Source organism: Gelidibacter pelagius, from assembly GCF_017581925.1.
In the GTDB taxonomy this organism is placed as follows: domain Bacteria; phylum Bacteroidota; class Bacteroidia; order Flavobacteriales; family Flavobacteriaceae; genus Gelidibacter; species Gelidibacter pelagius.
The window spans coordinates 115,344-173,014 of sequence record NZ_JAGEVG010000003.1 but is presented as its reverse complement, the minus strand read 5'-3'; the positions used below and the strand labels follow the sequence as shown (position 1 = coordinate 173,014).

The window sequence follows — 57,671 nt, the reverse complement described above, 5'->3', positions numbered from 1 at the left end:
GATGTGGCCGTGGATGCCCATAAAAATCAACGCCGGAAATCAGGTGAAGCCTATATCTTTCACCCTATTGCAGTGGCAAAAATTGTGGCTCAGGAAATTGGACTGGACGCGACATGTATTGCTGCGGCGCTATTACATGATGTTGTTGAGGACAATCCAGATTATACGCTCGCAGATATAGAAGAAAAATTCGGCAAGACCGTAGCTCGGATTGTGGACGGATTGACCAAAATTTCATCTTTAAGCAAAGAAGCGGACGTTTCAACCCAGGCCGAAAACTTCAGAAAAATGTTGTTGACGCTCAATGACGATGTTCGGGTGATCATCATCAAAATTGCGGACCGTCTCCACAACATGCAAACCATGGATTCCATGCGTTCAGACAAGCAGGAGAAAATAGCTTCTGAGACCTTGTACATCTACGCTCCTTTGGCGCACAGGATCGGGCTTTATAATATTAAAAGTGATCTCGAAGATTTAGGCCTAAAATATACGGAGCCTGAAGTTTATCATGAGATTCACAATAAAATTAAAGAAAGTAAGGAAGAGCAAGATGCCTATATTAAAGCGTTTACTAAAGTGATTGAAGATTCTTTGGATAAGGAAGGCTTGAGTTATGACATTAAAGGGCGTCCAAAATCCATTTATTCCATCCGAAGAAAAATGCTTAAACAAGGTGTTTCTTTTGATGAAGTCTATGATAAATTTGCAGTAAGGATCATCTATAAATCCGATTTTGCCAATGAAAAATTTCTGGCTTGGAAAATCTATTCTATCGTAACGGATCATTTCATTCCAAATCCCATCCGATTGCGGGATTGGATTTCTTCACCTAAATCGACTGGATATGAAGCCTTGCACATTACTGTGATGGGACCAAAAGGACGTTGGGTGGAAGTACAGATCAGGAGTGAGCGCATGAATGAGATTGCCGAAAAAGGCTACGCCGCACACTACAAATATAAAGAGGGACATGCCGAAGATGCGTTGGATACGTGGATCGATAAACTTCAGGAAGCTTTAGAAAGCAATGAAACCAATGCGGTCGATTTTGTGGAACAGTTTAAGCCGAATTTATATTCCAAAGAAATTTATGTGTTTTCTCCAAAAGGCGATTTGAAATCACTGCCGAAAGGCGCCACACCACTCGATTTCGCATTTAGTATCCATACCGAAATTGGGATGAAAACCAGAGGCGCCAAAGTTAATGGGAAATTGGTGCCGCTGAGTCATGAACTACAAAGTGGTGACCAAGTAGAAATCCTGACTTCTGAAAACATAAGGCCCAATAGTAACTGGTTGGATTATGCCACTACGGCCAGAGCAAGAAGCAAAATCAAATCGTCATTAAAGGATGAAAAGAAAGAAGTTGCAGTAGAGGGCAAGGAAATTCTAAGACGAAAATTAAAGCAACTCAAGATTAATCTAGATGAAAAATCCATCAATGAAATGGTGGTTTTCTTCAAATTAAAAACAAGTCTGGATTTGTTTTACAGAGTGGGCATTGGCTCCATTGACAACCCTATGCTTAAAGACTTTGCTTCTTCGCGAAGCGGTGTCATTATGAGCTATATCAAAAGTAAGATCCGTAAACCAACGGTAGTCCAAAACATTGATAAAGATGAAATTACCGCCAAATATGATAGTTTGGTATTTGGTAAGGAAGAAGAAAAGTTGGATTATAAACTTTCTGCCTGTTGTAACCCAATTCCTGGAGATGATGTCTTTGGATTCCTGACCATCAATGAAGGCATCAAAGTCCATAAAAAGAACTGTCCAAATGCTTTGAGCCTTCAATCCAACTACGCTTACAGAATCATGCAGGCCAAATGGATCGACTCTTCACAACAGGAGTTTGCAGCACAAATAACCTTGTCTGGAATTGACAATTTAGGCTTGGTAAATAACATCACTAAAGTCATTTCTTCCAATATGCATGTCAATATGAAAAGCATTAGTTTTCAAAGTGATGACGGTGTTTTTTCAGGTAAAATCAATGTGGTGGTAAAAAACAACACGATGCTTAAAAAGCTCATGGAGAATCTAAAAAAAATTAACGGGATTGATAAGGTTATAAGAGTTTAAAAGGTGTAAATTTGCCCCCGAAGTTTCGGCATAAATTATGAGTCAAAATACAAAACATAGCAACCAAGAAATAGTCAAAAATGTGTTCACCACATTTCTAGAGGGCAAAGGGCACAGAAAAACACCTGAGCGCTATGCCATTTTACAAGAAATTTATGATAATGAGGAACATTTTGACATAGAATCTCTCTATATCAAAATGAAAAACAAAAATTATCGTGTAAGTCGTGCGACGCTCTACAATACTATCGAATTGTTATTGGAATGTGCTTTGGTGCGCAAACATCAGTTTGGTCAAAATCAGGCACATTATGAAAAGTCATATTTTGATAAGCAACATGATCATGTCATCTTAACCGACACTGGAGAAGTTTACGAATTTTGCGATCCGAGAATCCAGTCCATCAAAAAAACGATTGAAGAGGTTTTTGATATCTCCATCACCAACCATTCACTATACTTTTACGGAACAAAAAACGAACCACCTAAAGAATCTTAAAAATGGCAGTAGATTTACTACTAGGATTACAATGGGGCGACGAAGGCAAAGGAAAAATTGTCGATGTACTCACCTCTAAATACAATATTATTGCGCGCTTTCAAGGAGGCCCAAATGCTGGACACACTTTAGTATTCAACGGAAAAAAACACGTGGTACATACCATTCCATCAGGAATATTTCATAAAGACACTGTCAATTTAGTAGGTAACGGTGTTGTGATTGATCCTGTTATTTTCAACAAAGAGTTGGACAAACTTGCAGAACAGGATGTGGATTACAGAAAATCCTTGTTGATTTCGCGTAAGGCACATATTATTTTACCAACGCACCGTTTGCTTGATGCTGCGAGTGAGGCTTCCAAAGGTAAGGCCAAAATTGGCTCTACACTTAAAGGCATTGGTCCTACTTATATGGACAAAACCGGTAGAAACGGGATTAGAGTTGGCGATATTGAATTGGCTAATTGGAAAGATAAATACCGTGCTTTGGCCGATAAACATGAAGCCATGATTGCGTTTTACAATGTGGATGTACAGTATAACCTAAAGGAAATGGAACAGGAGTTCTTCAAATCCATCGAAGTGTTGAAAACGCTGACCTTTATTGATTCTGAAGAATACTTGCACCAAGCGCATAAGGAAGGAAAAACCATTTTGGCTGAAGGCGCCCAAGGTTCATTATTGGACATTGATTTTGGAACCTATCCCTTTGTAACCTCTTCCAATACAACTGCCGCTGGAGCTTGTACAGGATTAGGGATTGCGCCGAATAAAATTGGTGAGGTCTTTGGTATTTTCAAAGCGTATACCACCAGAGTAGGCTCAGGACCTTTCCCAACCGAATTATTTGATGAAGTTGGCGAAACTATGGGTCGCGTGGGCAATGAATTTGGCGCTACAACAGGACGTTCACGTCGTTGTGGTTGGTTAGATTTAGTAGCCTTGCGTTATGCCTGTCAGGTAAACGGCGTCACCAAATTGATTATGATGAAAGGTGATGTGCTTTCAGGGTTTAAAACCTTAAAAGTTTGTACCGCATATAATTATAAAGGTGACATTATACACCATTTACCATACAATATTGAATCACAAAACGTCACTCCTATCTATACCGATTTTAAGGGATGGAACGAGGATTTGACCGAAATGACAGATGCTTCTGACATGCCACAGGCTTTGTTGGAATATATTGAGTTTTTAGAAAAAGAACTTGAGATTCCGATTACTATCGTTTCTGTTGGCCCAGATAGAAAGCAGACGATTATACGATAAGATTTAGAAACGGACCTGCCTGTACTTTCGGGCAGGTCTCTCTAATTTCACGAGTCAATACCTCATTGAAATAGTTAGAAAGATTTTCAGATTCAGACAACTACATTCGTAAAATTAGCCTCTTAAAATCACTTATCCGTAACATTCATGTCCCTAAATTAATGTTAACGTAAAATAATGCTTAAATTAAAGAGTTACTTTTGAAAATCATCTGTCGCACATTGAAAGCATTATATATTTTTATTGTTTTATTTTTAAGCTTAAGTTTTTCAGCAATATCACAGACTGAAAAACTCAAGAAAATCCGTGTTGAATATTCTGGTTTTGTCGATTCCGACAGCCTTCGCGGTCCAGGCGTTTCCGTTTTCACAAGAGATAATACCCAACAAGTCCACTTCACCCATGAAGGTATTAATTTATGGTGTGACCAAGCTGTGTACTACGAAAAGGAAGATTTTATTGAAGCCTACAGCAATGTTGTCATGATACAGGGCGATACCATAAATATGAGTGCCAAGTATGCAGAATATAGTGGAAAGACCCAATTGGCATTTGCTAGTGGCGACGTGGTACTGACGGAGCCAAAATCGGTTTTGACTACGGACACGCTTCATTTTGACCGTGTCAAACAGCAGGCCTATTACCAAAGCAAAGGCAAGGTTGTTAGGGACACTTCGGGAACAATTACCAGCCAAATCGGTCGCTATTATATGAATAGCAAAAAATATCAATTCGTACAGGATGTTGTATTGGTCAATCCACAATACACCTTAAACACCGATCATCTCGACTTTTATACCGAAACAGGCCATGCGTATCTTTATGGCCCCACAACAATTGTTGGCGAATCCAATACCATTTATGCCGAACGCGGCTTTTATGACACCAATAATGATACTGGCTATTTCGTCAAAAATTCAAAAATCAATTATGAAAATCGGGTATTTGAAGGCGATAGCATGTATTTCGATAGGAAAATAAGCTTTGCATCAGCCACCAACAATATCACAGTCACGGACACCATTAACAACAGTATAGCGCGTGGACATTATGCCGAAATATGGCGCGCCAAGGATTCGGTTTTTATTACCAAACGTGCTCTGGCCATTACGGTTCAAGAAAAAGATTCCATCTATATGCATAGTGATATCTTAATGGTCACTGGAAAACCTGAACATCGGATCACAAGAGCCTATTACAATGCCAAAATATTCAAAAGTGATTTAAGTGGGAAAGCAGATTCCATCCACGCCGATCATAAATCTGGACTGACGCAACTTATTAATTTGGCGCGCTTCTCCTCTACTGAGGCTTTTACCATAAAACGGAGGCCTATTCTTTGGAATCTGGAAAATCAGATGACAGGAGATACCATCCATCTTATTTCAAATCCCAAAACGGAGCAACTGGACTCACTGTTGGTTTTTGAGAATGCCTTTTTGATCAGTAAAGACACACTTGATGCTGGATATAATCAAATAAAGGGGCAGCGGTTGATCGGATTGTTCAAGGACAATGATCTTTATAACGTGGATATCATCAAAAATGCCGAAGTGATCAATTATTCAAGAGATGACAATCAGGAATTGATAGGGATCAACAAATCAAAATCAGGAAAAATAAATCTTAAAATCGAGGAGGACTATAAAATTATCACGCTGATTGATCAGGTAGATGGCGAAATTTGGCCAGAATCCGAATTTCCAGAAAACGCAAGAAAATTACGAGGTTTTGATTGGCGGGAAGAAGAGCGCCCAAGAAGTGTTGAAGATTTGTTTAAAGACGATCCACCGTTGGTATTGCCAGTAATCAAAGGTTTAGGCGATTATATTCCACAAGAAGATTTCTTTGATGACGCTTTATTACAGCGTGTGGAAGATGCAAAACCAAAGGACGCCAAAAAAGATGACGAACAAAAAGCCTCTCGGACCATTCCAAAGGAAGCTATTAAAAAAGCAGATTCATCAAAAGTAAATACACTGCAAAAACCCAGGAAAAAAGACAATTAAAATGACGAGCGATTTTTTAGAATACCAAGCCCAGACAACACCTCATCCTTTAGCTATGGAAGTTTCTCATGCGGAAGGTTGCTATGTTTATGACACCAATAACAAAGCCTATCTCGATTTTGTTGCAGGGGTTTCAGCTTGTAGTTTAGGACATCGTCATCCCAAAGTGGTTAAAGCCATTAAGGATCAATTGGACAAATACATGCACGTGATGGTGTATGGTGAGTATATCCAGGAACCAGCGGTGGAACTTACAAAACTATTGGCGCAGCATTTGCCAAAATCTTTAGACTGTACCTACCTCGTCAATTCAGGCACCGAGGCCATTGAAGGTGCTTTAAAATTGGCGCGACGCGCAACTGGCAGAAGTCAGATTATCGCGGCGCATCATGCCTACCATGGCAATACTATGGGTTCCATGAGTGTCATGGGTTACGAAGAACGCAAACAGGCCTTTAGACCATTAATGCCAGATGTAGACTTCATCACCTTCAACAATAAAGAAGATTTAAATCAGATTACTCCTAAAACAGCTGCAGTGATCTTAGAAACCATTCAAGGTGGCGCAGGTTTTATTGAACCTCATGACAATTACTTGACCAAGGTGAGAACGCGTTGCGACGAAGTAGGCGCCTTGCTGATTTTGGACGAAATTCAACCAGGCATAGGCCGTACCGGAAAATTATTTGGTTTTGAACATTACAACTGTATTCCGGATATTTTAGTCACTGGAAAAGGACTTGGCGGTGGCATGCCAATTGGTGCGTTTACTTCATCAAAAGCCATGATGCATACCTTGCAGGATTTCCCCAAATTGGGACATATTACAACTTTTGGTGGCCATCCGGTTATTGCTGCTGCAGCTTTAGCGACCGTAAAAGAAATTACAGAGAGTAATTTGATGGCAGAAACACTCGAAAAAGAACAGTTATTCAGAAAACATCTGGTACACCCATTAATTACTGAAATTAGAGGTCGTGGGTTAATGTTGGCTGCGTTGACACCATCGGCTGAAATTGCAAATCAACTCATATTGAAAGCGCAAAACAGAGGTTTGATACTGTTTTGGTTGCTTTTTGAATCGAAAGCTATTCGGTTAACACCACCTTTAACCATTACAAATGCTGAAATCATCAAGGGTTGCAAGGTAATCATCGAAATTTTAGACGAAATTTCATTATAATTGCTTAGGTTTGCACCCATCATAACTTACTGTTAACCAATCAACAACCCAAACTAATGAGGATGTAGCGTTGGCAATGTTAACTAATTTGTTGAAAACATTCGCCTTAATAATCCCTTTTCTCTGAGGATAACGTTACATTTAATTGAACGAACAATACAAGTGCTTATGGAGTTTAGTCAACATGACGAAGACGATAATTATTCTCTGACCAAATTTGAATCAATGCTAAAAACAAATAATGTGTTGTTTTTTGATTCAAGCGAATTTGAAAATATCATTCAATTCTATTTTGAAAATGGCAGAATTGCGCTCGCAAAGAAAGCCGTCAAATTAGGACTGGAACAGCATCCTTCATCCATAACCCTTAGACTTTTTCAGGTTGAAATTTATATTCTGGAAGACAAACTGCCACAAGCAGAAAAACTTTTGGATGCACTCCATGTTTTAGAGCCTTCCAATGAGGAAATCTATATACAAAAAGCAAGTGTTTTATCGAAACGTGATGAACATCAAAAAGCGATTGATACGTTAAAAATCGCTTTAAAACTAATAGATTCAGAAGAAGACGAAGCTGATCTTCATGCATTGATTGGTATGGAATATCTCTTTATGGACCAATTCGAAAATGCCAAATCCCATTTCATCAAATGCTTGGAGTTGGATATGGAAGATTACTCCGCGCTCTATAATATCATCTATTGTTTTGAGTTTTTGGATCTGCACGAAGAGGCCATAGATTTTCTAAACCGCTACTTGGACAAGAATCCTTATTGCGAAGTAGCTTGGCATCAATTGGGCAGACAATATTTCACTTTAAAAGATTTTAAAAAGGCGCTAGCCGCTTTCGAGTTTGCCATTATTTCTGACGACACTTTTGTAGGTGCCTATCTTGAAAAGGGGAAAGTATTGGAAAAAATGAAGATGTATAACGAGGCCATTGAAAATTACAACATGACCTTAGCTCTTGATGAACCTACTTCTTTTGCTTTATTGAGAATTGGAAATTGCTATGAAAAATTGCATTCTGATGATTTAGCCGTTCAATATTACTACAAAACAGTCCATGAAGACCCTTTATTAGATAAAGGCTGGATCGCGATAACTAGGTTTTACAACAAAAAGAAAGACTACCATAAAGCGCTTTACTATATCAATAAAGCCATTAATATTGATGATGATAATGTCAGGTATTGGAAACTCTACGCGCAAATCAACCATCGTCTTAACTTTATTGAAGAAGCAGAACGCGGCTACAAAAAAACTTTAGATCTCGGCAATTATGAATTGGATACATGGCTTGCAAGGGCTGATGTCCTCATTAATTTAGGTGAGTATGAAGCCTCGGCACTCAACCTTATTCAAGCTGCAGAGTTTTATCCAGAAACTGCAGAGATTGAATACCGATTGGCAGGGATATATTTCACTCTTTTGGAAAATGAAAAAGCCCAATACCACCTCAAAAACGGATGGCTTCTCAATCCAGAATTCTCCTTTATTTTAGAGGAATTGTTCCCATTGATAGCAAACCATCAAATGGTGCTCAATATTATTTCAAATTCCAAAAAAACCTCCAAGTAAAATTATATATCTTTACGCTTCTTATATGATAAATTAAAGATGCAAAGACGCTTTTCAGATTACCTATTCATTTCACTTAAAGGACTTGCAATGGGAGCAGCAGACGCTGTTCCAGGAGTATCAGGCGGCACCATAGCTTTTATTTCCGGTATTTACGAAGAATTGATAACCACTATTAGTGGTGTCAATTTAAGCTTGCTGACCACATTTAGAAAAAGCGGATTCTCTGCATTTTGGAAACAACTCAACGGGAACTTCTTAGTGGCCTTACTTACAGGCATCGTCATCAGTTTTGTCTCTTTTATGAGGCTTGCCAAATATCTGATTGAGCAACATCCCATATTGATTTGGTCTTTCTTTTTTGGACTCATTGTGGCCAGCATCTTCTTTGTAGGAAAACAGATTAAAACATGGAATTTGGGCACTATTGTCTCACTCATCCTAGGAACATTTGCCGCCTATTACATCACCACTTTGCCCTCCATGGCTAATAACGACAGCCCTATATTCCTGTTTTTTGCCGGAGCCATTGCCATTTGCGCGATGATTTTACCTGGAATCTCAGGTTCTTTCATACTGGTAATTTTAGGTGCCTATAAAACACTAAGTGACGCCCTACACGATTTTGATTTTAAAAGAATTGCCATTTTTGCGATTGGAGCATTGATTGGACTATTGAGTTTCAGTCGCGTTCTTAAATGGCTGTTCAAACACTATAAAAACACCACGTTGGCGGTGTTGACCGGGTTTATTTTTGGTTCCCTAAACAAAATATGGCCATGGAAAGAGACTTTGACTGTTTTGGAAAAGTCGACTGGGCAAACGATACCCGTTTCTCAAATTACTGATTATGGCACCATTGAAGTCTATCAAAGGCAAATCAATGACTTTGAAACTTTCAAAATGGTATCAGAAAAAAGTGTATTGCCATTCCATTATTCAGAGATTAACAATACCATCGATCCACAAATCGGATGGGCAGTAGGTCTTATGATTGTCGGATTTTTAACGATTTTCATCCTTGAAAAAATAGGCTCCAAAACCTCATAAATGCAAAGCACTAGAACCTTTAAAGATAGATTCTTCCTGATCATTAAGGGTTTGGCAATGGGCGCTGCAAATAAAGTTCCCGGCGTCTCTGGTGGTGTTGTTGCCTTTGTGGCAGGATTTTATGAAGAGTTCATATATTCACTACAAAAAGTAAACAAAACCGCATTCAAACTCCTTTTTAACGGGAGGTACAAAAGTTTCTTTCACTATATCAACGGTCGCTTTTTGGGCTTGCTTTTTTTGGGCATGGTCGTCAGCTATTTTAGTGTTTCAAAACTTCTGGATTATTTTCTCGTCCATTCTGAATTATATGTATGGAGTCTGTTCTTTGGCATGATCATCGGTTCAATCTATTATATCAATAAGGATTTTAACGACTGGAATTACCAAACCTTAATCTCCCTGGCCATCGGTATCATTTTAGGTGTTGCCATCAGTTTTTTGGATCCCGCGAAAGAAAACGACAACCTGTTTTTTGTGTTTTTCTGTGGAATCATAAGTGTTTCAGGGATGACTTTACCAGGTTTCTCGGGCTCATTTATCCTGATTCTATTGGGTAACTATGTGTTGTTACTAGTCGATTCTGTCAATGCACTTACTGATACTTTTTATGAGATCATTGTGGGCGATTTCAGTGTTTTCCAGAATTCTGAGAGGATTAGAATGCTCAAGGTGCTCGTTGTGTTTACTTTGGGCTCCGTTACCGGATTAGTAACCTTCTCACACATGCTTAGTTATATTCTCAAGCACTACAAAAGTATTACCATAGCTTCCATTATAGGGTTTATTGTCGGTTCTTTGGGCGTAGTTTGGCCATGGAAAAAAACCATTTACAGGATGACGGATGACGGTGGATTTATCTATGACTCAACCGGTAAGAAAGTAGTTCTAAATTATGAACGATTTATTCCCGACCTAAACAGTGAAACCTATTTGGCAATTGCATATATTGTGGTGGGAATTGCCATTGTTCTGGCATTAGAATGGTACGGAAATAAAACAAGAAAAATCAATGTCTAAATTCGGTTTGGTTGGTAGAAACATCGCCTATTCATTTTCAAAAGCTCATTTTACTGCTAAGTTTGAACGTGAAAAATTGCCTTATTCCTATGGGAATTTCGATATTCAAAACATCTCCCGATTTCCTGAAATACTAAAGGAAAACAATGATATCCTGGGTCTGAATGTTACAATACCTTATAAAGAACAGGTGATCCCATATTTGGATGGACTTCATAAAACAGCAGCAGAAATTGGAGCTGTCAACACCATAAAATTCTATCCATCTGGAAAAATAAAAGGATTCAACACGGATTATTACGGATTCATGAAATCCATCAAACCGTTTCTGAAACCCCATCATACCCATGCTTTAATCTTGGGTACAGGAGGCGCATCCAAAGCGATTGCCTACGCTTTGAAAAAACTAAACATCAGTTTTGACTATGTGTCGCGAAGTCCTAATCCCAAAGCCAAATTTCTATATTCAAATTTGACAGAGGACATTATAAAAAGCCATCAGGTTATCATCAATTGCACGCCTATTGGCACCCATCCGAATGTCAATGTATGTCCGGATATTCCGTATGACGGCATTAACAAGGAGCATCTACTTTTCGATCTGATTTACAATCCCATTTTAACAAAATTCTTGATGTGTGGTGAAATACAGGGCGCCACAGTCTGCAACGGCTCCAAGATGTTAGAATACCAAGCTGAAAAAGCCTGGGAGATCTGGACCAAATAACCTAAATATCCTAAAATTGGCTTTCTCTTTTGTATTCTAAAGCGTTGTTAGTATATTTACTTGCTTACAATAGCACGAAAATTAATCATTATGACAATGTCAGAGAAAGATAACCTGCAAGATGCAGATGGAAACGATATTTTAAATAAAGAGGACATTGCACCTGAAGAATCAGTTGCTAATGACCAAAACTTACCAAGCGATAATATCACTACAACCGAAAATACTGAATCATCAGTTACAGCAGAGGATAGTGACAACAAGCTTGAACAAACAGCTCCTGAAGCACCAAAACCTGAAGCTATAACCGAAACACCTTCTACCGAACCGGAAGATGCTGAAACTGAAAAAATTAGTTCAGAAGAAATCCCAGCAAGAAAGAAGGATGCCTATGTGGAAGAAATTGAAGAGTCCAATGCTGAAGATGCTGAAGATGACAGCAATGTTGAACGTCACAATTTGGAAGAGAAAGATTATCATTCCATGTCGATGGATCAATTGGCTGATGAATTTGAAAGTTTGATGAAAACCAAAAAGGTTCAAACTATCAAATCACATGTTGAAGAGATCAGAACAGAATTCAACTCAAAGTTCTCAGAAATTCTTGAGGAAAAGAAAGATGACTTTATAAGTGAAGGTGGCAACGAGATTGATTTCTTTTATTCCAGTCCGGTTAAAAAACGTTTCAATTCCATTTACAACGATTATAGGAACAAACTGAATGCCTATTATAAGACTCTTGAAACCAATCTGAAATCCAATCTAGAAAACAGATTACGTATTATTGAAGACATCAAAGGTCTCCTCAATGTAGAAGAAAACATCAATACCACGTATAAGCATTTTAAGGATCTACAAGAAGAATGGCGTACTGCGGGACCAATTCCAAGGGATAAATACAATAATGCATGGAACACTTACCACCATCATGTGGAGATTTTCTATGACTTTTTGCACCTAAATCGCGATTTACGCGATATGGACTTCAAACATAATCTGGAACAAAAGCTAAAAATTATCGATCGTGCTGAGGAATTGGCAAAAGACGACAATTCCAACAGGGCCTTTAGAGAATTACAGGTGTTACATAAAATGTGGAAAGAAGATTTAGGTCCGGTTGATAAAGAACACAGAGAAGCTATTTGGGAACGTTTTAGTAACGCAACAAAAACTATTCATGACAAACGTCAAGCTTATTACGCTGATGTTGACAAGGCTCATGAGGCCAATCTCGTAAAGAAGGAAGCTATCATCGCTAAAATTGAGGAGGTGGCCAAGGATGAAGTCAGCTCTCATCAAGCCTGGCAAAATAAGATCAAGGTCATTGAAGGCTTGCGTACCGAGTTTTTCAATGCAGGCAAAGTACCAATTAAAGTGAATGAAGCTACTTGGGCAAAATTCAAAGGGGCCGTCAGGACTTTCAATAAAAAGAAAAATACGTTTTATAAAAATCTAAAGAAAGACCAATACACCAACTTACAGAAAAAATTAGAACTCATCAAGATAGCCGAGGACAACAAGGACAATGATGACTTTGAAACCGTCACGCCATTGATGAAAAGAATCCAAAATGATTGGAAACATATTGGTCATGTCCCAAGAAAAGATAGTGATAAAATCTGGAAGCGCTTTAAGGCGGCTTGTAACCATTATTTCGATAAGGTCAACGCTGAACGAAATGCTGCCGATCAAGAGCAAGTGGATGCGTTTGAGAAGAAAACGAAACTGCTTGACGAATTAAAAGAATTGAAATTAAGCGGCGTACCAGAACAAGATTTAGAGACCATCAAACAAAAAACCGAAGAATGGAATGCCTTAGGCCAAGTTCCACAAAACAAGCGTTTTATTGAAGGTAAATTCAATAAAACCGTAGATGGTTTATTCAATAATTTAAAATTGGACAAATCTAAGGTTGAAATGATCAAGTTTGAAAACAAACTAGAGAGTCTTTCACAGCCAGATGACACGCGACTTTTGGACAACGAGCATCATTTTATCCGTAAAAAAATTGATGAAGTTAAGGGTGAACTCAATCAGCTTGAAAACAACCTACAATTTTTCTCAAATATAGATGAGAGTAATCCCTTGGTGAAGGACGTGTTGAAGAACATCGAAAATCACAAAGAAAACTTAGCGGTTTGGGAGGAGAAATTTAAAAAATTGAAAGAGCTGTATTAAGCACAATGTTTCATAAAAGATAATAAGTCCAATTTTTCGATTTGAAAGATTGGACTTTTTTTTGGTTAATTTTGAGAAATGGCTTTGTCAGTTTCTTTTGGCTCGTATTTGAATTGAAACCAATGCGATTGATAATAGCAATTTTTCATATTCCCGATACAAGTTAACTCAACATCTGAAAATAGTATTGTTCATCATAAGCATAATTTTTAATTACATTTGCAGACCCTATTCCTTTATTTATTGAACAAATTACTTTGAAAAGCCACAATCATGTATAAAGTTAAATTTACGCCATACCGAGAAAGTTTAGGTAAAATAATGTTTCGACAAACCAAAGACGGAAAAGGAATTTCTTCTGATGGACGCTATCAATTTTATATTGATGAGGAAATTGAAGATCCAGATTTTTGGGTGGTACAAGGAAAAGGTGTGAGAGGTTCTGAAAGTTGCGAAGTAGCTCCCGAAAATACAATATTGTTAACAACAGAACCAAAATCAGTTCTTGTCTATCCTAAAAGATACATTAACCAATTTGGAACCATTTGCTCTTGTCAAGAAGAAACCAAACATAAAAATTTAATATTAGGCCCCGCCATTCTACCATGGTTTGTTGGTTTTAAAAAATTAAAGAATAACGAGGTCACTTATTCGTTAACCTATGATGACCTAATGGCCAATGAAACCCCAGAGAAAACTAAATTGATCTCTGTGATCACAAGTAATAAAGCATTTACAAAAGGGCATCTTGAGAGAATTGAATTTGTTGAAAAGTTAAAGGCCTATTATGGAGATCGCTTGGATGTCTTTGGCCAGGGATTTAATAGTTTTGAGGATAAATGGGACGTTCTAGCGCCTTACAAATATCATATCGCCATAGAAAACTCATCGCAAAATTATTATTGGACCGAAAAAATATCCGATTGTTTTTTGGCTGAAACATTTCCTATTTATTACGGCTGTAAAAATCTCTCTGATTATTTTGACAAAGAATCCTACCAGGCCATAGATATTCAAGATTTTGACGCCTCTGTAGCTATCATAGACAAATTAATCAGTGAAGATACCTTCGAAAAAAAACGGACTTATTTAAAAGACTCTAAGATGAAGGTTCTAACAGAATATAATATGTTCGATTACGTCGCTCATTTATGTGATCAATTGAATCCAGACTTACCCAAACAAACGGTAACCATAAACAAATGTAATTCTTCAAAGGATTGGCGTAATTTATACAATTACATGATCAAACACTCACTATTTAAATGGAAGCAAAAATTGAAGGAAGTATTTAAGGGCAAATCGGTCTTATATAAAGAATAATAAAGGCCTATTGCTTTTGTTTTGTTGGAACCCAAACTAGCTTAAAAATCAAATCCTACCTGTGAAAACAGGTAGGATTTTGACCCCTAACTAAACTAAATTTTTAATCTTAACTAATACCGCTTAAAATATAATTAAGATTACCTACTTATGATTATGAAACTTTAAGATAAGTTCCAATATAATATATATACGTCCGTAGTGATGTATTTGGATTACGGAAATGAAAAAAGATTATACTTTTTTTGCTTCCTCCCAAAAGACATCCATTTCTGACAAGGTCATTTCAGATAAGGACTTGTTGATTTCTCGAGACTTAGCCTCCAAATATTGAAATCTTTTGATGAATTTTTTATTTGTTCGTTCCAGGGCATTTTCTGGATTTATTTTTAAAAAGCGTGCATAATTGATGATGGAGAACAATACATCGCCAAGTTCACTTTCCATTTTGTCGACATTTCCATTGGCGACTTCAATTTTCAATTCGTTGAGCTCCTCCTCTACTTTTTCATAAACCTGTTCGGGATGTTCCCAATCAAATCCAACACCGGCCACCTTATCTTGAATGCGATTGGCCTTTACCATCGCAGGTAAACTTTTTGGCACACCTTGCAATACACTGGTTTTGCCTTTTTCCTTTAATTTAATCTGCTCCCAGTTGCGTTTGACATCGTCTTCATTTTCAACTTTCACATCACTATAAATATGTGGATGACGTTCAATCAGCTTATCACAAATACTGTGACACACGTCTGCAATATCAAAACTATTGGTTTCACTACCTATACGTGAATAGAAAACAATGTGCAGTAAGACATCTCCCAGCTCCTTCTTGACCTCCTCTAAATCATTGTCCAAAATAGCATCACCCAACTCATAAACCTCTTCAATAGTCAAATGCCTAAGGCTTTCCATGGTCTGTTTTTTGTCCCACGGACATTGCTCACGCAATTCATCCATAATAGTTAAAAGTCGGTCAAAGGCTTGTAATTGTTCTTGTCTACGTGTCATAAAAATTGTTTTTTATCCAAAATTCAAAATTACGAAATTGATGAAGGCAATGAAGGTTAATGTTCAGAATCTTGAAAATAGAATTAAGTATGAAGAATTTATAATTAAGAAAGCTCACTAATCAAGAATCTCGAGGCCGTAGAACCACACGGGAGGGCAAGCCAACGCGCTCTGAATAAGAAATTGGGAATTTTATAGAAGTTTCAATAGTATCCCAACGAATTTCTTCAAAATAAAAACCCACAATATTCAAATGACATTGTGGGGTATAGTAAATAAAGTATCAAGTCTTTATACTTAATACTCATATCTTAATTCCTATTAAGTTTTTCTAGCACTCGTGTTTTTAGTAGAACCACCTTTCTTAGAAGATGATGCTTTTGGTGCTACGTTTCTTACCGCTGCAGGGTTAGCAGTAGTTTTGGCATGCGCTTCTTCCACTTTGGCCGCTGCTGACTTATCTTCCTCTTCTTCGTCCAAAGCAGATAATAAATCATTATTTTGCAACGCATTATACCATTGGATCACTTTCTTGATGTCGCTTGGATATACGCGATCTTCATCATAATCTGGCAAGACATCAAAGAAGTATTCTTCGAGTTTATCTTTAGAATCTTTATGACTGATAGAGGTTTGTTTTCCTTTCTCTTTATCACGCACTTTTTTCAAAACCTCACGTAATGGAACTTCTTCTGTAAGTGTGTACATCGCAATTTCACTCAAAACACTCACATTACTATGAATATTGACCGTGATGCGCTTATTGTCCAGCAAGGATTCTGCTACAAAACCGCTACGTGTTTGGGTTACTATTTTATATAGTCCTGGTTTCCCTGAAATGGATAAAATCTTGTCTAAACTCATATTTCTTATATGCTTTTTTATTTTGAAGTTGACAAATATATACTTTTGCCTTTATGATTTTGTAAAATTAACGTTTCTTTTTCATGGATGGAAAACGCATCTTATAATCCACACTAATGTTCCCTTTTGATATATTAACCAATCTACTCTTGATCAGCCGCTTTTTTAAGGTGGATAGCTTATCTGTAAATAGGATGCCATCGATATGGTCATATTCATGCTGAATCACTCTGGCAACAAGCCCTTCAAATTCCTCAACATGTGTTTTAAAATCCTCATCCTGATATTCGATCTTGATTTTTGGTTTTCTAAACACATCTTCACGAACTTCTGGAATACTCAAACAGCCTTCATTAAATGCCCATTCATCACCAGTTTCCTCGAGAACCTTAGCATTGATAAATATGCGTCTAAAATCCTTCAATTGTGATTGCTCCTCTTTGGTCAAATCTTCATCTTCAGCAAAAGGAGTCGTATCTATCACAAACAAACGAATTGGAAGCCCAACTTGTGGTGCAGCCAAACCAACGCCATACGCATCATACATGGTTTCGTACATATTGGCAATGAGTTCCTTTAAATCGGGGTACTCTGCAGTAATAGCTTCGCATTCCTTTCTTAATACGGGATCGCCATAGGCAATAATGGGTAAAATCATTGTTCTTTTAATTTACGACTGCAAAAATACAATTCTTATTATAATTTTAGATACTTAGAATAAAATTGTTAAAGCACATTATTGATTGTACAAATAACTTTGAAGAATGATCGTCGCACTAATTTCATCCACTAAGGCTTTGTTTTTACGTTGCCCTTTTTTGAGTCCACTATCAATCATGGTTTGAAATGCCATCTTTGAAGTAAATCGTTCATCAACACGTTTAATGGGCATATCAGGAATAGATTTGGAAAGTTTTTTCAAAAAAGATTGTATGGAATCTTCACTTTCAGAGACCTCGTTGTTCATTTGTTTGGGTTCACCGACAAGAAACAGCTCTACGTTTTCTTTAGAAATATAATCCTTCAGAAAAGGCAAAAGTTCCTTTGTGGCTACGGTGGTCAATCCGGAAGCGATGATTTGAAGTTCATCGGTTACCGCAATACCAGTGCGTTTTGTTCCGTAATCTATTGCTAAAATTCTTGCCATAGCAGTTCCCACGAAAGTGGGAATCCCATTTTTAAATTAGTAATGTTACAAAGTTACAGCAATTAAATGGGCGACTGAAGTGTATTTGCATATTTATGGGAGTTTTTTAACAGAGACACACCAGAAAACATCGAGCTTTGGAAAGAATAAGTTCCTCAGGTATTTGAGAAAAATTATTCTAAATGACTCTCTTGTTTACGATATTTTCACCATTAAAAAAACTGTTACGCAAAATTACACAAAGGAGACACAAAGGAGACACAAAGGAGACACAAAGGAGACACAAAGCAAAGGTATACAGCATTGAGTTGGAAATCCGTGGCCAAAAAAATCGAAGGAGCTCCGAAGGAAAGACTTAAAAACTAAAATTAAGGTTCATTCTAAAAGCAAAATCAAATCAACGAGTGATTGATAATATGCAATTTTAACCACCTCGTCTTCTGCTTCTCATCTGAAGCAGAATCCACTCCTCCTTAAAAAGGAGGAGAATTTTAGTTCGGTGCCAATTTCTAAAATAGATCCAAAAAATCTGTGGATTGTCATTAGATTCAATTCGACAAAAATATAGATTATAGTCGAATCCGCACTTCGAAGCATCCGTGTAATCCGTGTCCAAAAAACCAGAGTAAACTCATTAAATCAGCACCCCATAAGTAGCAATGACGTTCGTTACACATATCTGTCCGCAGACGAAGCAAATGGGTACAAAGTTACCCAAATCAAGGATGTAAGTATTAAGATAGAAATCCGTGCCACATAATATAAATGAACTTCGCAGGAAAGGCCTAAAGATTGAAATCAGAGTTCATTCTAACAGCAAAATAATTTCAACGAGTAATTGATAATTCTCTATGCAATTTTAACCACCTCGTCTCCTGCTTATCTTTTGAAGCAGAAGCCACTACTCCTTAAAAAGGGGGCTAGAATTTTAGTTCGGTGCCAATTTTTAAAATAGATCCAAAAAACCCGTGGATTGTCATTAGATTCAATTCGACTAAAATACAGATTACAATCGAAGCCACAATTCGAAGCATCAGTGTAATCCATGTAATCCGTGTCCAAAACGTTAAAGTAAATTCATTAAATCAGCACCCCTTAAGTATCAATGAAAGCTTTTAAACAAGGAGCACCATCCTGAGCCATCTGCGCCTATCAGCGCCTATCAGCGCCTATCAGCGCCTATCAGCGCCTATCTGCGAAATCTGCGGGAAAATTTAAAGTTCAATAAAGAAATTTTCCCAAATGAATTATACGTTTATCTTTGTGTAAATTTAAATTTAGTCATGAAACAACTTCAACAAAATATAGAAAATGCTTGGGAAAATCGTGAATTGCTCACTGATAAAGTCACCATAGAAAGTATCAGGAGTGTCATCGATTTATTGGATGAAGGCACCTTAAGAGTTGCAGAACCTACAGCAGATGGTTGGCAAGTGAACGAATGGATAAAAAAAGCAGTAGTCCTTTATTTCCCAATCCAGAAAATGGAAACTTTTGAAGTGGGCATTTTTGAATATCATGACAAAATTCCTTTAAAACGAGGCTATGCGGATAAAGGCATACGTGTTGTGCCTCACGCGGTAGCGAGACATGGCGCTTATATTAGTAAAGGCACGATTTTGATGCCAAGTTATGTAAATATTGGAGCTTACGTAGATGAAGGGACTATGGTCGACACATGGGCTACTGTTGGAAGTTGTGCGCAAATTGGTAAAAACGTGCATTTGTCTGGAGGCGTTGGAATTGGTGGGGTGTTAGAACCTTTACAAGCAGCTCCTGTGATTATTGAAGACAATGCATTTATCGGGAGTAGATGTATTGTGGTAGAAGGTGTGAGAGTTGAAACAGAAGCTGTTTTGGGTGCCAATGTATGTTTAACAGCTTCAACAAGAATTATTGACGTTACTGGTGATAAGCCCGTTGAAATGAAAGGTATTGTACCAGCGCGTTCTGTAGTGATACCAGGAAGTTATGCTAAAGAGTTTCCAGCTGGCAACTACAATGTGCCTTGTGCCCTGATTATCGGAAAACGTAAAGAAAGCACCAATAAGAAAACATCTTTGAATGATGCCTTGCGTGAATATGATGTAGCGGTATAGATAAAGCTTTGATTATTAAATTAAAAACCTCAGGCATTAAAACCCATCGGTGGGAATGAAATATCCGAATCTTGTTTCGGATTTTAGTTTCAATTCGCATATATTTATTGAGAGGAATCCTTATATAAAGAGATGTGTTTTCATTACTCCGAAATAGAATTTAAATAAGGGTCCGATTGAGGTTCTTTTAAAACCTTGATTGTTTTTAAAACAAATAAATATATGTCATACAAATTTCTAATTTATATCTCTTACAGTTATGCAGTTCCCATAGGAAATCCGCTGGAGGATGAAATTCTTCGAACTGGAAATACAGTAAAATGGTTTAGCGATTCGAGCAATGGAAAAGAAGGCTTAAAAAATAACCCACATTTACTCAACACCATTCAGGACGTAGTGGCTTACGAGCCAGATATTGTTCTAGCGGCTACTGATGATGTTCCCGATTTTATCACTGGTTTAAAAGTTCAGATTTTTCATGGTTTTTTCGCAAAGAAAAGGCCTTTAAAAAATGGAAAATTCTATCATTTCAGAATCCGAGGGTTGTATGACCTCTACTGTACACAAGGCCCAAGTACTACTACTGAGTTTACCAGACTTGCAAAGAAATTAAAGCATTTTGAGGTGATTGAAACTGGATGGAGCAAAGTGGATCCCATGTTTCCATTAGAAGAGAAGTTAACCATATCAGACGCTACAACCTCACAACTTCCAACAATAATGATTGCTTCAACATTTACTGAACGTTTAAGCTTGGCTTATGACAATAAGGTTTTTGAGGAAATACAAAGACTTTCAAATTCAAATGCCTATAAATTCATCATGGTCTTACATCCCAAATTGCCCTTACATATCTTTAGAAAATGGCAGTCATTGACCAATGAGAATTTTACGTTTTTTGACACTACAGATTTAACTCCTTTATTTTTTAAAGCAGATATACTTTTTGCCGATACCACATCGGCAATTCAAGAATTTGTACTTCAAAAAAAGCCTGTTGTGACTTTTAAGCATAAAGTCCACGAGGATTTCTTAATAGATATTGATAACGCCAATGTTATTGAATCAGCTTTTAAAAAAGCCTTAAGTCCGTCTAAAGAACTTATGGACAAAATAGAAGCTTACATCCTCAATCTTCATCCATATTTTGATGGCAAATCGAGTATGCGTGTTATTGAAACTTGTATTCAATTTTTGCACCAAGATAAAAGTCACCTTAAAAACAAACCACTCAACCTACTCCGGAAATATAAAATAAGAAAGCGTTTGGGATATTTCACGTTTAAAAGCTTCAATAAGCCATATACCTTAAAAAAACAAAATGACATCTAATATCATATAAAAACTAAAGAGGTTCGATTTTTTTCCGACTAATTTGGGGCATATATTCCAAATTGAATAACATTAAACTAGGTTTTAGTCATAAAGTATTTGCAATCTAAAAAACACGTTGCTTTAAATTTCCTAACCCAATTTGAGATCTTGTCCAAATATCCTTTAACAAGAGAATAACACCCGAATAGCAACTAAGGCTCATGGTAACCCATTAAACTTAGAGCTATCATAATTTCTCTGACGAAAGAACAACCCTTTCCTGCAGGGGCAGAATTACTTACCACTTAATAGATGCCCAAAGGTTGGATTCCATATCACAAAAAACCTATTTTTGCATTTAAACCAAATTCGATAAAATTTACCCTTTCATATGCATAAACTTACAGCTATTATCCCTACAGGCAACGAGATTCACAATATTGAAGCGGTCATAGCCTCTGTTGATTTTGCTGATGAAATTCTCGTTGTAGATAGTTTAAGTACTGACGGTACATTTGAAAAAGCTCAAGAACTGGCAACAAAAGTTATTAGGAGAGATTATCAATATTCTGCATCCCAAAAAAACTGGGCTATTCCGCAGGCAAAGTATGAATGGATTTTGTTAGTTGATGCCGATGAACGTGTGACTCCAGAATTAAAAGCAGAAATCTTAGACATCTTAAAAAATCCAGATCCAAAAACAGTAGCTTATTCCATAGGAAGAATCAATAATTTCATGGGAGAACGTGTCCACTATAGTGGTTGGCGCAATGATAAGGTCATTCGACTTTTTAAACGTGATTTTTGTAAATACGAAGACAAACACGTGCATGCTGAAATCATAGCAGATGGTGATATTGGTCATTTGAATCATAAGTTCATTCATTACAGCTATACCACATTTGACAAGTACATAGAAAAGATGAACAGGTATGCCACTTGGCAGGCAAAAGATTATGATCAAAAAACCGGACGTTTAACGCCTTATCATTTTGTAGTGAAACCTTTTTGGGGTTTTTTTAAACATTATATCATACAAAGTGGCTTTCGAGATGGCGTGGTAGGCTTGACTATAGGTTACGTACAAGGCTATGTGGTCTATATGCGATATGTCAAGTTATGGTTGCTCAGAAGAGGTAGGGAATGAATTTTAGGGGTTAGGTGAACGAGTTATGAGTTATAACATCCAAGTTCAAATTTGATTTCAACTTCAATTTCAATTTATTAGTTTTTATATATGCAAAAAGAAATTTCAAATGCTTTACAAGTTTTAAAAGACGGTGGACTCCTCCTCTATCCCACGGACACAGTTTGGGGAATAGGTTGTGATGCGACCAATCCTGAAGCGGTCAAAAAAGTATTCCAACTAAAAGGTCGTGAGGATAATAAAGCCTTGATTTGTCTGGTGGCCGATGATCGAATGCTGAGTAAATACGTTAAAGAAATTCCTCAAGTAGCTTTTGATATTTTTGAGATCTCTGAAGAGCCTATTACTATTATTTATGATGATGCCCAAAATTTAGCGGAAAATTTAATTGCAACCGACAAATCGATAGCCATAAGAATCCCCAACGACGAATTCTGTTTTCAGCTGCTCAGACGCTTTGGTAAACCCATTGTTTCAACCTCAGCAAATACCAGCCATGAAGCCACTCCGAAATCATATAAAGAAATCACATCCCATATTTTAAAAGGTGTGGACTATGTCGTAAATTTGCATCGCGAAAAAATTTGTACCAAACCATCCTCAATTATTAAGTTGAGTGCAAATGGGAGGGTGAAGATCATCAGATGATATTTTTTTAGCCACGAATAAACGAACAATGATGTTCATCAACTATTTAAAAATATCTGAATGCAAATTAGCTATTTTAGCAAATTTTCATAAAAACCTGTTGGATCATAAAAGAATCGTCTTGTAGAAAAAAAATAGTATGAGTATTATATAAACTCATGAATTCACTGCAATTTTCATACGGATAAAAAAAACATTAGTGAATTCGTGGCAAGAAAATAAAATGAACTTAGAAAACGCTTTAGAACATCCCATTTTCAAAATCATCTCCCAATCAGCAGAAGAATTAGGAATCGATGCCTACGTCATTGGTGGCTTTGTCCGTGATTTTATTTTGAAGCGTGGACAGCATAAAGACATCGATATTGTGGCTATAGGCAGTGGTATTGACCTTGCCAAACAAGTGTCAAAAAACATTCCAAACCATCCAAAGGTCCAAGTGTTCAAAACTTACGGCACGGCGATGTTGCGTTACGAGGATATTGAAGTGGAATTTGTGGGCGCACGCAAGGAGTCCTATTCGGAAGAAAGCAGAAATCCAATCGTCGAAAACGGCACTTTGGAAGACGATCAAAACAGACGTGATTTCACGATAAACGCGATGGCATTGGATTTAAGGACTTCGAGTTTCGGCGAATTGCTTGATCCTTTTGACGGCATAAACGATTTAGAGGCTAAAGTTATTAGGACACCTTTAGATCCTGACATCACCTACAGCGATGACCCCTTAAGAATGATGCGCGCCATTCGTTTTGCCACCCAACTTAAGTTTACCATTGAAAATAAATCTCTTGCAGCGATCTCAAAAAATAAGGACCGCATCAAAATCATCACAAAAGAACGGATTGTAGTGGAGCTTAATAAAATTCTGGAAAGTGATGTTCCTTCCATCGGATTTTTACTGTTGGAACAAACAGGTCTCTTGGAGTATATTTTACCAGAACTGGTTGCATTAAAAGGTATCGATGAAAAAGAAGGGCAACGTCACAAAGATAATTTTTATCACACTTTGGAAGTAGTCGATAATATTGCTAAAAACACAGATGATCTTTGGTTACGATGGGCTGCACTTTTGCACGACATTGGCAAGGCTCCAACTAAAAAATTCAGCAAAAAAGTAGGTTGGACTTTTCATGGCCACGAATTTGAAGGTTCAAAAATGGTGTACCGATTGTTTAAACGGTTGAAAATGCCGCTTAATGAAAAGATGAAATTTGTCCAAAAACTGGTATTTATGAGTTCCCGACCAATCGCTTTGGCACAAGATGTCACCGATTCTGCCGTGAGACGTTTGGTTTTTGATGCTGGTGATTATGTGGACGATTTAATGATTCTCTGTGAGGCTGATATCACCACAAAAAACCCAAAAAAATTCAAAAAATATCACAACAACTTCAAACTCGTCAGAAACAAGATTGTTGAAGTTGAAGAACGCGATCAAGTACGGAATTTTCAACCACCAGTCTCCGGTGAAGAAATCATGGAAGCCTTTGGCCTAAAACCTTCAAGAGAAATTGGCACGATAAAAGAGAGTATAAAAGAAGCTATTTTGGAAGGAAAAATCCCCAATGAACACCAAGCTGCTTATGAGTTGATGCTGGAGGAGGGAAAGCGTTTGGGACTGACGGAAGTGGGGAGAAATGGGTAGTGGATAGATAGATAGAAGGCAGTGTTCCCGCCTCAGCTAAAGCTACGAGCGGATAGGCAGTGCTCAGTAAAATAGGGTCAAATTAAAATTCATGTTCAACGTCGATTTCAATTTTAAATAAAAATGGCAAAACAAAAAGATAATAAAAAGGTCATCTATTGGCTCCTTACAGGTTGCGCATTACTCTTTATCATGGTGGTGATTGGTGGAATTACCCGATTAACAGATTCTGGTCTATCAATGTCCGATTACAAACTCATTACAGGAACCATTCCACCTTTAAATGAAGCCGAATGGCAGGAAGCCTTCGAGGTCTACCAACAATACCCAGAGTTTCAGAAGCTCCATTCACATTTTACATTATCAGATTTTAAAGGCATCTATTTCTGGGAATGGCTGCATCGTGTTATGGGACGATTGATTGGCCTTGTCTTTATTATTCCATTTATTTATTTTTTGGCAACTAAGCAACTCACCTCAAAAACCATCAAAAAATGTCTGGTATTGCTCGCTCTTGGTGCATTTCAAGGTTTTTTGGGATGGTATATGGTGAAAAGCGGTTTGGTGGATATGCCAAACGTGAGCCATTATAGACTATCAGCCCATTTAACCACGGCATTTTTAACTTTTGCTGCAACACTATGGGTGGCTTTGGATTTGAAATTCCCTGAAAAGAAACCTATCGATAAAAGCTTTAGAAACCTCATTGGAATTGGCTATATCATATTAGCAATTCAGATTATTTACGGTGGATTTGTAGCGGGATTAAAGGCTGGATTACTGCACAACCACTGGCCTTTTATGAATGAAGGCAAATTTATACACGAATCGGCCTATGCCATCGAACCTTTCTATTTAAACCTCATTGAAAACCCAAGTGGCATCCAATTTGTACACCGTACGCTTGCCTACATCGTTGTGATCATTATTGGTATTATTTGGTATCGTGGCAAACAACTATCGCTAACGCCTATCCAATCTAAAAGCATTGATAGCCTGCTTATCCTTGTTGGTGTTCAATTTTTACTGGGTGTACTGACCATTATTTACGGTGTCCCGCTGTGGTTGGGCGTTGCTCATCAAGTAGGTGCGTTTTTCCTGCTGTCCGCAATGACATTTGCGTTGCATCGCTTCAGTAGATAATAGAAAAAGTTCTACCTTTGCAGATTAAATTTTTATCCATGGTTTACAGATTCAGAATTATTCTTGACAACGACACCGATGATGATGTTTTTAGGGATTTAGAAATCCGCGAAACAGATACTCTCGAAGACTTACATAATAGCATCACCCAAGCATTCGGGTTTGATGGTATTGAAATGGCATCCTTTTATTTAAGTGATGATGAATGGAATCAAGGTGAAGAAATCCCCATGTTTGATACTGGTGATGTGCAGGGAGATGTGAGACTTATGAGTGAAACCGCCATCAATCACGTTGTTCATGAACTAAAAACCCGATTGATCTATGTGTATGATTTCTTCAGCATGTGGACATTTTATGTGGAATTGGCAGAAATAATTGAGGAAACTGAAGGCACTGATTACCCAAATCTAATGTTTGTTCATGGTCAAATTCCTTTGGAAGCACCTCAAAAAAAGTTTGAAGCCGAAGATGAGTTTGATGATTATAATGAGTTTGATGACGATTTTGACGTTGACGATTATGAGAGCTTGGATTTTGATGAGAATTGGAACTAAGTCAGACTATTTTTTATTGTTTAATTTTTTTTTTCATTGTCCATTTGAGGATTATCTCACTTATATCTTCAGGCCTATGCAATTTTGAGTCTTGAGTCTTGTTTATTGTTTCTTATTACCTCTGAACAAACTTCGATTTTCAAATTCAAATTCAATTTCAATTTCGTTCAGATTAAAATTCAAAGTTTGGGTTTCTCTTAGTTAGAAAATCACTTTCTCTTAGCTCTTGGTTCTTGGTTCTTGGTTCTTGGCTCTTGTTCTTGATTAACCCCAATTCACCTCAAATGTTTCATATTCACAGTTTCATAATTCCGTTGCACAAAATCTAGCGCATTCTTTACAATTTCACCCATATTTTTGCTTCGTTTGAATTTTAAATCGCGTGTATATTCATAAATGGTCATTTTAAGAAGTTTGATGTGTTCGGGCTTGGAAAGCGTATCGTCAATCATACAGTCCAATAATTCCTTGATGCGCTCATGATAGCTGATCAAACGTTTTGCAATAATGGAGCGTTCTTCCAACTTATATTGATCAATGGATTCTTTCTGGAATTTTTCTTGCACCAATTGCACCATAGCCAAATTCTCCTTGAAGAATTGTGGTCGGTACACATTGAACTTGCCTTCATAACTTTGTTGGTCAAAATCAATGGCCCTAATTTTATAGACCACGTGGTCAAAATCGTGCGTGGGCACAATCACGTAATTATAAGAACGCATATCTCCCAAAAGCCTGATCATACAACGTTCATTAAACTTCACAAACTCTTTCGCTATCTGTGATTTTTCGGATGGCGTACACTTAGGCAGCATGTTTTTAATGAATTCATCTCCCGGAACACCAGCAATATGTTCTTCAATCAACGTATCCTGAAACACCAGGAAATTTAAGTTATATGGAGAAAGCATGTGCTCAAATTCCAATCCATAGATTCGCGAAGCATCTGCTTTTTTTACATAGAAATACGTGTAGTTATCATTCAAGATGTTTCTGACCTTAATCCGAAAAGGTTTAGAGTTTCCAAAGGTGCAATAATCAATGGCATCCACGCTTAAAAAAGGGATAGTGCGTTCGTTCCCGTCAGAATGCAAAATGGTATAGACCTTCTTCAGGCTTAAATCTATTTCCTGGCGTTCAAATTCATTAAAGTAAACCCGAACCCAAAGGGTATCATTATCATCTTTATCATATAAAACAACCGAACCTTGAAAACGTAGTAAATCGTCATAAAAAATAGGCAGTCTAATATTTCTGTTATATTCAGAAAGATAAGCGTGCAGCTTTTCCGTTATGGGGTAAGATGGTTTTCGTAAGGATATTTTAAGATCTTCCATAATGCTTAAATTAACTCAAATGTAAAGTTAATATATTTACTGTTGTAACAAATTTACACATCACTCGTCATACGTGTAACTAATCAATCTAAAAACATCGTGGAAACCATTCTCACCATCAATAATCTTACCAAAAAATTTGGCTATCTCACAGCTGTCAAAGATCTATCTTTTACTATCAATAAAGGCAACGTTTACGGTATTTTAGGTCCAAACGGAAGTGGCAAATCGACTACTTTAGGCATTGTTCTAAATGTAGTCAATAAAACTTCAGGTGATTTTAACTGGTTCAATGGACAGATTTCAACGCATGAAGCTTTAAAAAAAGTCGGCGCCATTATAGAAAACCCAAATTTCTATCCTTATATGAGCGCTTATCAAAATCTGAAACTGGTCTGCAGAATCAAAGGTGTTGATTACAGCAAGATTGATGAAAAGCTTGGGGTTGTTGGGCTTTTGGAACGAAAGAACAGCAAATTCAGTAACTATTCTTTGGGAATGAAACAGCGATTGGCCATTGCTTCTGCACTATTGAACGATCCAGAGATATTGATTTTGGATGAACCTACCAACGGGTTGGACCCGCAGGGCATTCATCAAATCAGGACCTTGATCAAAAAAATTGCGAGCGAAGGCACCACCATTTTGCTGGCATCGCATCTTTTGGACGAAGTCGAAAAAGTATGTTCACATGTTGTCGTGCTTCGGAAAGGTGAAAAATTGTACTCTGGACGTGTGGATGAAATGATTTCCAGTCACGGGTTTTTCGAACTAAAATCAGTGCAACATGAAGCTTTGGCTTCCTTCCTTCAAAACAACCCTGACTTCTTAAGTGTAAAAGAGGAAGGCGAACTCATCACCGCTTTTCTAAAGGAACCAATGGACGCCTCAACCTTCAACAAGCTCATGTTTGAAAATGGCATCACGCTTTCGCATTTAGTAAAACGCAAGGAAAGTCTGGAAGAACAATTCTTGAAATTAACTGACAATAACTAATCCATCAAAACCAACTCCATGTTACGATTAATCAACTTAGAACTACAAAAACTGCTTTTAAACAGAGCGAGTAGAGTCTTGATATTTATCTCCTTTATTCTGCCTTTTACGGTTTTGATCCTATCCTCAATAAAAATTAATTTCTTTGGATTTTTCACTTTGGAATTGGGCGAACTCGGTATTTTCAACTTTCCGATCATCTGGCATATTACCACATTTTTTGCCTCCTATTTCAAATTATTTTTCGCTATAGTGGTGGTTAGTATGATTGGCAATGAATACAGCAACAAAACCATAAAACAAAACCTGATTGATGGGTTGAGCAAAAAAGAATTTATCCTTTCTAAGTTTTATACCATTGTATTCTTTTCATTTTTAGCGACCGTTCTAATTGGGGTAGGCTCATTTTTAATAGGACTTTATTATTCAAGTTATACAGAAGCGTCAATTATCTTTAGGGAAACCGAGTTTCTATTGGCCTATTTTCTAAAATTGGTAGGCTTTTTCAGTTTGTGCCTCTTTTTTGGCATGTTAGTAAAACGATCTGCTTTTGCGTTGGCATTTCTCTTTATCCTCTACATTTTCGAATGGATTGTTTTTTGGATTGTAGTACAGGCTTCAAGTACAGATATGGCATGGAAAGTTAAGAACTTCCTACCATTGGAGTCCATGTACAATTTGATCGATCAGCCTTTTCAACGTGTCCTCATGACCAAGTACCCAGAGAAAATTGATATGTCCTATGACTATGCGGTACATTGGTATGAACTTGTTATTGTTTTGGGTTGGACGGCACTATTTGTGTTTTTATCCTACAGATTATTAAAACAGCGTGATTTATAATATATTTGATCACAATTGACATCTTTGAAAAGACAAAATCTTAATACAACTCCAAATTCACGTTTTTTATAAAATGAATTTTGGTACAATGATCTTCGGATATACCATGGCTCGTTTTTAGTAATTTCGATTATGAAATTATCTTTTTTATGGATGGACAATTAAACCAATTTGACGATTCTTGATTTTCATTAATCTTTCAAAACCATTTTTTTATTGTCCTATATCCTAAAGCGATACCTTGTTGAAAAAACTGCTTAAAATTCTGTCTTTATTAAGTATACTTTTTATAAATCATGTTTCCTATGCCCAGGAACCAACTGACTGTATTGATTCAGTGATTATTTGTGGTAATTCCACTATTAATCTAAATGTCAACGGAGTTGGAGTTCAAGAACTAAATAATTCAAATACCTGTGGCAGTAGTGAACACAATAGTATTTGGCTTCAAGTGACTTTGGTTACCGATGGAACCTTAGGCTTTACCCTACGTCCAAATAGTACGGCCATTCAAGAAGATTATGATTTTTTTGTTTTCGGGCCCAACGTACCCTGTAATAATATTGGACAAGCGATCCGATGCTCAACGACCAATCCAGCTGCTGCCGGCCTAAGCAATAATTTAACGGGAATGAATGACAGCTCCAACGATACGTCCGAAGGTCCTGGACCTGACGGAAATAGTTTTGTCCGTTGGCTGGATGTCATGGCCGGTGACACTTATTTCATTGTTATCGATAGACCTATAGGAAATAGTGGATTCACGTTGGAATGGACGGGAACGGCAGAATTCTCTTCACCTCCAGTCAATCAAGCAGGTTCAGGAACACCGCTGGATTTGGAAAAATGTGATACTCTAACGCCTTTTGAAGATGGTTTGGCAAGTTTTAATTTGGATGTCAATACGCCTCGAATCATGGGCACACAAACTGATGTTTCCCTTAGTTACCATCTTACGGATAGTGACGCCAATATCAATATTAATCCGCTTCCAAGCACATATACAAACATCTCCAATCCACAAAATATTTTTGTGAGGATAACAAACTCTATTACAGGTTGTTTTGAAATCGTCGATTTCTCTCTTACGGTAAATTTAGGACCAAATTATGCCCCACCCACACCTTACATACTTTGCGATTCTACCGTTGATGGCAACAACAATAATGGACAGACTTTTTTCGATTTAAACTCCAAAAACCCCGAGATTTTACAAGGTCAAGATTCGTCCTCTATTAATATTAGTTATCACGCGTCGAAAGCTTCCGCAGAAATGAGCACAAATCCCTTATCCAGCCCTTATTACAACGTTGATCCAAATCAACAACAGATTTTTGTTAGGATTGAGGACGCATTCAACCCCAACTGCAGGAGTATTTCTACATTGGACCTTGTGGTCAATCCATTGCCCGATGCATTTGACGCCACGCTCATCCAGTGTGATGAAGATGGCACTCCGGACGGAAAGACTATTTTTAATTTGGCCCAAGCCAAAGATGTTATAACCGGTCGCGCTCCAAATAGAAGTTTATCTTATTATTTTAGTTATACAAATGCCGAAAATAACCTTAATGAAATTAGCGGTACTTCATTTGAGAATCTCACAAACCCACAATTATTGTGGGTCAAAGTCACCAACGATTTGACGAGTTGCTTTAGCATAGGTCAGTTGAATCTGGAGGTCAGCTCAACTTCAGCAAACAATGCAGTGCTTGAGCATTGTGACAATGACGGAAATGAAGATGGATACTATGATTTCAACCTTTCTGACGCCGATGATACCGTTTTAAACAACTTGCCAAACGGACTGTCTCTATTCTATTATGAAACTTATGACGATGCGCTTTTGGAAAACAATCCGCTTCCAAATATTTTCATGAATACAATCCCTTATTCGCAAACTATTTATGCAAGGGTCGAGAACACTAATGCTTGCTATGGCATTAGTGAGGTCAACTTGACGGTATTTAGAATGCCAAATATTGTATTGGAAGATGAAGCCATTTACTGTCTGAACAAATTCCCAGAGAAAATCACTATCACTGGAGGAATTATTGATGACAACCCCACCAACTATACTTATGCCTGGTCTACAGGTGAAAATACTTCTGAAATAATGATCGATGCTCCAGGGACCTATACCGTTAGGGTATCCAACTCAAACAACTGTTTTAAGGACAGAACGATTCATGTATTACCTTCAAATATAGCCACCATAACAGATATCAACATTACGGATGCCACCCAAAACAATACCATTGAAGTATTGGTTTCAGGAGAAGGAGACTATGAATATGCCCTTGACAATAGCCATGGCCCTTATCAGGATAGTACTACTTTTAACAATGTTCCTGCTGGCCTCCATATTCTCTACATTAGAGATATTAACGGTTGTGGCATCATTCAGGAAGATGTTTCGGTGATTGGGTTTCCAAAGTATTTCACGCCAAACAATGACGGTTTCAATGACCATTGGCAAGTGCTTGGCATCAATAGCCAGTTTCAACCCAAAACCACCATTTATATTTTTGATAGAATGGGCAAGTTGCTCAAAGAACTTAATCCACTCAGCAATGGTTGGGACGGAAATTTTATTGGAAAGCCAATGCCAACAAATGATTATTGGTTTTCAGTGACCCTGCAAGACGGTAGGGTTTTAAAAGGGCACTTTAGTCTCAAACGTTAATCAAAGCGTGGACCCTATTTCATTTAAATCTGAACCAATCAGTTAATTTCAGACGCTGGTTTTACAGGTATTGTTTTAAGACTTCCAAAATAGACCCTCGACTGTTAGTTTTTGAATTTGTATCTCCAAGGAATTTCTCATGATTACTGGCTTTAAATCCTAATAAAACCAGTGAATCCAGATTAAAAGTTAAAGTTCATTGTAGTTCATCGTGTTTTATTGTATTTCGTCTAAAAATTAGTTATTTTTCGGGCCCAATTAAATGATACTGAGGTTTCATTCCCCTAAAATGAATTCTCTCCCGACTAAACTTAACCTATAAACAATGAAATCCTTCCGAACTTCCCTCCTTGCTTTTGCATGTGTTTTATGTCACCAGGTATTTAGTCAACAAATATCTATTGATAGCAGTGTCGACCCCGAACAACTTATTACAAATCATTTAATTCAGGGTTGTGTTGAGATTTCTGATGTAGCTTCACCTATAAACGGATCGATCAACGGTTTTTCAAGTTTTGGATATTTTGAACGCGGCAACTCTAATTTTCCGTTTGAAAATGGAATAATCCTTTCCACTGGGAAAGCAGATTCAGCTGGTAATATAAAGAATGATAAAACTTTAAATGATGGTAATAGCAAATGGCTTTCCGACCCTGACCTTGAAGAAGCCTTGGGCATTTCAAATACACTAAATGCTACCGTAATAGAATTTGAATTTTCATCACTCTCCAACCAGATTCAATTTAATTATATTTTAGCTTCTGAAGAATATTATGGAAACTATCCTTGTGATTATTCAGATGGCTTCGCGTTCTTAATCAAACGCGCAGGGACCAATGACCCTTATCAAAATATCGCCATTATTCCTGGTACCGACATTCCCGTAAATACAAATACCATTCACAACGAAATTGTTGGCTTTTGTGCAGCATCAAATGAAGATTATTTTGATGGTTATGGTTTAGGGGACACCAATTATGACGGTCGAACAAAAGTGATGACTGCCACGGCAAATACGGTCCCAAATGTTGTTTACCATATCAAATTGATTATCGCTGATCAAACCGATTCCAATTATGATTCTGCTGTTTTTATTGAAGGCAATAGTTTTTCCGCCGTTGTCGACTTGGGAGAGGACATCACCACCTGCGCCGACCGCTTAACCTTGGATGGCAATATCGATAATCCGGACGGGGTTTATTCATGGTTTTTAAATAATGAACTTTTACCTGGCGAAACGCAACCTACATTAATAGCACTTCAATCTGGAGTTTACACCGTAAAAATTGATATTCCTTTAGGAAATGGGGCCTGTACAATCGACGATAGTGTGGCCCTTGTTTTAAGTTCAACCCAAACAGCTTCAGAAATTTCTGATTTTGGGATTTGTGATGATATTTCTGGAGATGGTTTTGGTGTTTTCGATCTTAATACTAAAAATGCTGAAGTTTTAAAAGCGGTTCCTAAATCGGAATACTCCATTTCCTATCATTATACATATGATAGCGCTCATGAAAACAACGACGCTATTACTGCACCTATAACAAACACCATTAACCCGCAACCCATATTTGTGAGAATTGAAGATACGGTCAATGGCTGTTTGGCATACGCTTCGTTCAATTTGGTCGTTCATCAGCTTCCTCAAATTGTAACACCAACAGACCTGTTTGCTTGTGAAGATGTTACTCAAAACGGTATGTCATCTATTGACCTAACGGAAAAAGATGATGAAATCACAAACGGACAAGCAGATTTAATTGTTGGATATTACCATACGCAATCTGACGCACAAGAAGGTATCAATGCGATTGCTTCTCCATATAACAATCAGTCAAGAACCGAAACACTATACGTAAGGGTTTCTAATGTAGAAACAGGTTGTGCAAGTACCACAACTCTCAATTTAATAGTTCTTGATAAACCTGCAATAAATACAGGCGATCACTTTTTGGATGCCTGTGATCCTGAGCATGACGGATTTTCCCAATTTAATCTCAACGACATCACTCCAGATGTTTTAAATGGGCTGACTGGTGTTTCAGTAACGTTTCATGAAATTTATGATGAGGCATTATCCGGAACCAATGCCATCCCCGATCCTTCAGCATATACAAATACGAAACAAAGTTTTCAAACCTTATACATTAGAGTGCTCGATGATGAATCAGGTTGTGCTTCTGTAACTTCATTTGAGGTTCATACCAATCTTTTATTGACTGGCACACGTATTGAAGATTTTTCTATTTGCGATGTTAAGGATGGAGATCTACCGTCATTTGACTTGAACAATATTGCAGAGGTCATTATTAATGATCTTCCCGATGTGACAATTACATTCTACGAAACCATTGAAGACCAAACCAATGCCTTAAATCCTGCCTTTCCATATATGCCAACAGCATTTCCAAAAACGCTCTATATTACTTTAAAAAACAGCAGTTGTTCGGAAATTTCGGAAATACAATTATTGCTGAATCCTGTCATCGACTTCCCATCGATAGGATCTGTTACTTATTGTGACAACGACCAAGATGGCAACACCTCTATTGATCTGAATTCATTTTCAAGTGCCATTACCAACGGCGAAGATGGTTATACCGTCCGTTATTTTGAAACTCAAGATGACGCTGATAATAACAGCAATGCACTGCCAAATTTCTATACGAATACCAGCAATCCGTTAAGACTTTATACTAGAACAACTTCAAATACTACAGGCTGTTCAGATATAAAGAGTTTTGAAATTACAGTTCTCCCTGCACCAGAAACAATTACTCCAGAAGATATCATCATTTGTGATGACGACCAGGACGGTTTTAAAATTATAGATTTAAGCACTACAATCAACGAATTGGTGACGGACAGAAATAACAGGATATTTTCTTTCCATAAATCATTAGAGCATGCCGAACTCAATACTGAGCCTCTAACCGACATTACCAGTTATAATGCCAATACACAAGCCGTATTCGTTCGGGTTGAAAACCAATTGACCGGTTGTCATTCCATAGAACCGATCAAAATTATCATCAATACTTTACCGGTTTTCACTAGTATTAGTGATTACATCTATTGTGAAAATCCCAGTGATGGCTTTGGAGAATTTATATTTAATACTAAAGACTCTGAGATTTTAAATGGACAAAATGGTAAGGTAGCATCTTATTATTTAAACCAAGAAGATGCCGATAATAGAACAAATGCGATAAATAAGACGGAGATTTATGGGAACATCAGCAATCCTCAAAGGATTTTCGTGAGGGTAGAAAACACTTCAGATATGACCTGCTACGGAACATCATCATTCAATATTGAAGTGGGTACAAGCCCAGAATTTAATGTGGCCTCAGATTGGTTTGTCTGTGATGACATCTCGAATGATTCCACTGAGATTTTCGATCTATCAGAAAAGATCGCGGAAATCTCAGCAGGAATTCAGGATAATTTGCATATTACATTTTATACGAGTTATGCCAATGCCCAGAATGCAGTGAATCCTCTCAATACAAAATATGCCAACACAAAAAACCCACAAAAGATTTATGCTCGCATTGAAAATGGTAGTATTTGTGCGTCCATAACCGACTTTAGTTTGGGAGTCATCAAAGCTCCAGACGCCAATCCATCAAAGCCAATCGTTCAATGTGACACAGATTATGACGGCCAGATGACCTTCAATTTAAGACAATCTGAAATTGATATTTTGGAAGTACGACAGAATAATCTTGTCGTTGCCTACTATGAAACTGCAGAAGATTTGGAGGCAGAGATCAACCCTATTACAGCACCAGAATCCTACAAAAATATTTCCAATCCGCAAACAGTTTATGTGCGACTTACCAATAGCATTTCAAACTGTTTTTTATCCATACCGTTAGAATTAGTTGTCAATCAACCACCGGTATTTAATCCCATTACAAGTCTATCAATATGTGATAATGAAGCACATGAGTATGACTTAATGGAAGTAGATGAACTGCTGGTTGAAAACACTTCAAATGTGAATATTTCATATCATAAAACTAAAAAAGATGCATTGGATGCCACCAACGCGCTTAACAAAAATTTTCGCCATAAATCCGCGGTAGAAAAAATTTATGTCCGAATAGAGAATGCTACAACCTTTTGTTTCACAACTCATCAATTTATATTAAAAATCGATCCATTGCCTATTGCAAACGTTGCTCCAGATTTAGAACACTGTGATGACGATTTTGATGGTTTATATACTTTTGATCTTTCGCAACAGAACACCAAAGTTCTTGGTGGCCAGAGCCCTGAGGAATTCCGAATTTCATATTATGAAACTTACGAGGCCGCAAACGCTGGCTCAAATGCGCTCAGCACCTTTTATGCTGCAACCGATTTACAGACTATTTATGTAAGAATTGAAAACAACACAACGGGTTGCTACAATACCACGAACTTCCAAACCTACGTGCACCCTCGACCAATAGTGGATATTCCTGATCAGGTTATTTGTTTGGACAGAGGCCCACTTTTGGTGAGTGCCAACACCAATATTACAGATGACATTTATTTGTGGTCAACCAACGAAACGACTCCAGAAATTGAAATTACGGAAATTGGTACCTATTGGGTGAACGTGACGACTATATTTGGTTGTGAAACAACTCAGGTTTTTAATATCATAGAATCAGAATCCGCGATAATTGAATTTACAGAAACTGTCGATTTTTCTGATCCAAATAATATTACCGTGACCATAAGTGGAATTGGAAATTATTTGTACGTGTTAAATGACAATGCTCCTCAAGAATCGAATGTTTTTGAGAGAGTGCCGATTGGTCCTAATTTAATTACAGTTATTGATTTGAACGGCTGCTCTGAAGTCACCAAAGAAGTCGTAGTCATCGATACTCCAAAGTTTATGACCCCAAATGATGATGGTTACTTTGACACATGGCATATTACAGGGGTGGAAACCCTACCCGGAACTGTCATTTATATCTATGATCGTTATGGTAAACAATTGGCTCAATTAACCTCTAATTCAAAAGGTTGGGACGGCACCCACAACGGGCATAAAATGCCAGCCTCAGACTATTGGTTTGTGGCAGACGTCAAAAAAGACAACAAGTCGTTTCAGCTCAAAGGTCACTTTGCATTAAAACGCTAAATCCAATTCGGTAAGTGCTCTATTAAAAAACAGCATTTCAGCTATAAAATTTTCATATTAACAATAAAACCCTCGATATTGAGGGTTTTTTGGTACTTTTAAAACCCGTAATTGATTGCTAACTACAAGATTCTCATTCTTTTTCTGTTTTAAGTACCGTGTTAATGTTAAAGAAAACTTTTCTAACTCCTATTATTTTTATAGCCTTCTGTTATATGCTCTCTGCACAACAGATTTCTACAACCAATACGATGTCATTAGAAGCCTTGATACAAAACACGCTAGGTCAAGGCTGTGTTGAAATATCAAATATTTCATCTCGTATCAATGGAGCGCCAGATAACATTTCGAGTTTTGGACGATTTTCAAAAGAAAACTCAAATTTTCCGTTCCAAAACGGTCTTATTTTGACCACGGGAAATGTACTTTCGGCAGGGAATGTCTTAAATACAAATCCACTTATTGAGGGCACTACTTCTTGGGGCACTGACCCAGATTTGGAAACGGCATTGGGCATTGCCGGTACAATGAACGCAACGTCCATCGAATTTGATTTCATATCTGCATCCAACCAAATTGCATTCCGATACATTTTGGCATCCGAAGAATACTTGGGAACCAATCCCTGTATTTATTCTGACGGATTTGCTTTTTTGATTAAGGAAGCCGGCTCTCCAAGTCCTTATGCCAATATTGCCATAATACCAGGCACTTCAACACCAGTAAATACCACCACGATACGTCCAGAGATTGTCGGGCATTGTCCAGCTGAAAATCCAAACTATTTTCATGATTATAATGATGGGGATACCAATTATAATGGGAGAACAACCGTACTTACTGCAACCGCAAATATAAAACCTAATGTAGCATACCATATTAAATTGGTCGTTGCAGATCAAAAGGATCCGTTTTATGATTCTGCAGTTTTCATCGAAGGCAATAGTTTTAATGCCACAGTAGACTTGGGTCCAGATATTACTACTTGTGCTACATCAACTATTTTAAATGGAAGTATCGACAATCCCTTAGCTACTTATAAATGGTTCAGAAACGGCACCTTAATAGCCGGCGCCAACACCCCTATGCTCACCGTCAATCAATCGGGAAATTATAAGGTCAGTGCAAGTGTAAAACTTAATAATAAAACTTGTGAAATAGAAGATGATATCGTCATCACCTTAAATGCACAAAAAACTTTGGCCAACATTCCAGATTATATCTTATGCGATGATCCTTCCAATAATGGTCGGGAAATTTTCGATCTATCCTCAAGGACTAATCAGGTATTGACACTACTGCCCCCATCAAATTACAACATCTCTTATCACTTCAGTCCGGAAGAAGCGGAAGCTGGGAATAATCCTATTTTATCGCCTATCCAAAACAGAGAGAGTCCACAAATTATTTTTATAAGAATTCAGGATATCGATAATGGCTGCCTCACTTTTTCCGGAGTCCGTTTAATTGTCAATCCATTTCCCACTGTTACAGCTCCCGATCCTTTGATAGTTTGCGATACCGATGGTACTTCTGATGGCATTACAGAAATTGATCTTAGACAGATGGATTCTGAACTCACAAACGATACACCCAATCTTTTTGTGAGTTATCATTTAAACGCCATCGATGCTTCATCAGGAGATAATCCAGTTGTGTCGCCCTATACAAACAGCAATCAGAATCACACATTTCATATAAGAGTTTATGATGGCAATACGGGTTGTTTCAGCACCACAACATTGAATGTGTCAGTGGTTAACCCGCCCAAGGCTGCAATTGATAAACCATATATCAATGCCTGCGAATATGGCGGGACAGGTTTTGAAACCTTTGACCTAACAAGTTTAATAGATGATCTTTTGGATAATCTGACGGATATTCCAGAAAACTTCTATGAATCAGAGGAAGATGCTGAAGCAGGGATTAATCCCATAGCCAATACTACCAATTATCAAAATATAGTAAGTGAATTGCAGACTGTCTATTTAAAAATCATTGATGGTATCACCGGCTGCTTCACTATAGTTCCTATAGAACTACATACCAATATTGTAATCACTGGATTTGTACTCGCCGATTTTAATGGTTGTGATGACGCTTCGCTAGACGGTATTGTTGATTTTGACCTGCTCGAGGTAGAATCGCAATTGCTTAATGGCTACGAGGGATTTGAAGCTATTTTCTATGAAAGCCAAACCGATCAAGAAAATAGTATGAATGCTCTCGATAAGAACGTTCCATATACTGTCGATTCTAATATTCCGCCAATCCCGCACCCTCTTTATATTACCGTCTCTGGTGACGACTGCGATAACTTTTTGACTATCAATTTAATTGTCAATCCGCCAATAACATTACAGAACCTTGATCCTGTTATATATTGTGATACCGATCAAGACGGTGTTGCCAATATTTTGTTGGAGACCTTTGACGCTTATGTGAGCCAAGGGGTAAACGGTGCCAATGTTCGATATTTTGAGACCGAGGAAGACGCTTTGAACAACGAACCCACTCTAGATCCACAAATTTATAACGAAGGCAATCCAATAACAATTTATGCACGCGTAACCAACACGATGACGACATGCTATGATGTTACTCCTTTAACTATACAAATTGAATTACCTCCAGAGATTATTGGCGACGCTGAGATTACAGAATGTGATGATGATTTGGATGGGTATTATTTTGTGGATCTTACAAGCAAAATTCCAGAACTCGTTGCCGATACCACAGGACTGACAATTTCGTTTCATAACAATTATAATCTAGCCCTTAGCGGAGACGATCCCATCCCCAATCCAGAGAATTATAATAGTCCGACACAATATATTGCAGTGCGGGTTGAAGACGATATTACAGGTTGTGCCAGCATTGCTAATCTGAATGTTTATATCAACACGCTCCCTCAATTTATACCTATCTCTAACTTCGAAAACTGTGAAGCAGCCGGCAATCCTATTGCAGATTTTTATTTTTATGAGAAAGATGAAGAAATATTAAATGGACAGACAGGGAAGCATGTTTTGTATTTTAGAACGTCTGAGGATGCAGAAAACCGTGTAAATGTCATTGATAAATTCGCGCCTTATCCAAATACTTCAAGTCCGCAAACCGTATATGTTAGAGTTGAAGCCACAACAGATCCTGGATGTTATGGCACGGCATCATTCGCTTTGGAAGTGGGTTCGCTTCCACCATTTAACGCGCCAGAGGATGAATTTATTTGTGATGACCTAAGCAATGACGAGATTGTCACTTTTGATCTCAACACAAAAATATCTGAAATATCAAAAGGCATTAATGAACCTATAGACATTACCTTGTACACCTCAGAAGAAGATGCTAAAGACAATGTTAACCCTATCACCGATTTAACAAACTATACCAACACGGTTAATCCACAACCAATTTTTGCACGTATTGAAAATGGCACCTATTGTCATGCATTGACTAAATTCTCAATAAACGTGGTTCAACTGCCAGCGGTGACCACACCATCCGATTTAGTTGCTTGCGACATTGACGCAGATGGCTCCGTCATTTTTGATTTAACGGTTGTAGAAATTGACGTTTTGGATCTCAGACAGGACAATATTATAATTACCTATCATGAATCGTTAGAAGGTGCTGAAACAGACAGTCAAATTATTCCGAACCCTGAAAATTATAAGAATACCTCAATTAATCAAACCGTTTATATAAAAATCAACAATACGGTCTCCAACTGCTTTGTCAATTTGCCCATCAACTTAAAAGTCAATTTGCCACCTGAAATAAATGATTTTAAAAACCATCTAATATGTTCCAATCCTGAGAATAGCTTTAACCTCATTACCATAGATAACCTCATAACCCCAGAATCGAATATTTCTCTTTCATATTATTCAACTCAGAAGGACGCCGATGACGATGAAAATGCAATAAGCACGGATTACATCTACACGACCACAAACGATCGGATTTATGCACGATTGGAAAACTCAGTAACCGGTTGCATATCTTTTTATGATTTTTATTTGGTCGTATTGCCTTTACCTCTGGCAAATACACCAGATGATTTGGAGAATTGTGACGATGATTTTGATGGTCTCTTTGCTTTTGACCTTTCACAACAAACGAATACAATTTTAGGCAACAGCCAAAACCTAAATAATTACGACGTTAGTTACCACGACTCTCAGAGGTCAGCAAATTCAGGCACCAATCCGTTAGAAAATATATATTCAGCTACGGACGGACAAATTATTTACGTAAGGGTTACCAATGTGACCACAGGCTGTTTTAGTACCACACAGTTTTCCGCCATTGTTCATCCAAGACCATTTGTTACTATTACTGATCAGATACTTTGTATTGACAATTTACCATTAGTTGTAAATGCTATTACGAACAACACTGCAGATACATATTTATGGTCAACTGGCGCGACTACGCCTGAAATTGATATTACCAACATTGGTACTTATTCTGTAATGGTTACCAGTAGCTTTGGCTGTCAAACCTTTCAAGAGTTTGAGGTCATGGCCTCTGAGTCCGCAACAATTGATGCCACCGAAACTGTCGATTTTTCAGATCCAAACAATATTACCATCACCATTAGTGGCATTGGCAACTATCTCTATAGTTTGGATGATGGTCCACCACAAGAGTCCAATATATTTAGAAATGTGACCTTAGGATATCACACCATTGCCATTATAGATTTGAATGGCTGTGCCAAAACCAATAAAGAAGTCGTAGTTATTGACGCGCCCAAATTTGTGACGCCAAATAATGATGGTTATTTTGACACTTGGCACATCAGTGGTATCGAAACCTTACCCGGAAGTGTAATTAATATTTTTGACAGATATGGTAAGCACATTACCACCTTGACTTCAAGTTCTCAAGGTTGGGATGGGACTTATAATGGACAAATAATGCCCTCATCAGATTATTGGTTCGTTGGAAAAATTAAAAAAAATGACAATATTTTTGAAGTAAAAGGGCATTTCGCTTTAAAGCTCTAATACCAAAAAATCGATTTAAGGAACCTCTGATGAGAATGTAGGATGATTTAAATCCCTACATTAAATCAACCAACTACCAAAAAAAAAGTCCATAATAATTTAATTATGGACGTTTATCATTAAAATGACTCCCATTGAATCATCACATAATCTTAGTAAAATGCATTATAACTAAATTTCTGACCACCGACAGAAGCACTTGCCATAAGTCCAGCTTTAGGCAGTGCGAATGTAGCAACACCGTCATTATAACTAGTACTTACTGCAACTCCTTTTTCTACAGCTACAGCAGTCGCTTCTGCTGAAAACTTAAAGTTCCCTTCTTTGAATCTGGCCAAATCAACATCAGTCTCAAAAAATATCACCTGAATAATGGCCTGTCCTCCTGCCTGGAGTCCAATATCCAATTTTTTTAGGTCTGCCATTCCAACGGCAACGCCATTTTCATAAACCACTCCATTTCCAGAAGCACCACCGATGATAAATCCGCCCTTCCCTACATTTGGAAACAAAGCGTATCCAGCAGCATTTTCAAAGTATTTGGTAAGACCAGGATCAGCTTTTATAAGGGCCTCTTTCGCATCGTTGGCGTCAGACATTATCTTTTTATCCTTTTTGGTTTGTGAAAAAGCGCTGAAAGCTACGAGCATACACATAACGAAAGTAATTTTTTTTAAAGTTTTCATATATTCTGTTTTTAAGAATTGTTAAATAATTATCTTATATCTTACTGTTTAAAGCACTATTAAAAGAGTCGCTTTGCAAGTAAGCCTCTGGTAAAAATAACCTTAAAATAGTAATGGATTTAACCTTAATGCATTTAATTTTAATCCAAACCCTTTCACAAGAACAAGTCTAAAGTATTCATAATACCTTAATTAAAATTGCAGTTATTCTTCAAAAAACTTTGGTTAAATTTGTAAAATGAAATTCAAAATCAAATCGGAATTTAAACCTACTGGAGATCAGCCTCAGGCTATAAAGCAACTCTCCAAAGGCATTGAGAACAATGAGAAGTACCAAACCCTATTAGGAGTAACGGGTTCTGGAAAGACTTTTACCGTGGCCAATGTCATTGAAGAAGTACAACGCCCTACATTAGTTTTGGCGCATAACAAAACCTTGGCGGCACAACTTTACTCTGAATTCAAACAGTTTTTTCCAGAAAACGCTGTGGAGTACTTTGTCTCCTATTATGATTACTATCAACCAGAAGCCTACATCCCTGTTTCCGGTGTATATATAGAAAAGGATCTCTCTATCAATGAAGAAATAGAAAAGATGCGATTGAGCACGACTTCTTCCCTACTCTCGGGCAGACGAGACGTCATTGTGGTAGCTTCGGTATCTTGTTTATACGGAATTGGAAATCCCGTGGAATTCCAAAAAAACGTCATCACACTCAAAAGAGACCAAGTCATTTCCAGAACAAAATTGCTCCATAAATTGGTCCAAAGTCTGTATTCAAGGACGGAAGCCGATTTCAACCACGGGAATTTCAGAATAAAAGGTGACACCGTAGATATTTTCCCCGGATATGCAGATTATGGCGTGCGTGTTCATTTCTTCGGTGATGAAATTGAAGAAATTGAAGCCTTCAACATTCAGAATAATAAGGTTATTGAATTGTACGATCAAATCAATATCTATCCAGCAAATATGTTTGTAACGTCACCTGAGGTCCTTCAAGGTGCCATCAGGGAAATTCAGGATGATTTGGTCAAACAACATGACTATTTTAAAGAGATCGGAAAACATTTAGAAGCAAAACGATTAAAAGAACGTACTGAATTTGACCTGGAAATGATCCGGGAATTAGGGTACTGTTCTGGAATTGAAAATTATTCACGCTATTTGGACGGACGCTTGCCAGGGACACGTCCTTTCTGCTTGTTGGACTATTTTCCAGATGATTTTTTGATGGTCGTCGATGAAAGTCATGTCACCATTTCCCAGGTGCACGCTATGTATGGTGGTGACAGAAGCCGAAAAGAAAACTTGGTGGAATATGGTTTTAGACTTCCCGCAGCGATGGATAATAGACCTCTCAAGTTTGAAGAGTTTGAAGCCATGCAAAACCAAGTCATCTACGTTAGTGCAACTCCTGCCGACTATGAATTGCAAAAAAGCGATGGGGTTTATGTGGAACAATTGATCCGCCCGACGGGTTTATTGGACCCGATCATTGAAGTACGTCCAAGTTTGAACCAAATTGATGATTTGATTGACGAAATTCATCAGCGTGTGGAAAAAGACGAACGGATCCTGGTGACGACATTAACCAAACGCATGGCCGAAGAATTGACCAAATATCTGGACAGAATCCAAATCAGGGTACGTTATATCCATAGTGATGTAGATACCTTGGAACGTGTAGAAATCATGCAAGATTTGCGCAAAGGTTTATTTGATGTTTTGGTAGGCGTCAATTTGCTACGTGAAGGATTGGATTTACCAGAAGTGTCATTAGTTGCGATTTTAGATGCCGACAAAGAAGGATTCTTAAGATCCAACCGCTCCTTGACTCAAACTGTGGGTAGAGCTGCAAGGCACTTAAATGGAAAAGCGATCATGTATGCGGACAGAATCACCAATAGCATGCAAAAAACCATTGAAGAAACCAATTACAGACGCGATAAACAAATTGCTTATAATACAAAACATGGCATTACACCAACGGCACTCAATAAAAGCTTAGACAACGTACTATCCAAGAATTCTGTCAGCACATACAGCTATGAATTGGAAGCAATAAAAGCAGCAGAGCCTGAAAGCCAATACTTGACCAAGGATCAATTGGAAAAGAAAATCCGAGAGAAACGAAAACTCATGGAACAAGCCGCCAAGGCCTTGGATTTTATTATTGCAGCCCAATTAAGAGATGATATTAAAGCGTATCAAGGGAAATTGGAGGAGCTGAAGGCGTGATTGAGAGATGAGTTTAGGAGTTTAGGAAATTCAAAGTTTTTCTGCGAGTCTCTGCGAAATCTGGAGGAAAATAATAAAAACACTGCAAACTGAGGGCTGCAAACTGAAAAACCACAAAACCATCTGCGAGTATCTGCGGAAAAATAGCACAACGCAAATTACCCACTGAAGACTGCCAACTGATGACTGAAGACTGCCTACTGAAAAAACTAATTATACTGTACCTTGAAAATATCAATTAAAAAATCTGGGGGTACGATTTTATTTGGAAAGCTTTCCATCAAATCCAGAACACGATTTATGGATTCATGGCTCAACCCCATTCGCAATCCGAAATTATGCAATTTCACCAGTTCTTTATTTGTAATGTTCTGACCGAGGTTCATCAATAATACCAATCTGTGGAACTGGACAATCCGTTCGCTATGCGATTTTAAATGCACATAACTCACGGGATATTCAAATAAATAAACAAGGTCTTCTTGGGATATCTCCAATTGTTTGGCCACACCTAAGAGGAATTTATATTCTATGGTTTTTATGGAAGCATCCGTTTGTGCGAATGCAATCATTTCTGAAAGAAGACTCAATTTTTCTACACGATTTATCATAACAGAGGGAACTTATTTTATATTTATAAAGTTAAAGAGAATTTAATTTTGATAATCGTTGATTATGAGTAGCTTATCGAAAAACAAACTGTAATTCATCGTATTTTTCTTACTTTCATACATTTCGGACAATTAATCAACTGATAATCAGTAAATTAAAAAAGCAATGCATTTCATCGATTTTTCACTAATCAAATCTTAGTTTCGATGACCTGCAACCGTCCTTTATTTATAAATTTGCTAATGCGAAATCAATTCCCTTACCAATGAAAATTCTTCATTTTCTATTTATTCTCATTTTTACATTTAGTAGTCTTGGTCATGCCCAAAGTACAGCTTCTGAACAAGTGTCAACTTTTCAGCTAGAAGCTCCACAATTGCAGGTTAAAAAAACTATTTGGCTATATCTGCCAAAAGCGTATGCCAATTCGAATAAAGATTATCCTGTGGTTTATATGCAGGACGCACAAAACCTCTTTGATGCTGAAACTTCTTATGTTGGAGAATGGAATGTGGATGAATATCTTGATTCCATCTCAGATAATAAGTCTCTTATTATAGGTATAGAACATGGCAACGAAAAGCGTATGGAGGAATTGACTCCCTTTCCCAACGAAAAATATGGAGGTGGAAAAGCCGATGCGTACCTCAACTTCATCATTAACACGCTTAAGCCACATATTGACACCACTTATCGCACGTTAAATGATCCTGAGCATACGACAATATTTGGATCCTCATTGGGAGGCTTAATGTCCTTTTATGCCCTTATAAAATATCCAGATACTTTTGGAAATGCTGGGATATTTTCTCCATCATTCTGGTTCAGTAATCGTATTTTTGAATTTGTATCTGAAAGTGACCTGTCTCCCAACTCGCGATTTTATTTTTTGGCAGGCTCAGAAGAAAGTATTGAAATGATACCTGATCAAAATAAAATGATAGAACTCTTGCTTAAAAAAGGGGTTCCTGAAAATCATATTAAAAAAATCATCATAGAAGGTGGACAACATAATGAGGCGCTGTGGCGACATAATTTTCCAGAAGCCTATCAGTGGTTGGTTGGGAATTAAGAATTAAGAATTAAGAATTAAGAATTAAGAATTAAGAATTAAGAATTAAGAATTAAGAATTAAGAATTAAGAAAAATCAAAAATTTAGCTTTATTAGTTTTAAAGGATCACTAAATTTATCAATATCTTATCAATAATATTTTATAAGACTAATAACATACGAATGACAAACAACGATATACTCAAAAAACTCCGTGTCGCACTCAAACTAAGAGATGACGAAATTGTGAAAATTCTTGAATTGGTAGATTTTAGAATCTCAAAAAGCGAATTGGGGGCGTTCTTCAGAAAAGAGGACCATCCTAAATATATGGAGTGCGGAGATCAGATTTTACGTAATTTCCTAAATGGCTTGGTCATTCATTTGCGTGGACCTATGCCAGCGAAAGGTGAAAAAGGAAAGCTAAAGAAAGAGGATTAACACAACTTTCATTTTTCTGATTCTTATCGATTTTCAAATAACCAGACGACTGTCAGGTTAAACTTTATATCCTACTCGTTGAATATCAATCTGGAGGAAAACTTAATGAACTTCACTTTGCCGTTTTGCCTGCCTGGCGGCAGACAGCTGGTGTTCAGTTGCTGTCAATCCCGGCAGCCTCCGTGAGGGGGATTATCCCGATAGCTATCGAGACAACCATCAAAACTCAATGCGCCCTCAGCTTTTGGAGTATGGGTCTCTTCCCGCCCCAAAAGCGGGATTAGTTCGACCAGCATACTCCAATGCGCCTTTGGCTTTTGAAGTATAGGTCTCACTAAAAAAACCTGACAGTCTCGATAGCTATCGAGACTGTCAGGTCTAAAATTATATAATGATAAATTCTAATTAAGCTAAAACCGCTTGAACTTTATCAGCAGCTTCCTGAAATTCAGTTGCACTTAAAACATCTAATCCTGAATCGTCAAGCAATTGTTTGGCGATATCAGCATTCGTTCCTTGCAAACGTACAATAATTGGCACCTTGATGTTCCCCATATTCTTGTAAGCATCAATCACACCTTGTGCAACTCTGTCACAACGTACAATTCCTCCAAAAATATTGATCAATATAGCTTTTACACCTGGATCTTTAAGGATAATTCTGAATGCAGCCTCAACACGGGCCGCGTCGGCCGTACCACCAACATCTAAAAAGTTTGCTGGCTCCCCGCCTGCTTGCTTAATTAAATCCATAGTTGCCATAGCCAAACCTGCACCGTTAACCATACAGCCAACGTTACCATCTAAATCTACATAGTTTAGACCCAAAGCACCTGCTTCTACTTCAATGGCATTTTCTTCGCGTAAATCACGTAAATCCAAATAATCCTTATGTCTGTATAAAGCATTGTCGTCAATAGTAACCTTTGCATCTACAGCAATAATCTTATCATCACTTGTTTTCAACACAGGGTTGATTTCAAATAAGGATGAATCTGATTTGTCATAAGCTGTATAAAGATTGGTTATAAACTTGGTCATTTCTTTGAAGGCATTGCCTTCCAAACCAAGATTAAAAGCCACGCGTCTTGCCTGGAAAGGTAAAATACCTACTGAAGGGTCAATTTCTTCAGTGAAAATTAAATGAGGTGTTTCTTCTGCAACGGTTTCGATATCCATCCCACCTTCAGTAGAATACATGATCATGTTTCGCCCAGTACCTCTATTTAAAAGAACTGAAACGTAAAACTCTTTCGTCTCACTTGCTCCTGGGTAGTAAACGTCTTCAGCTATCAAAACTTGATGCACCTTTTTTCCTTCAGCGGAAGTTTGAGGTGTTATCAATTGCATGCCGATGATGTTTCCTGCAATTTCCTCAACTTCTTTTAGGTTTTTGGCCAATTTAACACCGCCACCTTTACCTCGTCCACCTGCATGAACTTGTGCCTTGATCACGTACCAGCTTGTTCCTGTCTCGGTGGTCAATTGTTTTGCTGCTGCAACAGCTTCATTGGCGTTTTTTGCGACAATACCACGTTGGATACGTACTCCAAAACTGCTTAAAATATCTTTTCCTTGATACTCGTGTAAATTCATCTTTAAATGTTTATTTTGTCATTTCCTCAATCAAATAGCTATCGCGAGGAATATTTTAAAATTGTCTTCAATTTCTATAGAATATCTCAGAAATTAATGGTCACAAAAGTAATCAACATAAATGTTTTTACCAATAAATTTGACTATTGTTTGTTAGGGTTGAATTCCTTCGATAAAAAGATGTGTCACTTTTAGGGTTTTCTTTAGCTTGAATAAAAAAAAGGATTTAGCTTTACCGCTATTATAATTTAAATTTAAAATGGAACAAAAAACCTTACTACAGATTGCCAAAGACTTTGATAGTCCAGTTTATGTCTACGATACAGAAAAAATAGCAGTGCAATATAAACGCTTAACTTCTGCTTTTAATAAGGTTAAAACATTAAAAATAAAATATGCCGTTAAGGCACTATCTAATATTTCTGTACTAAAATTCTTAAGGACTTTAGGCTCAGGTTTGGACACCGTATCCATCCAGGAGGTTCAATTAGGACTGAAAGCTGGATTTTCACCAGATCAAATCATCTATACGCCCAATGGCGTTTCTCTTGAAGAAATTGAAATGGCCGCTAAACTTGGTGTGCAGATCAATATCGATAACTTGTCCATCTTGGAACAATTTGGCACACGACATCCAAAAATACCGGTTTGTATCAGAATCAATCCGCACGTCATGGCTGGTGGAAACACAAATATTTCAGTCGGTCATATTGATAGCAAGTTTGGAATTTCCATCCATCAAATTCCACATCTATTGCGCATTATAGAAAATACAAAAATGAACATCAATGGCATCCACATGCACACAGGAAGTGATATTCTTGATATTGATGTTTTCCTTTATGCCAGCGAAATTTTATTCGATACGGCTTTAAATTTCAAAGACTTGGAATTCATTGATTTTGGATCCGGATTTAAAGTACCTTATAAAGAAGGTGATATTGAGACCAATATTGAAGAATTGGGTCAAAAACTTACCGACCGGTTCAACTCTTTCTGTAAAAAATACGGAAGAGAATTAACTTTGACATTTGAACCTGGAAAATTTTTGGTGAGTGAAGCAGGCGTTTTTCTAACCAAAGTGAACGTTGTCAAACAAACAACCTCTACAGTATTTGCACAAGTAGATTCTGGCTTTAATCATTTGATAAGACCAATGTTATATGGGTCGAAGCACGATATTATCAATATTTCCAATCCCACCGGACGCGAGCGTTTCTATTCGGTTGTTGGTTATATTTGTGAAACGGACACTTTTGCCAGTAATATACGAATCAACGAGATTACGGAAGGTGATATCCTTTGCTTCAAAAATGCTGGTGCCTATTGTTTTACCATGGCCAGCAATTACAACTCCCGCTACAGACCTGCGGAAGTATTATGGCACAATAAAAAAGCGCATTTGATCAGAAAACGTGAAACTTTTGACGACATCCTGAGAAATCAAGTTGAGATTGATTTGAGTTAAGACTTCTTCTATATGCGATTTGTTCTTCGGAAGGAATAGCCGAAACTTGCAGGATATTTAATTTTTAAAACACCTCTATCAAAGACCATCATATAAGCGACTCTCAATGAACCAAATACCCACTAAGTTAATCCGTCAAATCTTTGTGATACTTCTCATTTTATTTATGGGAAGCTTGATATTTCGTGAGATGTTGCCCTACCTTACGGGAGTTCTTGGTGCTATAACCATTTATATACTTTTCAAAAAATGGATGACTTACTTGGTCAAAACCAAAAAATGGAATGCGTCTTTAGCTGCATTTCTAATTATGTTTTTATCATTTGTTGGAATCCTCCTGCCGCTTGCTGGTACTATCTGGATGTTGAGCAACAAAATAGGGAGAGCAGTTAATAATAGTGAACAAGCAGTAACCGCTTTTAAACATCAATTAAGTATCGTTCAAGATTATGTAGGTTTCGATGTCGCTTCAAAAATTGATACCACAGCAATAACGGGCTGGATTTCCAGTAATTTACAGAACGTTGTAGGTGGTACTTTTAACGCGTTTATTGCCATTGGTCTTATGTATTTCATGTTGTATTATATGTTGACCAACAGAAGAGAATTGCGAGAGTCGTTAAAAGAATATATTCCTTTAGATAAGGATAATGTAAAAGAAATAGGGAGAGAGGTACAAGCCATGGTACGTTCTAATGCCATAGGAATTCCACTAGTTGCACTAGCGCAGGGAATAATCGCCCTGATTGGATTTTTGATTTTCGGAATTGATGAACCCTTTTTCTGGTTTGTAATTGTCACCATAGGCTCAATGATTCCGTTTGTGGGTACGCTTATAGGAATTTTACCGGTGTTCTTAATTAGCCTTTCTTCTGGCGATACGTTTCAGGCTTGGGGTATTTTAATCTATGGATTTGTCGTAGTAGGGTCTACAGATAATATTATACGCCTTTATGTGCTAAAAAAATTAGATGACGTCCATCCCCTTATCACTTTAATTGGGGTTATAGTGGGAGTTCCTATTTTCGGTTTTATTGGATTAATTTTTGGTCCTTTATTGATTAGTCTCTTCATGGCTTTAGTCAATATCTACCGAAGAGAATACGGAGAAAAGCAAACTGAGTCAAAGACCGAACATCTTTAAGAGAGCGAGTCCAAACATCTTTAAGTGATAATTAAAGCATCATAAATATTGGGTTCATAAATGCAAACTATACTCACTTTTTAACCCTTAGGAGACTTACGGTAAAAATATGGTATAAACACTATTAGACAATTATAATTAACTTCCCTCCTCTAAATAATAATTTTCTAAAACTTATGAAACCACATTATCTCCTACCAATTTTAATTTCCTTTTTTTTTATCGGAACACTTCATGCTCAAGAAGCTTATTTTCAAATAGACCCCACCTTAACTCCAGACGGAGAGACCATAGTTTTTAGTTACGATGGCGATTTATGGAAAGTGCCTTCAAGTGGTGGCGATGCATTTAGGCTCACAGCAATGGAAGGAGAAGAAACCCTGCCGCGTATTTCACCAGACGGAAAATGGTTGGCCTTTAGCGCCACACAATATGGCAATAAGGATGTTTATGTCATGCCAATAGATGGCGGTGAGATTAAACAACTCACGTTTCATGATGCCGCAGATGATGTAGATAGCTGGTCGTGGGATTCCAAAGAAATTTATTTTACCTCATCGCGGTACAATCGTTATAGTGGTTATAATGTTCCTGTTTCTGGAGGCACACCAATACGGTTGTTTGAAAATTATTTCAACAATGTCCATAATGTTGTTTCCCATCCTAAAACAGACGAAATTTTCTTTAATGAAAGCTGGGAAAGCAAAAATTTCACCAATCGTAAACGCTATAAAGGCGCTTACAATCCCGATATTAAATCCTACAATCCAAAAACCAAGGCATTCAAAGAATACACCGATTATATCGGAAAAGATATGTGGGCCACCGTAGATAAAAATGGTGTTATTTACTTCGTTTCCGATGAAATCAACGGAGAATACAATTTATATACTTTTAAAGATGGAGCTACTAAAACAGCCTTGACAAAATTTGAAACTTCAATCGGTTGGCCACAGGTTAGTGCCAACGGAAATAAGATTGTGTTTACTAAAGACTATCAGATTTTCTTGTACGACGTAGCTTCAAATAAAACTCAAAAGGTCAAGATTCTAATAAATACAAATAACACACTCGTTAAAGAGCAGGATTTTAAAACTAAGGGTAATATCAGTACTATGTCCATATCGCCAGATAATAAGAAGATGGCATTCATTTCTCGTGGCGAACTGTTTGTGTCGGACATAAAAGGTAAGTTTATCAAAAAATTAAACACCAATCCCAATGAGCGTGTTAAGGAAGTAAAATGGCTAAAGGATAATCGTAGGCTATTATATAATCAGACCGCTTCTGGTTACACCAATCTATTTACTATTGCTGCCGATGGAACAGGTGAAGAAAAAAGACTTACCAACGAGGCAAAAAACAACGCCAGTATTGCTATAGACCATAAAATGGAACATGCGGCTTATATAAGTGGCCGTGATGAATTAAGACTATTGGATTTAAAAACTTTAAAAAGTACAACTATTGTGACCGATGAATTTTGGGCACTTCGTCCACCAGTCCCTCAATTTTCACCGGACGATTCCTATGTTTTATACTCTGCCTTTCGCAATTTTGAACTCGATATGTTTACTTATCATATCGCAACCAAAGAAATTATAAACTTAACCCAAACTGGGGTTTCAGAAAGTAATCCCACATGGTCTCCAGATGGAAAATACATCTACTTTCAATCTAACTTAACGCAACCTTCGTTCCCAAGAGGTATTGGAGATACACATATTTACAGAATGGCTTTAGACACCTATGACGCACCTTTTAAATTAAATAAGTTTGACGAACTTTTTAAAGAAGACGAAAAAAAGGACAAGGATAGCTCTGACAAGAAAAGTAAAGACAAAAAAGAAAAAGATAGCATCAATGAGCCTATTTCAATCACCATCAATAAAAAAGGACTGATGGATCGTATCGAACGCATCAGTCCTTCATTTGGGTCACAAAATGACCCTTATGTCATTACAAAGGATGAAACGACCTATGTGTATTATGTTTCAAATCACGACCAAGGAAAATATAAATTATGGAGAACCATTATAAAGCCTTTTGAAGAAAACAAAACTGAAAAAGTAGATGACCAAGTGATTAGGGACGGTCAACTGGAAGCCTCTAAAGACGGATATTACGCCTTGTTGAATGGCACTATCCATACCTTGGACCTAAAAAGCAACAAGCTTGAAAAAATTGAAACAGAAGCCACATTTCGAAAAAATCTGGCAAATGAATTTCATCAGATGTTTTTTGAAGCCTGGGCAGGTTTTGAGAGTAATTATTACGATGAAAATTTCCACGGAGAAAACTGGCAACAACTTAGAGATAAGTACGCTCACTTTCTACCCTACCTCACAAAACGTTCACAATTGAGTATGTTATTTAACGATATGCTTGGTGAGTTAAATACCTCCCATGTTGGATTTAATACCTCCGGGAAAGAAGATGAGACCTATTACGGCAGTTCCACTTCAGAATCAGGAATCATTTTCTCTCAAGACAACCCTTATAAAGTCGCACATATTGTTAGTAAAAGCCCTGCGGATATCACTGGAAAAGACATTAAACCAGGTGATATTTTAACCAAAGTCAATGGGAAGCCGGTAGATTTCAAAACAAATAGAGAAGCCTATTTTTCTGGACCATCCTTGGATAACGAAATGCAGTTAACATTTAAAAGAAATGGCAACGACATTACTGTAAACCTACATCCAATTGCTACCAGAGAGTTTAAAGATTTGCTGTATGATGAATGGGTGGAAGACAATCAGAAGTATGTAGATGAAAAAAGCAATGATAAAATAGCTTATGTCCACATGAAAAATATGAGCGGTAGTGAACTCGATAATTTCATGAAAGAGATGGTTTCTGAAGCCTATAGAAAGGACGCTTTAATTTTAGATTTAAGAAATAATACAGGCGGAAACGTGCACGATGCCGTTTTACAGTTCTTATCTCAAAAACCCTACGCGCAATGGAAATATAGAAATGGAAAATTGGCACCACAACCCAATTTTGGACCTGCAGCAAAACCGATAGTTTTACTGATCAATGAGCAATCATTAAGTGATGCCGAAGTTACAGCTGCCGGTTTTAAAGAATTGGGCTTAGGAAAAATCATCGGAACAGAAACCTACCGTTGGATTATTTTTACTTCAGCCGGCCGTTTGGTAGATGGTTCATCCTATCGTTTGCCATCTTGGGGTTGCTACACGTTGAGCGGCGATAACTTAGAACACACAGGTGTAGCACCAGACATTTATGTAAAAGAAGACTTTAAAGACCGACTCACGGGCAAGCAACCACAATTAGACGAAGCCATCGCCGAAATTCTAAAGGATTTAAAACCTTAATTGATGCAACTAAAAGAAAGCCTGCGGAAATTAAAATCCACTGGTAGACATAAATAGAATTAAAAAAATAACATTAAATTTTATTTTTAATAGCATACCGAATTCTTCCCAGTTAGATGAGATAACCTACATTTTTATAATCAATCCGATAAATCATGAAAAGCATTTATTTTCTTATTATTTCCTTACTTATCTGTGGCAATAGTATCGCTCAAAGGGCTCAAAACCTGGAACTTCTGGATGTTTTTAATTTGGAATATATTTCCGATCCTCAAATCTCTCCCGATGGCAACCGCATTATCTACGTCCGGAATTTTAAAGATGTTATGACAGACCGAAACTTGTCTAATCTTTGGATGGTAAATACAGATGGCAGCCAAAACAGACCCCTTACCACTGGAAATCAAAACGATTCTCAACCAAGATGGTCGCATAACGGCACTAAAATAGTGTTCAAATCGAACATGAAAGATGATCGGACAAAACTCTATATGATGTGGGTCGACTTGAAAGATGTAGTAGCGCTTACCAACACTCCTGAAAGTCCCGGAGCGGTGTCATGGTCTTGGGACGATACACAATTGGCATTTTCTATGTTTGTTCCTGCTGCCAAAAAATCACCTATCACCCTACCACAAAAACCTGAAGGCGCCAAATGGAATGCACCCCCAATTTATATTGACCAAATGAACTATAGAGGCGATGGTCAGGGCTATCTTAAAAGCGGTAACGAGCAATTGTTTATAATCTCTACAGATGGTGGTACTCCAAGACAGCTCACCTTTACTGCTGACGATCACGGAAATCCAATTTGGTCCAAAGACGGAAAATCGCTTTATTTTGACGCCAATCTTCACGAAAACCATGAGATGGAACCTAGGAATAGCGAAATTTACCAGCTCACCATCAGCACAGGCGCCATTAAAGCACTCACAACTCGGAAAGGTCCAGATGGTGGTGCAGTTTTGTCGCCCGATGGAAGTCAAATAGCCTATACAGGATTTGATGATACCTATCAAGGCTATACGGTTTCCAATCTATATATAATGAATGCAGATGGTTCTGGCAGCAAAATTGTGACCAAAGATTTAGACCGAGATATTTCTAATCCAATTTGGGAAGATAACGGCAAAGGTCTTTATTTTCAGTATGATGAAAAAGGTGATACCAAAATTGGCCATGTTGCACTCACAGGAAAAATAAGAACTATTACCAACCAGCTTGGTGGACTTTCATTAGGGCGTCCATACAATGCTGCTTCCTATTCAGAAGCCAAAAACAAGCTTGCTTATACCCTTGGCGGAACTGACCATCCTGCAGATTTAGCGGTTTGGAATGGAGGTGAAACCACACGGATTACTAATGTAAATAAAGACCTGTTTGCTGACAAACAACTGGGTAATGTGAAAGAAATCTGGTGGAAGTCTTCTTATGACAATAGAGACATTCAAGGTTGGATCGTCACGCCGCCTAACTTTGATTCTACTAAGAAATATCCGTTAATCCTTGAAATACATGGCGGTCCTTTTGCCAGTTATGGTTCGGTATTTTCAGCCGAAATCCAAATGTATGCCGCTGCAGGTTATGTGGTTTTATATTCCAACCCAAGGGGAAGTACAGGCTACGGACAGGAGTTTGGAAATTTGATTCACCATGATTATCCCAACCATGATTATGAAGACCTCATGTCTGGTGTTGATGCTGTTATCGAAATGGGCAATATAGACACCAACAATCTCTTTGTTACCGGTGGCTCAGGCGGTGGGGTGTTAACGGCTTGGATTATTGGCAAAACCAACAGATTCAAAGCTGCTGTGGTGGCTAAGCCGGTGATTAACTGGTACAGTTTTGTACTTTATGCAGATAGCCCAGCATTCTTCTACAAGTATTGGTTTGGGGATAAACCTTGGGATAATCCTGAAGCGTATTTAAAAAGATCCCCATTGTCTTATGTTGGCAATATTACCACTCCAACCATGGTGTTAGGTGGTGAAGACGATTATAGGACGCCAATTAGTGAGATGGAGCAACTATATACTGCACTCAAAATTCAACAGGTAGAAACTGCTATGGTAAGAATTCCCGGAGCGTCTCATGGCATTGCCAATAAACCAAGTAATCTCATTGCCAAAATTGCAAGTATATTGTCTTGGTTTGATAAATATAAAAGTAAAGATTAGGTTTCAATGACTATTCTCTCCAGTAAAACTCGATAAATTATTGACCTATAAAAGAGTTTTTTGATATCTTAAAAATTGCATCCATGAAGTTGAAGTATATCAACTTTATGGATGCATTTAGGTATTGTAACACTCATCTTCTGGGGTTTTGGAACCTAATTACAGCATTCCATTACCAAGTGTCAAAATATTCTTTCAATGATTGTGTTACCGAATAGGCAATCGTATTTGTGAAGGATATTGCTTAGAATGATGTATTTTATTTTCTGCTATAATGCCTTCTGATTCGTCAAAATTATTTCCTCCAGTGTTCAGATTACGAGCAAAACGGGGAAAGTTACTGCTAGAAACCTCGATTCTGATACGATGTCCTTTTTTA

The 57,671-nt window shown here is 37.5% G+C and carries 38 protein-coding genes and 1 pseudogene (2 of these 39 cut by a window edge); 30 read left to right on the top strand and 9 right to left on the bottom strand.

Annotated features, from left to right (window positions below):
* The 11 genes from J4051_RS03845 to J4051_RS03795 form a co-directional block, all read left to right on the top strand.
* A protein-coding gene (locus J4051_RS03845) for a RelA/SpoT family protein (RefSeq protein ID WP_208232541.1) crosses the window boundary here: on the top strand, nt 1-2,085 show its 3' portion. 120 nt of this gene lie to the left of the window's left edge; the window shows 2,085 of its 2,205 coding nt (coding positions 121-2,205); its start codon lies off the left edge, out of view; its stop codon occupies nt 2,083-2,085.
* Between the two features lie 37 nt (nt 2,086-2,122).
* A complete protein-coding gene (locus tag J4051_RS03840; protein ID WP_129016767.1) occupies nt 2,123-2,584 on the top strand; it encodes a Fur family transcriptional regulator in 462 nt (153 codons plus the stop codon).
* 2 nt (nt 2,585-2,586) lie between these two features.
* Nucleotides 2,587-3,858: an adenylosuccinate synthase gene (locus J4051_RS03835; RefSeq protein ID WP_208232540.1), complete on the top strand. Its 1,272-nt coding sequence runs from the start codon at nt 2,587-2,589 to the stop codon at nt 3,856-3,858.
* Between the two features lie 200 nt (nt 3,859-4,058).
* A complete protein-coding gene (locus J4051_RS03830) occupies nt 4,059-5,867 on the top strand; it encodes an OstA-like protein (protein ID WP_236027191.1) in 1,809 nt (602 codons plus the stop codon).
* Between the two features lies 1 nt (nt 5,868).
* Nucleotides 5,869-7,050: an aspartate aminotransferase family protein gene (locus tag J4051_RS03825; RefSeq protein WP_208232539.1), complete on the top strand. Its 1,182-nt coding sequence runs from the start codon at nt 5,869-5,871 to the stop codon at nt 7,048-7,050.
* A 168-nt stretch (nt 7,051-7,218) separates the two neighbouring features.
* The gene (locus tag J4051_RS03820) at nt 7,219-8,631 is read left to right on the top strand and encodes a tetratricopeptide repeat protein (protein WP_208232538.1); all 1,413 of its coding nucleotides are present in this window, start codon (nt 7,219-7,221) and stop codon (nt 8,629-8,631) included.
* 39 nt (nt 8,632-8,670) lie between these two features.
* Complete coding sequence (locus J4051_RS03815) at nt 8,671-9,681, top strand: DUF368 domain-containing protein (RefSeq protein WP_208232537.1); 1,011 nt, start codon at nt 8,671-8,673, stop codon at nt 9,679-9,681.
* A complete protein-coding gene (locus tag J4051_RS03810; protein WP_208232536.1) occupies nt 9,682-10,701 on the top strand; it encodes a DUF368 domain-containing protein in 1,020 nt (339 codons plus the stop codon).
* Nucleotides 10,694-11,428 (top strand): shikimate dehydrogenase family protein, encoded by a 735-nt coding sequence (locus J4051_RS03805; RefSeq protein ID WP_208232535.1) that lies wholly within the window; start codon nt 10,694-10,696, stop codon nt 11,426-11,428. Before J4051_RS03810 ends, J4051_RS03805 begins: the two co-directional genes overlap by 8 nt.
* Nucleotides 11,429-11,524: 96 nt before the next feature.
* Nucleotides 11,525-13,606 (top strand): DUF349 domain-containing protein, encoded by a 2,082-nt coding sequence (locus tag J4051_RS03800; protein WP_208232534.1) that lies wholly within the window; start codon nt 11,525-11,527, stop codon nt 13,604-13,606.
* Nucleotides 13,607-13,879: 273 nt separating this feature from the next.
* Nucleotides 13,880-14,929, top strand: coding sequence for a glycosyltransferase family 10 domain-containing protein (locus J4051_RS03795; RefSeq protein ID WP_208232533.1), 1,050 nt, complete (start codon nt 13,880-13,882; stop codon nt 14,927-14,929).
* A 234-nt stretch (nt 14,930-15,163) separates the two neighbouring features.
* On the opposite strand, the gene mazG is transcribed toward J4051_RS03795, so the two are convergent.
* The 4 genes and pseudogenes from mazG to ruvX all read right to left on the bottom strand — a co-directional run bounded on the left by mazG (nt 15,164) and on the right by ruvX (nt 17,951).
* Entirely contained in the window at nt 15,164-15,940 is a 777-nt protein-coding gene (gene mazG / locus J4051_RS03790; protein WP_208232532.1) for a nucleoside triphosphate pyrophosphohydrolase, read from the bottom strand.
* Between the two features lie 453 nt (nt 15,941-16,393).
* Nucleotides 16,394-16,804 (bottom strand): annotated as a pseudogene (locus tag J4051_RS03785) (DUF5606 family protein); the annotation flags it as partial.
* 67 nt (nt 16,805-16,871) lie between these two features.
* A complete protein-coding gene (gene def, locus J4051_RS03780; RefSeq protein ID WP_208232530.1) occupies nt 16,872-17,462 on the bottom strand; it encodes a peptide deformylase in 591 nt (196 codons plus the stop codon).
* 78 nt (nt 17,463-17,540) lie between these two features.
* The gene (gene ruvX, locus J4051_RS03775; RefSeq protein ID WP_208232529.1) at nt 17,541-17,951 is read right to left on the bottom strand and encodes a Holliday junction resolvase RuvX; all 411 of its coding nucleotides are present in this window, start codon (nt 17,949-17,951) and stop codon (nt 17,541-17,543) included.
* 1,283 nt (nt 17,952-19,234) lie between these two features.
* Here ruvX and J4051_RS03770 point away from each other — a divergent pair.
* The 7 genes from J4051_RS03770 to J4051_RS03740 all read left to right on the top strand — a co-directional run bounded on the left by J4051_RS03770 (nt 19,235) and on the right by J4051_RS03740 (nt 26,507).
* Nucleotides 19,235-20,050, top strand: a complete 816-nt coding sequence (locus tag J4051_RS03770; protein WP_208232528.1) for a 2,3,4,5-tetrahydropyridine-2,6-dicarboxylate N-succinyltransferase — start codon at nt 19,235-19,237, stop codon at nt 20,048-20,050.
* 222 nt (nt 20,051-20,272) lie between these two features.
* Complete coding sequence (locus J4051_RS03765) at nt 20,273-21,382, top strand: CDP-glycerol glycerophosphotransferase family protein (RefSeq protein WP_208232527.1); 1,110 nt, start codon at nt 20,273-20,275, stop codon at nt 21,380-21,382.
* A gap of 373 nt (nt 21,383-21,755) precedes the next feature.
* Nucleotides 21,756-22,511 (top strand): glycosyltransferase family 2 protein, encoded by a 756-nt coding sequence (locus tag J4051_RS03760; RefSeq protein ID WP_208232526.1) that lies wholly within the window; start codon nt 21,756-21,758, stop codon nt 22,509-22,511.
* 90 nt (nt 22,512-22,601) lie between these two features.
* Entirely contained in the window at nt 22,602-23,159 is a 558-nt protein-coding gene (locus J4051_RS03755; protein ID WP_208232525.1) for an L-threonylcarbamoyladenylate synthase, read from the top strand.
* Between the two features lie 223 nt (nt 23,160-23,382).
* Nucleotides 23,383-24,807 (top strand): CCA tRNA nucleotidyltransferase, encoded by a 1,425-nt coding sequence (locus tag J4051_RS03750; RefSeq protein WP_208232524.1) that lies wholly within the window; start codon nt 23,383-23,385, stop codon nt 24,805-24,807.
* 123 nt (nt 24,808-24,930) lie between these two features.
* Nucleotides 24,931-25,950, top strand: a complete 1,020-nt coding sequence (locus J4051_RS03745; RefSeq protein ID WP_208232523.1) for a COX15/CtaA family protein — start codon at nt 24,931-24,933, stop codon at nt 25,948-25,950.
* A gap of 38 nt (nt 25,951-25,988) precedes the next feature.
* Nucleotides 25,989-26,507, top strand: coding sequence for an IS1096 element passenger TnpR family protein (locus tag J4051_RS03740; protein ID WP_208232522.1), 519 nt, complete (start codon nt 25,989-25,991; stop codon nt 26,505-26,507).
* Nucleotides 26,508-26,782: 275 nt separating this feature from the next.
* On the opposite strand, the gene J4051_RS03735 is transcribed toward J4051_RS03740, so the two are convergent.
* Nucleotides 26,783-27,844, bottom strand: a complete 1,062-nt coding sequence (locus tag J4051_RS03735) for a hypothetical protein (protein WP_208232521.1) — start codon at nt 27,842-27,844, stop codon at nt 26,783-26,785.
* Nucleotides 27,845-27,943: 99 nt separating this feature from the next.
* Between J4051_RS03735 and J4051_RS03730 the strand changes: the two genes are divergently transcribed.
* From J4051_RS03730 to J4051_RS03710, 5 genes are all read left to right on the top strand, one after another.
* The gene (locus J4051_RS03730; protein ID WP_208232520.1) at nt 27,944-28,840 is read left to right on the top strand and encodes an ABC transporter ATP-binding protein; all 897 of its coding nucleotides are present in this window, start codon (nt 27,944-27,946) and stop codon (nt 28,838-28,840) included.
* 18 nt (nt 28,841-28,858) lie between these two features.
* The gene (locus J4051_RS03725; protein ID WP_208232519.1) at nt 28,859-29,683 is read left to right on the top strand and encodes an ABC transporter permease; all 825 of its coding nucleotides are present in this window, start codon (nt 28,859-28,861) and stop codon (nt 29,681-29,683) included.
* A gap of 244 nt (nt 29,684-29,927) precedes the next feature.
* Nucleotides 29,928-32,369: a T9SS type B sorting domain-containing protein gene (locus J4051_RS03720; RefSeq protein ID WP_208232518.1), complete on the top strand. Its 2,442-nt coding sequence runs from the start codon at nt 29,928-29,930 to the stop codon at nt 32,367-32,369.
* A gap of 325 nt (nt 32,370-32,694) precedes the next feature.
* Nucleotides 32,695-37,512, top strand: coding sequence for a T9SS type B sorting domain-containing protein (locus J4051_RS03715; RefSeq protein WP_208232517.1), 4,818 nt, complete (start codon nt 32,695-32,697; stop codon nt 37,510-37,512).
* Between the two features lie 164 nt (nt 37,513-37,676).
* Nucleotides 37,677-42,527, top strand: a complete 4,851-nt coding sequence (locus J4051_RS03710; RefSeq protein ID WP_236027189.1) for a T9SS type B sorting domain-containing protein — start codon at nt 37,677-37,679, stop codon at nt 42,525-42,527.
* Between the two features lie 152 nt (nt 42,528-42,679).
* On the opposite strand, the gene J4051_RS03705 is transcribed toward J4051_RS03710, so the two are convergent.
* Nucleotides 42,680-43,213 carry a lipid-binding SYLF domain-containing protein gene (locus tag J4051_RS03705; protein ID WP_208232516.1) on the bottom strand — a complete coding sequence of 178 codons (534 nt, stop codon included), beginning with the start codon at nt 43,211-43,213 and terminating at the stop codon, nt 42,680-42,682.
* Between the two features lie 238 nt (nt 43,214-43,451).
* On the opposite strand from J4051_RS03705, the gene uvrB reads away from it, so the two are divergent.
* Nucleotides 43,452-45,455, top strand: coding sequence for an excinuclease ABC subunit UvrB (gene uvrB / locus J4051_RS03700; RefSeq protein WP_208232515.1), 2,004 nt, complete (start codon nt 43,452-43,454; stop codon nt 45,453-45,455).
* A 209-nt stretch (nt 45,456-45,664) separates the two neighbouring features.
* Here uvrB and J4051_RS03695 read toward each other — a convergent pair whose 3' ends face one another.
* Entirely contained in the window at nt 45,665-46,066 is a 402-nt protein-coding gene (locus J4051_RS03695) for a TerB family tellurite resistance protein (RefSeq protein ID WP_208232514.1), read from the bottom strand.
* A gap of 266 nt (nt 46,067-46,332) precedes the next feature.
* On the opposite strand from J4051_RS03695, the gene J4051_RS03690 reads away from it, so the two are divergent.
* Together J4051_RS03690 and J4051_RS03685 are read left to right on the top strand one after the other, a co-directional pair.
* On the top strand, nt 46,333-47,139 hold the full coding sequence (locus tag J4051_RS03690) for an alpha/beta hydrolase (RefSeq protein WP_208232513.1): 807 nt from the start codon (nt 46,333-46,335) through the stop codon (nt 47,137-47,139).
* A gap of 163 nt (nt 47,140-47,302) precedes the next feature.
* Nucleotides 47,303-47,560: a DUF1456 family protein gene (locus tag J4051_RS03685; protein ID WP_208232512.1), complete on the top strand. Its 258-nt coding sequence runs from the start codon at nt 47,303-47,305 to the stop codon at nt 47,558-47,560.
* A gap of 405 nt (nt 47,561-47,965) precedes the next feature.
* Here the strand turns inward: J4051_RS03685 and sucC are convergent, their stop codons facing one another.
* Nucleotides 47,966-49,156, bottom strand: coding sequence for an ADP-forming succinate--CoA ligase subunit beta (gene sucC / locus J4051_RS03680; RefSeq protein WP_208232511.1), 1,191 nt, complete (start codon nt 49,154-49,156; stop codon nt 47,966-47,968).
* 259 nt (nt 49,157-49,415) lie between these two features.
* On the opposite strand from sucC, the gene lysA reads away from it, so the two are divergent.
* From lysA to J4051_RS03660, 4 genes are all read left to right on the top strand, one after another.
* Complete coding sequence (gene lysA / locus J4051_RS03675) at nt 49,416-50,624, top strand: diaminopimelate decarboxylase (RefSeq protein ID WP_208232510.1); 1,209 nt, start codon at nt 49,416-49,418, stop codon at nt 50,622-50,624.
* Between the two features lie 106 nt (nt 50,625-50,730).
* A complete protein-coding gene (locus tag J4051_RS03670) occupies nt 50,731-51,768 on the top strand; it encodes an AI-2E family transporter (RefSeq protein WP_208232509.1) in 1,038 nt (345 codons plus the stop codon).
* A gap of 176 nt (nt 51,769-51,944) precedes the next feature.
* Nucleotides 51,945-55,112, top strand: coding sequence for a S41 family peptidase (locus J4051_RS03665; protein WP_208232508.1), 3,168 nt, complete (start codon nt 51,945-51,947; stop codon nt 55,110-55,112).
* A 155-nt stretch (nt 55,113-55,267) separates the two neighbouring features.
* Nucleotides 55,268-57,292, top strand: coding sequence for a S9 family peptidase (locus J4051_RS03660; RefSeq protein ID WP_208232507.1), 2,025 nt, complete (start codon nt 55,268-55,270; stop codon nt 57,290-57,292).
* A gap of 207 nt (nt 57,293-57,499) precedes the next feature.
* On the opposite strand, the gene J4051_RS03655 is transcribed toward J4051_RS03660, so the two are convergent.
* Nucleotides 57,500-57,671 carry the final stretch of a CocE/NonD family hydrolase gene (locus J4051_RS03655; protein WP_208232506.1) on the bottom strand. The gene runs 1,706 nt beyond the window's last position, so only the last 172 of its 1,878 coding nucleotides appear in the window; its start codon lies beyond the right edge, outside the window; it ends in the stop codon at nt 57,500-57,502.

Excerpts from the sequence above, each read along its gene's own strand:
- J4051_RS03690 (WP_208232513.1), top strand. The coding sequence starts at position 46,333 with ATGAAAATTCTTCATTTTCTATTTATTCTCATTTTTACATTTAGTAGT.
- J4051_RS03810 (WP_208232536.1), top strand. The coding sequence starts at position 9,682 with ATGCAAAGCACTAGAACCTTTAAAGATAGATTCTTCCTGATCATTAAG.
- J4051_RS03760 (WP_208232526.1), top strand. The coding sequence starts at position 21,756 with ATGCATAAACTTACAGCTATTATCCCTACAGGCAACGAGATTCACAAT.
- uvrB (WP_208232515.1), top strand. The coding sequence starts at position 43,452 with ATGAAATTCAAAATCAAATCGGAATTTAAACCTACTGGAGATCAGCCT.
- J4051_RS03695 (WP_208232514.1), bottom strand. The coding sequence starts at position 46,066 with ATGATAAATCGTGTAGAAAAATTGAGTCTTCTTTCAGAAATGATTGCA.
- J4051_RS03805 (WP_208232535.1), top strand. The coding sequence starts at position 10,694 with ATGTCTAAATTCGGTTTGGTTGGTAGAAACATCGCCTATTCATTTTCA.
- J4051_RS03705 (WP_208232516.1), bottom strand. The coding sequence starts at position 43,213 with ATGAAAACTTTAAAAAAAATTACTTTCGTTATGTGTATGCTCGTAGCT.
- ruvX (WP_208232529.1), bottom strand. The coding sequence starts at position 17,951 with ATGGCAAGAATTTTAGCAATAGATTACGGAACAAAACGCACTGGTATT.
- J4051_RS03740 (WP_208232522.1), top strand. The coding sequence starts at position 25,989 with ATGGTTTACAGATTCAGAATTATTCTTGACAACGACACCGATGATGAT.
- J4051_RS03835 (WP_208232540.1), top strand. The coding sequence starts at position 2,587 with ATGGCAGTAGATTTACTACTAGGATTACAATGGGGCGACGAAGGCAAA.
- J4051_RS03685 (WP_208232512.1), top strand. The coding sequence starts at position 47,303 with ATGACAAACAACGATATACTCAAAAAACTCCGTGTCGCACTCAAACTA.
- J4051_RS03815 (WP_208232537.1), top strand. The coding sequence starts at position 8,671 with ATGCAAAGACGCTTTTCAGATTACCTATTCATTTCACTTAAAGGACTT.
- sucC (WP_208232511.1), bottom strand. The coding sequence starts at position 49,156 with ATGAATTTACACGAGTATCAAGGAAAAGATATTTTAAGCAGTTTTGGA.
- J4051_RS03795 (WP_208232533.1), top strand. The coding sequence starts at position 13,880 with ATGTATAAAGTTAAATTTACGCCATACCGAGAAAGTTTAGGTAAAATA.
- J4051_RS03725 (WP_208232519.1), top strand. The coding sequence starts at position 28,859 with ATGTTACGATTAATCAACTTAGAACTACAAAAACTGCTTTTAAACAGA.
- J4051_RS03670 (WP_208232509.1), top strand. The coding sequence starts at position 50,731 with ATGAACCAAATACCCACTAAGTTAATCCGTCAAATCTTTGTGATACTT.
- J4051_RS03820 (WP_208232538.1), top strand. The coding sequence starts at position 7,219 with ATGGAGTTTAGTCAACATGACGAAGACGATAATTATTCTCTGACCAAA.
- J4051_RS03750 (WP_208232524.1), top strand. The coding sequence starts at position 23,383 with ATGAACTTAGAAAACGCTTTAGAACATCCCATTTTCAAAATCATCTCC.
- lysA (WP_208232510.1), top strand. The coding sequence starts at position 49,416 with ATGGAACAAAAAACCTTACTACAGATTGCCAAAGACTTTGATAGTCCA.
- J4051_RS03825 (WP_208232539.1), top strand. The coding sequence starts at position 5,869 with ATGACGAGCGATTTTTTAGAATACCAAGCCCAGACAACACCTCATCCT.
- J4051_RS03765 (WP_208232527.1), top strand. The coding sequence starts at position 20,273 with ATGTCATACAAATTTCTAATTTATATCTCTTACAGTTATGCAGTTCCC.
- J4051_RS03840 (WP_129016767.1), top strand. The coding sequence starts at position 2,123 with ATGAGTCAAAATACAAAACATAGCAACCAAGAAATAGTCAAAAATGTG.
- J4051_RS03665 (WP_208232508.1), top strand. The coding sequence starts at position 51,945 with ATGAAACCACATTATCTCCTACCAATTTTAATTTCCTTTTTTTTTATC.
- J4051_RS03800 (WP_208232534.1), top strand. The coding sequence starts at position 11,525 with ATGTCAGAGAAAGATAACCTGCAAGATGCAGATGGAAACGATATTTTA.
- J4051_RS03755 (WP_208232525.1), top strand. The coding sequence starts at position 22,602 with ATGCAAAAAGAAATTTCAAATGCTTTACAAGTTTTAAAAGACGGTGGA.
- def (WP_208232530.1), bottom strand. The coding sequence starts at position 17,462 with ATGATTTTACCCATTATTGCCTATGGCGATCCCGTATTAAGAAAGGAA.
- J4051_RS03715 (WP_208232517.1), top strand. The coding sequence starts at position 32,695 with ATGAAATCCTTCCGAACTTCCCTCCTTGCTTTTGCATGTGTTTTATGT.
- J4051_RS03770 (WP_208232528.1), top strand. The coding sequence starts at position 19,235 with ATGAAACAACTTCAACAAAATATAGAAAATGCTTGGGAAAATCGTGAA.
- J4051_RS03660 (WP_208232507.1), top strand. The coding sequence starts at position 55,268 with ATGAAAAGCATTTATTTTCTTATTATTTCCTTACTTATCTGTGGCAAT.
- mazG (WP_208232532.1), bottom strand. The coding sequence starts at position 15,940 with ATGACACGTAGACAAGAACAATTACAAGCCTTTGACCGACTTTTAACT.
- J4051_RS03735 (WP_208232521.1), bottom strand. The coding sequence starts at position 27,844 with ATGGAAGATCTTAAAATATCCTTACGAAAACCATCTTACCCCATAACG.
- J4051_RS03745 (WP_208232523.1), top strand. The coding sequence starts at position 24,931 with ATGGCAAAACAAAAAGATAATAAAAAGGTCATCTATTGGCTCCTTACA.
- J4051_RS03710 (WP_236027189.1), top strand. The coding sequence starts at position 37,677 with ATGTTAAAGAAAACTTTTCTAACTCCTATTATTTTTATAGCCTTCTGT.